Below are 56,365 nucleotides of genomic sequence, written 5' to 3' on the forward strand. Positions count from 1 at the left end.
AGGTGGTCCAAGGCGTGCTCGATGGTCTCGACGTGGGTACATCGAAAGCCTGCATCGGCCAGCACCTCGGCCACCGACAGGCGTACCGCAGCCATATCCTCCACCACCAGCACATGCTCGCCGCTGCCCTGCTGGGCGCTGCAAAGCTTGTGCGTTTCCAGCGTCACCGGGTAGTCGCTGGCCGGCAGCAGCAGGACGACCTCGGTGCCCTGGCCCTGCACGCTCTCTATCGTCACGTGCCCGCCCGACTGGCGGGCGAAACCGTAGATGGTCGAAAGGCCCAGACCAGTCCCCTGCCCCACGGGCTTGGTGGTGAAGAAAGGGTCGAACACCTTGTCGAGCAAGTGCGGCGCGATGCCCCTGCCATCGTCGCGTACGGTCACGGCCAGATAGGCACCATCACGCAGGTTGGGGTCCCCCTGGGCGTGTCTGGCAGCGGTACTGACCCAGATGTTCCCAGGCTTGTCCAACGCATCGCGGGCGTTGATCACCAGGTTGAGCATGGCGCTTTCCAACTGTACCGGGTCGACCAGGGCGATCGCCGGCTCACTGCACAACGCCAGCTTCAATCCGATACGCTCGCCGATGGTGCGGGTCAGCAGTTCCTGCAACGAAGCGATTCGCTCGTTGATGTCCACCGGGCGCGTGTCCAAGGGTTGCTGGCGAGCGAAGGCGAGCAGCCGGTGGGTCAGCGACGCCGCGCTCTTGGCCGAGTTCAGCGCGGCTTCCACGTAACTGGGCACCTTTTGCACATTGCCCTGCTCCACCCGTTTATGGATGAGCTCCAGGCTGGTGATGATGCCGGTCAGCAGATTGTTGAAGTCGTGGGCGATGCCGCCGGTGAGGCTGCCCAAGGCGTCCATCTTCTGCAATTGCAACAGTTGGGCTTCAGTCTGTGCCCGCTGCTCTATTTCTCGCGCCAGCTGGGTATTGGCGTCGTCCAGGCGCGCCAGGTGCGAACGCTCGCGATGACGATGCTCGGTGACATCCTCGACGAATACCAGGCAAAGCCCAGGTGTACGGTACGGCGAGAGCTGCCAGTCGGTATCCCGGGGCTGACCGCCCACCAGCATTTTCACGTTGCCCCGCCAGCGCTGGCCCTCGGCCAGGTGATCGCGAAGGGCCGCGAGCGCCGCTGGCTGCCCTGGGGCAAAGCACTCGCTCAGCCTCTCGAGGTCGCGGTTGTCCGAGACCAGGCGGGCGAACGCCTGGTTGCATTCGTGCACCTTGAGCTGGGCATCGAGCAAGGCGATAGGCGCCGACACGCTGGTGAAGATCTCGCGGAAGCTCGCCTCGCTCTCACGCAGTGCGCGCTCGGAGTCACGCACCCGCAACAGGGTGCGCAGTGTCGCCAGCAACACATCCGGGTCGACGGGATGGATCAGGTAGGCATCGGCGCCGGCATCGAGCCCGGTGATGATGTCGCCAGTCTGGATCGATGCCGCGGACACGTGGATCACCGGCAGCAACGCGGTATCGGGGTCGCTACGCAGCATGCGCACGATATCGAAGCCGCTCATGTCAGGAAGGTTGACGTCGAGGATCAGCGCATCGATCGGCTCGCTGCGAATCAGAACCAGGCCCTCGCTGCCGGTACCGGCTTCCAGCACCTGGTAGCCATGCAACACCAGGCGTCGGCGCAGCGCATAGCGGGTCGCTACGTTGTCGTCGACGATCAACAGCCGCATCTCAGCGCTCATCACCATCCTCCTGGGCCAAGGCCAGCGGAATGACCACGAAGAACGTGGAGCCGGCACCGGGCGCGCTCTGCACCCCCACCTCGCCGCCAAGCAACGCGGCGAAGCGCTTGCACAGCGAAAGGCCCAGCCCGGTGCCGCGCAGGCGCTTCTGCAACGGTGAGTCGAGCTGGGTGAAGTCTTCGAACAGACCACCGAGCAGTTCGGGGGCGATACCGATGCCCGTGTCGGACACCGCGAAGCGAATCTGGTCGTGGCCGTGCAGGCTCGCCGACACGCGCACCTCGCCACGGGTGGTGAACTTCAAGGCATTGGAGATGAAATTGCGCAGGATCTGCGCCAGCTTCTTGTCATCGGTGAACAAGCGCGGCAGCCCCTGCGGCTCTTCGAAGATCAGGTCGACGGCGCCGGTGTCGACGATCGGGCGGAACATGCCACGCAAGGCCGCGAACAGGTCGAGCATGTCGAACCACGCCGGCGAGATGGTGATGCGCCCGGCCTCGATCTTGGCCAGGTCCAGCAGGTCGTCGACCATGTCGCTCAGTTCGCGGGTGGCACCGCTGATGAACGCTACCTGCAGCTGCTGTTCCTTGCTCAGCGGGCCGTCCACTTCGTCGGCGAGCAAGCTGGTGATGCTCAGGATCGAGCCCAAGGGGGTGCGGAACTCGTGACTCATGTAGGACAGGAAGCGGCTCTTGAGGTCCGAGGCCTGGCGCAGTTGTTCGGCTTGCATGTCCAGTTCGGCATACAGCGCCAGCACGCCCTGGTTGGTTTCTTCCAGTTCCGCGCGCAGGGCCTGGTTCTCGGCCTGCAGGCGTGCCACGCAGCTCGCCTGCTCGGGGGAGGTGTCGGGTGTTTGCTCAGCCATGGGCGCTCTCCAGGTCGATGACCAGCACGGTCACGTCATCACGGCCTCGACAGAAGTCACGGTGCAACACAGCGGCAATTATGGCCGGGTGACGGTGCACAAGGCCTGGGTAGGTTTGCAGGCTCCAACGTGACTGCAAGCCATCGCTGAACATGATCAACAGGTTACCGGTCACGTCAGCGTAGTCGAACACCTGCCCCTTGCGGTATTGCCCTCCGACGATGCCGGGGTGCGACGCCAGGCCGCGCGAGCGGTCGGAGCTCACCAGGGTGGCGCCGATGTTACCGATGCCGATGAACGCCAGCCGGTCTTGCGCAGCAGCGTACTGGGCGATGGCCACGGCCCCGCCACGGGTAGAGCCCATGGCGTGGTGCAGCTCGCCCAACAGGCTTTCGGGGTTATCGAACGGTGCCTGGGCGAACGCTTGCGCGCCGGCCAGGGCAGCACACTCGGCGTCCTCGCCATGGCCCAGCCCGTCGATCACCAGTGCGCTCAGGCGCTGCGGGCCGAGGGCCACATGCCAGGTATCGCCACAGGCCGGGTCGTCGTGCAGTGAATGCTGGCTCACGCCGATGCGCACGTCGCGGGGTTGGCGTTGCTGCGGGTAGAGGCGTGCCAGCAGCACCGCGCCGCGTGCGTCGGCATGTAGGTCGAAGACCTGGGCCAGGCGCCTCACCGAACCCAGGCCAATGCCCTGGGTACCGCCGGTGGAGTAGCCATCGATCAGGCACCTGTGCACGTCGAAGCCAGGCCCTCGGTCTATCGCCAGCAGTTCGATGCCGGGCTCAGAGCCGTGGGCCAGCACCCGCAGGTGCAACTCACCGCGCTCGGCATGCTTGAGCACATTGCTGGCAAGCTCGGTGGCCACCAACGCCACGCGGCCGGCATCGGCGTTATCGAAACCGTGCGCCTCGGCAAGCCGTTGCGCCACCCGCCTGGCGTGACCGACCTGGCTTTGCTCGTCCAGGCGCAGCACCTGAGTAAGGCTGGCGCTGAGGTTCATGTCCATCGGGTGATCGTTACCCGGGTACCTAGCCCGGGAGCAGTGTCCAGCTCGAATTCGTCCACCAGGCGTCGGGCACCCGTCAGGCCCAAGCCCAGGCCGCCGCCTGAGGTCCAGCCGTCGGTGAGGGCCAGCTTGACGTCGGCGATGCCTGGGCCCTCGTCGCGAAACACCAGGCGCAGGCCAAGCCGCCCAGCGTCTTCGAGCACCGCCCAGTCCATGTCGCCGCCGCCACCGTACACCACGGTATTGCGCGCCAGCTCACTGACCGCGGTGACCAGCTTGGTCAGGTCTACCAGGCGCATACCGCATTCGCCGGCGACCCTGCGCGCCAACTGGCGCGCCAGCACCACATCCTGCTCGAGACGCACCGGCTGGCTGCCACTTTCACGTATGTTCATCGATGGCCTACCCGCTGGCGCAGCAGCTGCATGCCGCGATCGACGTTCAGCGCGGTACTGACCCCCGGCAGTGTCAGGCCCAACTCCACCAAGGTGATGGCGACGGCCGGCTGCATGCCGACCAGCACGGTCTCGGCATCCATGATGCGCGACAGGCCCGAGATAGTGGCGATCATCCGGCCAATGAAGGAATCGACCATGTCCAGCGCCGAAATGTCGATAAGCACACCGCGGGCCAAGGTCTGGTCGATGCGCTCGGTGAGGTCATCTTGCAGGCGCAGGGCCAGTTGGTCGTGCATGTCCACCTGGATGGTCACCAGGAGGAAATCGCCCATTTGCAGGATGGGAATGCGCTCCATCGGCTTACCCCCGCGCGGACGCGTCGCTGCCCAGGCGTGTCAGCGCCAGCTTCAGAGCGTCTGCCAGGTTGGACTTGGTGGTCAAGGTGCCCAGGTCCAGGCCCAGGTGCACGATGGTCTGGGCGATCTGCGGCCGTACACCGCTGACGATGCAGTCGGCGCCCATCAGGCGAATGGCGGTGACGGTCTTGAGCAGGTGCTGGGCCACCAGGGTATCCACGGTCGGCACGCCGGTGATGTCGATGATCGCGATCTGCGAGCCCGTGTCGACGATACGCTGCAGCAACGACTCCATGACAGTCTGGCTGCGCTGGGAGTCGAGGGTGCCGATCAGCGGCAGCGCCAGCACGCCTTCCCACAGCTTGACCACCGGCGTGGACAGCTCCAGCAGCTCTTCCTGCTGGCGCTTGATCACCGCTTCGCGGCTGCGCTGGTAGGTACGGATGGTGTGCATGCCGAGCGCGTCGAGCAGCTGCGAGATCTCCCACAGTTGCTCGGCCAGCCGCTCCGGCTGCTCGCGGTAGTGGCTTTGCAAGAGGACGAACAGCGGGCCCTTGAGGGCAAAGATGAAATAGGCCGTCTGGTGTGCCTCGAGACCGGCCTGGGCACGGGACGCGGAGATTCTTTCCAGGAAGCGCCGGGCGTCGCCCCATTCGTCGGTGTCGATCTGCGTCCCGCTCTGCTTGCGCAGGGCGTCGACCAGCAACTGCAGGAATTCGCCCGTCTGCTGGCGCAGGTCTTGCTCACGCAGCGCACGGGTCGCGCCATTTCTTTCAAGCTCAAGGAGCCAATTCTCGACCAGTTGCGACTGGTTATCGACGATCGCATCCAACGTACCGTTCTGCACTGCTGCCATGAATTCGCTCCAGAAAAAATGCTGGCCAGCTCCCAAAGATCCCGCTGGCTTGGGAAATGACATTTGCCGCTGAAAATAGTTGAGGTGTCGGCAAGAAATAATTGCAAAGCGCCATCGGCGCTTCGCTCACTCTAAACCAAGTTGGCGGCGCCTGCTGCTAAAGGCCAAGCGCTCGGGCGAACAGATGAGTCAGATAGGCGGGCGCAGCCGCTTCGTGCGGGGACTTGTAGCGGTGAAGCGCACCCAGTACTGGCAGGTCAGCACCCGGGAGCGAATATCTGAAACTGGGCGTGTAAACGCCCGCGCAAGGCCTGCGCGGGCGTGCGTCACATCTCGACCTGGGTCCCCAGTTCGATCACCCGGTTAAGTGGCAGCTTGAAGTAGCGCAGGTTGCTGTTGGCGTTCTTGAGCAGAAAGGCGAACAGGTACTCGCGCCACTTGGCCATGCCGATGCGCTTGGTCGGCACCACGGTTTCGCGGCTGAGGAAGTAGGTGGTGCGCATGGGGCTGAAATCCACCTCGGCGGTACTGCTCTGGCTCAGCGCAAGCGGTACGTCGGGCTCTTCCATGAAGCCGAAATGCAGGCTGACCCTGAAGAACCCGGCGCCGAACGCCTCGACCTCGAAACGCTCGGCGGCACTGACCCGCGGCGAATCCTCCGAGACCACCGTCAACAGCACCACCTGCTCGTGCAGCACCTGGTTGTGCAGCAGGTTGTGCAGCAAGGCATGGGGTACGGCATCGCTGCGCGCGGTGAGAAACACTGCAGTGCCCTGCACCCGATGGGGCGGCTGCGACTGCACGCTGGCGATGAACAACGGCAGCGGCAAGGCGGTTTCATCCAGGCGCTCGAACAGGATGGCGCGACCACGTTTCCAGGTAGTCATCAGCACGAACAGGGCAAGGCCGGCGATCACCGGGAACGCACCGCCTTGCAGGATCTTCGGGGCATTGGCCGCGAAGTAAAGGCTGTCCACCAGCAAGAAGCCCAGCAGCAGCGGGATCGCCAGCCAGCGCGGAGTTTTCCATAGCAACAGCACCACCGCCGAGGCCAGCAAGGTAGTGATCAACATGGTGCCGGTCACCGCCACCCCATAGGCCGCCGCCAGCGCGCTGGACGACTCGAAGCCCACCACCAGCAGCACCACGCCGACCATCAACGCCCAGTTGACCGTGCCGATGTAGATCTGCCCCTGCTCCTCGCTGGAGGTGTGCTGGATGAACATGCGCGGCACGTAGCCGAGCTGGATGGCCTGGCGGGTGAGCGAGAAGGCGCCGGAAATCACCGCCTGCGAGGCGATGATGGTCGCCAGGGTGGCCAGGCCGACCATCGGCAGCAAGGCCCACTCGGGGGCCAGCAGATAGAACGGGTTGCGCACCGCCGCCGGGTTGTTCAGGATCAGCGCGCCCTGGCCGAAGTAGTTCAGCACAAGCCCCGGTAGCACCAGCATGAACCAGGCCCGGGAGATCGGCTTGCGACCGAAATGCCCCATGTCGGCATACAGCGCCTCGGCGCCGGTCAGCGCCAGCACCACGGCGCCGAGAATCGCCACCCCGATGCCTGGGTGGGCGACGAAGAAATTCACTGCCCAGGCCGGGTTCAGGGCCTGCAATACTTCTGGCCGCTGCACGATACCGTGCACCCCCAGCGCCCCCAGTACCACGAACCACAGCACCATCACCGGCCCGAACAGGATGCCGATGCGTGCCGTGCCGTGCTTCTGAATGACGAAAAGCCCCACCAGCACCACCACCGACAGCGGCACCACCCAGTGGTCGATGCCATCGATACCCAGCTGCAGGCCCTCGACCGCCGACAGCACGGAAATGGCCGGAGTGATCATGCTGTCGCCGTAGAACAGCGCCGCGCCGAACAGCCCCAGCAACACCAGCACCTTGCTCAGCCGCGGATAAGGCCGTGCAGCGCGCCTGGCCAGGGCGGTCAGGGCCATGATCCCGCCTTCGCCCTGGTTGCTGGCGCGCAGGATGAACAGCACGTACTTGACCGACACCACCCAGACCAGCGACCAGAACACCAGCGAGAGAATGCCCAGCACCCCCTCGACGTTGGCCTGCACGCCGAAATGACCGTTGAAGACTTCCTTGAGGGTATACAGCGGGCTGGTACCGATGTCGCCGTAGACCACCCCCACGGCGGCGATCAGCAGGCCGAAGCCCGAGCGTTTATCGGAGTGGTCCTGGGTTGCAAGCGTTGCGGTCTGGCTCACGTATCGCGTCTCGTCGGCAGGCGTAAGTGGTGAGTATAGGTAGGGACGCGCGGGGCGCGAAAAAGCCGCGCCAGTATCGGTTCACGCGCTGATGCCGGGCGTAAAGAAAGCGTAAAAAATCACCCATCCCGACGCAACGCGCCAAAAACGACAACGGCCTGCTCCGGTGACCGGGGCAGGCCGTTGTACGTGTTGATCAGACGATCAGGCGAACAGTTCCAGCGCCAGGGTGAAGGCCACCCACAGCGCAAGGCCGGTGGCGAAGAACAAGGCGATGTTCTCGAACCAGTTGTTGCGGTATTCCTTGGGCAGCAGCGACTTCTGGTTGGACATGATCAGCAGGCCCAGGGAGATGATCGGCAGGCCGACGATGTTCAAGGCGCTGACACCGATGGTCAGGGTGACGAAGTCCGGCATGCCCGGAAACGACCAGATCAGCGGCGTGACCAGGATGAAAAGCAGGAACCAGCGGTGCGCAGGGTCCTTGTGGAACTCCTTGCCGTAGCGCTCGCGACGCTCGGGGCGCACATGCTGCAGGGCATCGGTGATGAGCATCGGGAAGGCCGTGGTCTTGCCGGAGATGCTGGCGAACAGGGTGGCGAACACACCGATGAAGAACACGTACCAGCCGATCGAACCGAAGTACATTTCCAGCGCCTTGCCGAGGTCGGCCAGGGTGTTCACTTCAATGCCGTTGGGCCGCAGGATCTCGGCGCCGACGATCCAGATCGCCAGGTTGATGACGATACCGACGAAGACCGCGAACAGCAGGTCGTTACGCTGGATACGCTTGTGCTGCGGGCCGACCCAGCCTTTCTGGCGCATCACGTAGGGGTGCACGAAGTTGGCAACCGAACCGGCCACCGCACCGATCACCGACACCGCCACCAGCAGCGCGCCGTGCACGCCTTCGTTAGGCGGAATGCTAAAGCCGATGGTGCCTTGGACGATGCCGCCGACATCCGGGCCGGACATCACTGCCAGAGCCAGGAAAGCCAGGGTCATGATCGCCAGCAGCGCCTTCATCACGCCTTCGATCAGCGAGTAGATGCTGCGGCCTACCAGCAGCCAGACCGCAAGCACCACGAAGATCGAGCACAGCAGCGGGTAGTCGACCTTCAGCAGCATCGCCAGCGATTCGCCCGCCCCCTTGATCATGTAGGCATTCATCAGATGGCCCATGAGCAAGGCGTAGCCGAGCATGAACCAGGCGAACACTGGGTGCAGCTGGGCATAGCCTTCGAGGATGGACATACCCTTGTTATTGCACAGCTGGAAGCGCGCAATGATGTTGACGATCAGGTAGCGAAGCAGGAGGGATACCGCCAGGACCCACATCATCGCGTAGCCATAGTTGGCGCCGGCAACCGATGAAGTGATCAGGTCACCTGCGCCAAGCCACGACAGCACGGCGATGATACCTGGGCCCAGGAGTTTGAAAGCACGAGAAAGCCGGTTTTGCGCAGGCGCAGCAGCAGCCTGCGCCACGGGCGGGACGCTCGACATGGAAGGAGTCTCCATTTGTTGTTTTTGTGTGAGTGCGCGCAGTCAAACACATTCATGCGATGTCGTACAACGATCTTTGGCGACAAATGTGTAGAAGTGTTTCAAATGGCTTCTCTTGCACTGTTAAAGTGCTAAATACAGGCCAAAACAGCATGAAACCTGGGGCTTAATGGCCTTCTGCCCTCCCCGCGCTGCTACTGAATGGCACACACGCCCACAAAGACATCAGACAACCCGATCTCAGCGAGATGGCCGATCAATGACTGACGCCCTGCGGGAGCGGGTTACCCGCGAACACCGAAAAGCCGGTGCCCTGCACCGCGCGAGTTTTCGCGGTAAGACCCGCCCCCCCAGGGATCTAAACAAGCAGCGCCACGCCCAGCACCAACCATGCCCCCGCCGCCACAGCCACTGCTGCGCGCGGCCAATAGGGCAACAGTAGCACCAACGCCAACCCCGCCATCGACACCAACCCCAGCCAAGCGATCGGACCCATCGCCCAGCCCCAGGCTGCAACGCTGGCGCCCAGGCTTGCCAACAGCGCCAGCCAGCCCAGCCCGCGCAGAACCTGTCGCCACCCTGCCCCAGGAACCCGCTGCCAGACCTGCCTGTAGTGCCGCTCCAATCCCAGGCACAAGGCGACCATGCCGTTATAGGCGAGCAACAAACCGGCCAATAGGCTTATGCCCATCTCAAACGCCCTCCTGAGCGGCACTGCCCGCATGACGCCTGACCGGTTCCCGGGCCGGCTGTCCCATACGCCAGCAGCACCAACCCAGCAAGGCACCGATCGTTAGCGTGGTGATTTCCAAGGCCAGGTAGTCGCCAAGGTTGACGGTGACCAGGTTCAGCAGTGGCAGGCACAGGCACAACAACGCCGCCATGCCCAACTGCTCCTGCCAGGCACGCAACCGAGGGCGGACGATGGCATGCCCCAGGCTCGCCAGCCACACCAGGAAGAACACCCGCACTTCCCAGCCACCACGCTGGCCCAGTTCCAGCGGCAAAAGGCGGTTGGCCCAGAGCAGGCCGATACAGGCCACCGCCAAACCCGCCACTACGCTCACGTTCAGCCGCTCGGCCACGTGGTACAGCATCGCGCCCAAGGCCCCTTCGCCAGCATGCCGACGACGGCGCTTGACGGTGAACAACACCAGCCCCGTGGCAATCATCGCGCAGCTGGCCAGGCCGCAGACGAAGTACAGCCAGCGCATGGGGTAGCCGCCAAACTGAGCGAAATGCATCCCCGCCATCACCCGCTGGGTCAGCAGGCTCGGTCGGCTTTGCGCCGGAGCGCGTAGCACCTGGCCGGTGACGCCGTCGAAAACCATGCTCTGGCCCTTGTTCAGCTCGATACGATTGCCCAGCACCGGGCGCACCTCGACCCGCGCGTCGCTGCGTCCGGGGCTGTGGATCGACAGGCTGGCCACCGGCCCCAACTGCCGCTCGGCTTCTGCCAGCAGCGGCTCCAGCGACGTCAGCGCCGCTTCGCCGCGCGGCCTCTGCCTCTGCCCGCCATCTGGCTGCCCTGCGCCCTGCCCGCCCACCTGCAGCTGCGCCGGTGCGCCGCGCAGCGCCCGGTTGAGCAGGTCGCGGTCGCCATTGAACAGCGCATCGGATGCCGCCGGCATGTAGATCAGATAGAAGATCACCAGGCCCGTGTAGGTGATCATCAGGTGGAACGGCAGCACCAGCACACCGGTGGCGTTGTGTGCATCCAGCCAGGAACGCTGGCCCTTGGCCGGGCGGAAAGTGAAGAATTCCTTGAAGAACTTCTTGTGGATGACGATGCCGCTGACCAGCGTCGCCAGCATCGCCATGGCCGCCAGGCCCACCACCCAGATACCCAGGTTGCGCGGCAGGTTCAAGGTGAAGTGGAAACGGAAAAAGAAGCTGCCACCTGCGGTTTCGCGCACCTTCAGGGGTTCGCCGGTTTCCGGGTCCAGGGCAAGGCCGCCGCCACGGCGCTGCTCGCCGGCCGAAACGCTGAGGGTGGGCGAACGTTCGGTGGGCAGCCCGACGTTCCAGGCGCTGGCGTCAGGATGGTTGGCTTGCAGGTAACCCAGCGCGGTGTGCAGCGCTTGCATCTGGGTCTGCGCATGGGCCGGGATCTCCGGGCGCATCCAGCCATCGATTTCCTTGTCGAACACCGCCAGGGTGCCGGTCAGAAAGATCGCGAACAGGACCCAGCCGAACACCAGCCCGGCCCAGGTGTGCAACCACGAAAGCTTCTGTGTGATGGTCTTGGCCTTCATCCGATTCGCTCCAGCAATTGCGGCCAGAAACCGACCAGCGCCAAGGGTACCGCCAGCGTCAGGCCGCCCCAGGCACGCCAGGCGCTACGGCAGGCGAACGCCCAGAGCATGGCGCCGGTATACACCCCGAACGACAACAGCGTGGCAATGACCAAGGCATCGCCCTTGCCCACCGGCAACAGGCGCGCCAGCGCAGCGGTGAAGGCGTAGGTAAAGGCATAACCGCCCAGCACGGCGGCCAGCACCCGCGAAAGCACCGGCCAGGAGAAGTGTGTGGTTTTCATCAGCAGTTCCAGGTACGGAAAAACCCAGCCGGGCAAGGGCTGGGCTCACAGTGGCCAATGGGTCAGAACGAGGTGGTGACCGAGGCGTAGAAGGCGCGCCCTGGCTCGTTGTAGGTGGCGGCACCCGCGCTGGTGCCCGCGCCCTCGCGGTACACGCGCTTGTCGAACAGGTTGCTGACACCTGCGCCGAACGACAGGTTGTCGTTCACTGCGTAGGTGCCGCCCACGCCCCAGACGTGGTACGGGTCGAGGGTGCGCAGTTCGTTGCTCGCCGTGATGCTGGAATCGCGGGTGGGGTTGAAGCGACGAGGCTCCTGCTTACCGTAGTAGGTGCCGGTGAGGCTCAGCGAAAGCGCCTCGCTCACCTGCCAGTCGAGCATGGTGTTGACCGTGTACTCCGGCACCACCGACAGCGGGTTGCCGTCGCTGTCCTCGTTGGCGTCCATGTAGGTGAAATTGGTGTTCCAGCTCAGCAGTTCGCCTTGCTCGCCCAGCAGCGGCACGCCGATGCTGCCTTCCCAGCCCTTGACCACGGCATCCTTGGCGTTGTCCCAGCGCAGGATGGCTTCGTTGGCCGCGGTGCGCCCAGTCAGGTCGTTGGACGAGGTGATCTTGTTGTCGTAGTCGTTGCGGAAGTAGGTCAGGCTGGCGCTCCAGCCGTCGCGGGCGAAGCTTACGCCCAGTTCCTTGTTGACGCTGACTTCAGGGTCGAGGTTGTCGTTGCCCAGCACATAGCAGCCGGTGGACGCCAGGCTGGGGGCGCAGCCGTTGCCGTTGCTGCGATACAGGTAGTTGGGGTTGGACTGGTACAGGTTCGGCGCCTTGAAGGCACGTGCGATACCGGCCTTGACGGTAATGTCCTCGGTCAGCTTGTAGGAGGTGTTCAGGCTCGGGCTCCAGTTGGCGCCGAACTGGTCGTGGTGGTCCAGGCGCACGCCGGGGGTGAGAAACCAGTCCGGGGTCAGCTCGATGTTGTCCTCGGCATACAGCGCCATGATCGTGGCGTCCATGTCGGTAGCGCGGGCGCCGGCGGCGGAGTTCGGCAGCGTGGTGCCGACGGCGCGGTCCAGGGTGCCCGGGTCGTCCAGCTTCTGGTGGTTCCATTCGGCGCCAAGGGTCAAAGTCTGCGGGCGCAGCAGCTCCAGAGGCAGGTCCACCTGGCCTTGCAGCAGGTAGCTGTCGTAGGTGCTGGTGGTCTTGTCGTTGCTGTTGATATCGCCATCGACGCTGCCGGTCATGCCTTCCTGCAGGCGGTTGTTGCGGGTCTTCTCGTACTGCGCCATGAGCCGCGAAGCGCCCCACGCCCAGTCGCCGCGGTGGGTGACCGAGAAGTCCTGGCGGTACAGGGTATTGGTTTCTCGGCCCAGCCAGTTGCTGATGGTGCTGCCAGGGCTGAGCGAGTCGGTGGCGCCGGTGCCGACGTCGCCAGCATAGACGTTGCCCTGGCGGCTGAAGCCGGTCTCGAAGTCCAGGGTCTGCTGGTTGTCCAGCGCCCAGCTCAACAGGCCGTTGATGTCCTTGTTGCGCACGCCTTCGCGGCCTGCAGCCAGGGACGCACCTGGGGCGACCTGGCCCTGGTTGATGTCGGCATCATCGGCATCGGTCTTGTTCAGGTTGCCGTATAGGCGAAAGCTCAGCGCATCGGTCAACGGCCCTGCCAGGCTGAAGGTGGTGCGCTTGGTCACGCCTTCGGCATCGTCGGATGGCAGGTTGGTAAAGGCGGTGATGCTGCCGGCCAGGTCTTGGGTCGGGCGCTTGGTGATAATGTTCACCACCCCGCCCATGGAGCCGGAGCCATAGCGCGCCGCCGCCGGGCCGCGCAGCACCTCGATACGCTCGACCTGGTCGGCCGGCACCCAGTTGCTGTCGCCGCGGGTGTCACGCTCGCCGGCACGGGTGTAGCGCACCGAGTTGCGCGAGGTCACCGGCTTGCCGTCGATCAGGATCAAGGTGTTTTCCGGGCCCATGCCGCGCAGGTCGATCTGCCGGTTGTTGCCGCGCGATCCGCTGGCGCCGTTGCCGGTGAGGTTGACGCCGGGCATCTTGCGGATGAGGTCGGAGAGGTCGTTGACCGGCGGGCGTTTCTTGATGTCTTCGGCGGTGATCACCGAAACCCCCAACGCCTGTTTCAGCTCCTGCTCGGCCGTGGCCACCACGTGGGTGTCGGCCAGCTCCAACGCAGTTTCGTCCGCCGCCCACAGGGCGCCGGGCGACACAGCCAACAAGGCCAGGCAGAGAGGTTTGAGCGGGAAACGAGGCGGCATCGAGGTACTCCTTGTGCATGGACGAATGCGCAGGCAGGAGCGAATGGCACACAACGACAACGGCAGGCCAACTCGCCCCGGGGCCTGCCCGGAACGAGCGTGGATGCTATAGATTCTCAATTGAGAGTAAATCTTTTTTACAATCTATACATTTCTCAGCCGCAGATTCACCCGCAAGCCCGCCGCGCCGTTCTGCGCCCACACGGCACCGCCCTGAAGCTCAGTGACGCTGCGGGCGATCGACAGGCCCAGGCCGAAGCCACTGCCGCCGGGGCGTGCTGCGTTGAGCCGGGTGAACGGCAGGAAGATGCGTTCCAACTCGCCAGGGGCAACCCCCGGCCCCTGGTCCTCGACCCACAGCAGCCAGTAGTTGCCCTCGCAGCGTCCACCGAGGCTGACGACGCCACCCGGCGGCGAATGGCGCACCGCATTGCGCAGCACGTTCTCCAGGGCCTGGGCCAGGCTATTGAGATGCCCGAGCACCGTGCAACCGGGTGGCAGCTGGTTGCACAGGCGTTCGACGGGCCAGCCGGTCTCGAAGCAGACGTCTTCGCACAGCACCTCCCACAGCCGCCCCACCTCCACCGGTGCCAGCGGCAGCAGCGGGCGCTCGGTGTCGAGCCAGACCAACTCCAGGGTGTCGTTGATCAACGTTTCCATGCCCTGGACTTCACGCTCGAGGCGCTGGCGCAGTGCGTCGATGTCCTGCTCCCGCTCGCCGGTGACCCGCAGGCGGCTCAGCGGCGTGCGCAGCTCGTGGGACAAATCGCGCAGCAGCTGGCGCTGGAAGGTCACCGTGTTTTCCAGGCGTCCGGCCATGTGGTCGAATGCCCGCGCCAGCTCCCCCAGCTCGTCGCCCCGCGTGGTCAGTTGCGGCCCCAGCCGGGCGGACAGGTCGCCGCGGCTGAGCACCATGGCCTGGCGGCGCAGCACCGCGATCGGCGCGATCAGCTTGCGGTACAGCAGCACGCCCAGGCCCAGCGCCAGGCAGGCCGGCAGCACGCGCTCGAGCAGGGTATGCCACAGGTAGTTGTATTTGCGCGGGTCAAGCCGGGCTGGCAGCTCCATCACCAGTCGGCCCTCGCGGTTGGCCAAGGGCACGAAGAATGTCGGCCTGCCACCAGGCCGGCCTACCGACCAGTCCAGCGAGCGCATGAAGTCGAGCTTGCGGTGTTCGTGGCGGGCAAGCGGCTGTGACGACAGCGATTGCTCCTGTCCGTCCACCAGCACCGCCCAGATGCCTTCGCGTGCCTGCAAGGTCGCAAGGAACCTGTCCACTCCCGGCGTCCCCCCCTGCTCCAGGGCCTGCTCAGCCTCGCGCGCATAGTTCGACAACGTCGCGCGGGCCGGGCTGCCCAGGGTCGACGTGAGGGTATTCAGGCGCTGGCTGACGTCCACGTGCAGGCTGATGATCAACAGGCTCAACAGTACGATGCTGCCCAGCAGGGTCCAGAACAGCGAATGGCGGTCGGGCAGCGTCATGCTTGTACGCGCCGCAGCACGTAACCGGCGCCGCGCACGGTCTCGACCCGGGCGGTACGGTAGTCGATGAGCTGGAGTTTGCGACGGATGTGGCTGATGTGCATGTCCAGGCCACGGTCATGGATCGAATACGCGCGGTGCAGCGCCTGCTGGTAGAGAAAAGTCTTGCTGAGCACCTCGCCGGGGGCCTGCAACAGGGTTTCCAGGATGCGATATTCGGTACTGGTGAGCCCGGCCCAGCGCTGCGCGTGGCAGACATCGCCACGGATCGGGTCGAAGGCCAGGTCCAGCGCCTGGCCCAGTGCCTCATGCGCCTGATGCCCTGCGCGCGCCTGGCGCTCGTAGGCGACACGGCGCAGCAGCGCATCGATGCGCACGTCCATTTCCGCCATGCTGAAGGGCTTGGGCAGGTAGTCGTCGGCACCCTGGCTGAAGCCGACGATGCGGTCCTGCTCGGCGCCCAGCGCCGACATCAGGATCACCGGCACGCGCTGCGCCCGGCGCAGTTGGGCGAGGCGCTCCAGGCCATTGCCATCGGGCAGCAGGATGTCCAGCAGCACCAGGTCGAAGCCACCTTCGCGCACGTGCTCTGCCACATCGCCCGCCTCGTGCCGCAGGGTCACCGCGAAACCACGCTCGCCCAGGTGCTGCTCGATATGCTGGGACAACACAGGGTCGTCCTCGATGGCCAGGATACGAACGGGAGACAGGGGGGCGCTGGCCAGTTGCATGGGAAAACCTTGCGAATGGAAATGATTATTGAACGCGTAGTCTGACAAATTCCCCGCGCCTGATACAAATCCGTTGGCCACTTCGAGGGCTCCAGTGGGTGTATACAAAAATATTCAACTCTGTTTACACTGCCCCCGCGCCTACGACATCGGTCATCGCCGCTGCGTATTGCGCCAGGCTCAAGCCATGCAAGCCCTCTATCCTTTTGCCCGCTCCGGGCACCCTTCGCAAACGTCGCCCACCCTCCCCGTCGTCGCGCCGAGCACGCAACCTGGCTTACCTCCCGGGCCTTTTCTCGCCCGCTGACCCGGCTGCACCGCGCATTCCTATCGCCCCCTTACGACACCCGCCACGCGGGAGAGGAACACTTATGCCCAAGACAATGCTGGTCAAGAACGCCGAACTGCTGGTGACCATGGATGGCCAACGCCGCGAGATCAAACGCGGCGGACTGTTCATCGAAGACAATCTGATTCGCCAGGTCGGCCCGAGCGACACCCTGCCGCACACCGCCGACGTGGTCCTGGACATGACCGGCAAGGTGGTCATTCCCGGCCTGGTCAATACCCACCACCACATGTACCAGAGCCTTACCCGTGTGGTGCCGACGGCTCAGGACGGCGAGTTGTTCAGCTGGCTGAGCAACCTGTACCCGATCTGGGCCAGGCTGACCCCGGAAATGATCGCCGTATCGACCCAGACCGCCATGGCCGAATTGATGCTCTCCGGCTGCACCACCTCGAGCGATCACCTGTATATCTACCCCAACGGCTGCAGGCTCGACGACAGCATCCATGCCGCCGGGGAAATCGGCATGCGCTTCCACGCCGCACGCGGCAGCATGAGCGTCGGCCAGAGCCAGGGCGGCCTGCCGCCGGATGCGGTGGTGGAGAAGGAAAGCGACATTCTCAAGGAGTCCCAGCGCCTGATCGAGGACTACCACGACGATCGCCACGGCGCGATGCTGCGCATGGTGGTGGCGCCCTGCTCGCCGTTCTCGGTGAGCCGCGACCTGATGCGTGAAGCCGCGGCCCTGGCCCGCCACTATGGCGTGTCGCTGCACACCCACCTGGCCGAGAACGTCAACGACATCGCCTACAGCCGCGAGAAGTTCGGCATGACCCCGGCCGAATATGCCGAGGACCTGGGCTGGGTCGGCCACGACGTTTGGCACGCCCACTGCGTGCAACTGGACCAGCACGGTATCGAGCTGTTCGCTCGCACCGGTACCGGGGTCGCCCACTGTCCTTGCTCGAACATGCGCCTGGCCTCGGGCATTGCGCCCATTCGCCGCATGCGTGACCACGGCGTGCCGGTGGGCCTGGGGGTAGATGGCTCGGCGTCCAACGACGGCGCCAGCATGATCGGCGAGGTACGTCAGGCGCTGCTGCTGCAACGCGTGGGCTTCGGCCCGGATGCGATGACCGCCCGCGAAGCCCTGGAAATCGCCACCCTGGGCGGCGCCAAGGTACTCAACCGCGATGACATTGGCGCCCTGGCGCCGGGCATGGTGGCCGACTTCGTCGCCTTCGACCTGGGCCACGTCGCCTATGCCGGTGCTCATCACGACCCGCTGGCGGCCCTGGTGTTCTGCACGCCGACCCATGTCGATACCAGCGTCATCAATGGCCGCGTGGTGGTCGAGGGCGGCCGGATCACCACGGTCGACCTGCCCCTGGTGCTGGAACGCCACAACCGCCTGGCCCGGCAGTTGGTCAGCGGTGAGTGAGCTAACTGCGTAGTGAATGGCACCGGCTTTCGCCGGTGTTCGCGGCGGTTCGACAAGGCCGCGCAAATCCTGTGGGAGCGGGTTTACCCGTGAAGAAGTCAGCGCGGTGTATGGCCAGGGCTTCGCCCTGGTTCGCGGGTAAAGCCGCTCCCACAGGGGCTGTGTCGTGCTTACGATCAGGCGCGCCGTGCTCAGCCAGATGAACAAACTTTCATCGAGCGGCGGCGATGGCTTGCGTAGCATCGCCAGCCCCTGGCCAGTTCCGCTCCAAGCCCCATGCCGCAACCGATCCCGCTCAAGGACCACGAAAAGGAAAAGCACCTGGTCAACCGCCGGGTGCTGGCCTGCGCCGTCCTGCTGCTGGCCCTGAGCGCTGCGCTGGTGGGGCGCCTGTACGTGCTGCAAGTGCTGCAGCACGACCAGCAGACGGCCGTGTCGGAAAACAACCGGGTGCATGTGCTGCCCATCGCCCCCGAACGCGGGCTGATCTACGACCGCAATGGCGTGGTACTGGCCGACAACAAGCCCAGCTTCAACCTCACCATGACCCGCGAGCGCAGCAACGGGCAAACCCCCGCGGTACTCGACACCCTGGCCGAGGTGCTTGGCCTGGGCGACGAAGACCGCGCTCAGTTCGACAAGGACCTGCGTCGCGGCCGCAAGCCGTTCGAGCCTGTGACTTTGATGTTCGGCCTGAGCGAGGAGCAGATCGCCCTGATCGCGGTCAACCAGTTCCGCCTGCCGGGGCTGGACGTCGAGCCGCAGTTCATCCGCGAATACCCGCAAGGTGCGCACTTCGCCCATTCGGTCGGCTATGTCGGACGCATCAACGAAGCCGAGGCCAAGACCCTCGACAGCACCGCCTACCGCGGCACCCAGTCGATCGGCAAGACCGGTGTCGAGCGTTTCTACGAGCACGAACTGCACGGTCAGGTGGGCTATGAGGAGGTCGAGACCAACGCCCAGGGCCGGGTGATGCGGGTGCTGCGCCACCACGCTCCGACACCGGGCAAGGACATCTACCTGAGCCTGGACCTGCACCTGCAACAGGCCGCCGAACATGCCCTGGGCGAGCGCCGCGGTGCGCTGGTGGCGCTGGACCCGGCCACCGGCGAGGTGCTGGCGATGGTCAGCAACCCCAGCTTCGACCCCAACCTGTTCGTCAAGGGCATCAGCTTCAAGCAATACGCCGCCCTGCGCGACTCCATCGACCGCCCGCTGTTCAACCGGGTACTGCGCGGTCTGTACGCACCAGGCTCGACGGTCAAGCCGGAAGTGGCCATCGCCGGGCTCGACAGCGGCGTCATCACCCCCGCCAGCCGGGTGTTCGACCCCGGCTACTACGAGCTGCCCAACTACGACCACAAGTACCGCAACTGGAACCGCACCGGCGATGGCTGGGTAGACCTGTACAGCGCCATCATGCGTTCCAACGACACCTACTTCTACGACCTGGCGCACAAGCTGGGGGTCGAGCGGCTGCACGACTACATGAGCGAGTTCGGCCTGGGGCAGAAGGTTTCGCTGGATCTGTTCGAGGAAGCCCCAGGGCTGATGCCCTCGGCCCAATGGAAGCGCGCCACCCGCCGCCAACCCTGGTTCCCCGGCGAAACCCTGATCCTCGGCATCGGCCAGGGCTACATGCAGGTCACCCCGTTGCAGTTGGCCCAGGCCACCAGCCTGCTGGCCAGCAAAGGGGCCTGGCACCGCCCGCACCTGGCCATGACGGTCGGCGGACAGCCGCCGGTCGACCCCAACCCGATGCCCGACATCGTCCTGCACGACAAGCGCGCCTGGGACCAGGTCAACACCGGGATGCAGATGGTCATGCACGACCCGCGCGGCATCGCCCGCGCCGCTGCCGCCGGTGCGCAGTACCGCATTGCCGGCAAGAGCGGCACCGCCCAGGTGGTTGCGATCCGCCAGGGCGAGCGCTACGACCGCAACAAGACCCTCGAGCGCCACCGCGACAATGCCCTGTTCGTCGGCTTCGCCCCGGCAGAGCGGCCGTCCATCGTGGTGGCGGTGATGATCGAGAACGGCGAGGCCGGCGGCCGGGTGGCGGGGCCGGTGGTGCGTGAGGTGATGGATGCCTGGCTGCTGGATGAGCAGGGGCACTTGAAGGCGCAGTATGCGGGCGCCACGGACAAGGGCGCGGCGCCGCACGGTTGATGCAGGTCAGTCCTGGTTGGCCTGGAGCATATCGGCAATGATGTCATCGTAGGCGCTGGTAACAGCGTCCAGTGGTTGCTTGATGGTTTCGGCTTTCTTCTCGATGAGCTGAGCCAGCGCCAGCAACTCCTTTAATGGGAGGCCATTGAAACCAGGACAGAACGCGGCCATAACCTGGAAAAACCCACGATGTCCGGGGTTACGGAACTTCATGCGCACGCTTGCGCTCTTAACTGCATGTAGTAGATCCCTTGGGCTTCACGCTTTTGGAGGACTGACTCATGCGTCACTCACTGGTCGTTTCCGCACTGCTGATGTGCATTCCTGCCGGCGCAGCGCTGGCTCGCGTCGATGCGGGCGATGTCGCCACTTCGGCAGGGGTCTCCGCGTCGCTGTATTCCACCTTCAAGGATGACAAACGCATCATTCCAGCCCATGACGAGCTGTCCGCGTTCATCGCCAGCGACGGCGCCATTCGTGGTGCGTACGTCGAGTCGGCGCTGGAGCAGGTACGCAAGGAGCACCCCGGGTTGAATGCCACGGATGAAGAGCTGGCCAGGGCGCTGTTGTCGGCTGAACAGTAACGCACGTTCGGCCGTTTCGCGGGCAAGCCCGCTCCTACAGGTTTTGCGCGGTACCTGTTGGGGCGGGCTTGCCCGCGAATGGGCCCGACCTGCTTACCCTGCACCACTTTCCTCGCGCCACTGCGATGGGCTCATGCCGGTCCTGCGCCGGAACACCCGCGCCAACGCCGACGGGCTTTGGTACCCCACCTCATCCGCCACCAAGGCCAAGGGCCGTCCCTCGCGAATGCGCTTTTGCGCCAGCCCCACGCGCCAGCCCGCCAGATAATCCCCCGGCGTGTCGCCCACCACCGTTCGAAAATGCGCGGCGAAGCTTGCCCGCGACATCCCCGCCAAGCCTGCCAGCTCCTCGACGCTCCAGTTGCGTGCCGGTGTGTCGTGCATGGCCACCAGTGCCCGCGCCAAGCGCTTGTCGGCAAGCCCTGCGAGCATGCCGGAACCCAGGCTGCCGTCACTGAGCAACTGGCGCAGCAGCTGGATCACCATCAGCTCGAACAAGCGGTTGAGCACCAGCCCCCGTCCGCACTCGTCACGTTCTGCCTCAGCGAACAGCCAATCGGTACTGGCCTGTAGCCCAGCCAGGGCGCTCAAGGGGCTCACCAGCACATCAGGCAAGGCTGCGGTCAGGGGATTGTTCGGCCCACCGATGAAATTCAGCGTGGCGCAGACCAGCTCGGCCTGGTCGGCTTCGGAAGCACTCAAGCGATGGGTCTGAGGGCGCACCAGCAGGATCAGGCTGGGCTCCTCCAGCGACCACGCCTGGCCGCCCGGCCCCTCGAACCTTAGGCGTCCCGCGCGCAACAGGTGTACATGGCCCACCTGGGTGTCGCCCGCGTAACTCGAGAGGCCGCAGAAGCTGCCTTGGTGGAAGGTATCGGCATTGAAGGCGAAATGGTTGAGCAACGTGGCAAGGCGGTCCATGGCGTTCTCATGATTAGACGATCAGTCGCATAAATTGGATTATTTGAACCCAAAAGGCAATTCCTCCTGGGTAACCTGTGCCCAAGCTTGAACAACAAGCCCCTTACCCAAACAGGAGAAACACCATGACCCGCATCAATGCCCTGACCCTCGAACAAGCTCCCGCCGCCGCTCGCCCTGCCCTGCAAGGCATCGACAAAGGCATGGGCTTCATCCCCAACGCCTTCGCCACCCTGGCCCACTCGCCAGCAGCCCTGGGCGGCTATCTGGCCCTGGCCCAAGCGCTAGGCAAGAACAGCCTGACCGCGCAGGAACGTGAAGTGGTGGCGCTGGCGGCCTCCGAGGTGAATGGCTGCGAATATTGCACCGCCGCGCACACCTTCCTGGGCGGCAAGTCGGGGCTGAGCGCCGCCGATGTGCTGGCCGCCCGCGCCGGTACCTTGAGCCCGGTGGCAGCGTTCACCCGCTCGGTGACCCTGAGCCGCGGCCAGGTGAGTGACGATGTGCTGGCGGCCGCCCGTGAAGGTGGGCTGGACGATGCGCGGATCGTCGACGTGATTGCCCAGGTGACGCTGATGACCCTGACCAACTACCTGAACAACGTGGCGCAGACCGAGGTGGACTTCCCGCCGCGTGCGGCCTGATAGCCCAGCTTGGCAGTACCGGCCTCTTCGCGGGCAACCCCGCGAAGGGTCATCATCCTCATTCTGCAACCGATCGAGGCCCTGTCGCGGTGCGACGCCCGCAGGCGTACGGCGACAGGGCCCGAGCTTGAGCACCTGCATAAGCTTATATGCGCTCGTCGATGGTGCAGGGGCTCATATCATTCCGCGTGATAATAACCTTCGCATCATTCGATTCGTGCGCCGCGCGCAAGGCATTGCAGAATCCGCCCACTATCACTAATACATTGGCGGAGTTCTCCATGGAACATTCACTCAAACCCTTGCGCCTTCCCCTCGCTGCCCTGGCAGTGGTGGTGCTCAGCGCTTGCGGTCGAACCCCAGATGCCGTGCAGGCTCCCGCCGCGCCCAAGGTCAGTGTGGCCAAGGTGATCGAGCAGCCGATCAACGAGTGGGACGAGTTCACCGGTCGCCTGGAAGCGCCGGAAACCGTCGAGGTTCGCCCACGCGTTTCCGGCCAGATCGACCTGGTGGCCTTCACCGAGGGTGCCCAGGTCAAGAAAGGCGACCTGCTGTTCCAGATCGACCCACGTCCGTTCCAGGCCGAAGTACGTCGCCTCGAAGCCCAACTGCAACAGGCCAAGGCCACCGCGATTCGCAGCGCCAACGAAGCCCGCCGTGGCGAGCGCCTGCGTGACAGCAACGCGATCTCCGCCGAGCTTGCCGAGTCGCGCAGCAGCGCCGCTTCCGAAGCCCGCGCCGGTGTCGATGCGATCCAGGCCCAGCTGGACCTGGCCCGTCTGAACCTGAGCTTTACCCGCGTCACCTCGCCGATCAGCGGCCGGGTCAGCCGCGCCGACTACACCGCCGGCAACATCGTCACCGCCGATGTCACCCCGCTGACCAGCGTGGTCTCCACCGACAAGGTCTACGCCTACTTCGATGCCGACGAGCGCGTATACCTCAAGTACACCCAGCTCGCTCGCCAGGGCCAACGCGGCCAGGCCACCCCGGTGTACCTGGGCCTGAGCAACGAAGCCGGCAACCCGCACCTGGGCCAGATGAACTTCGTCGACAACCAGGTCAACCCGCGCACCGGCACCATCCGTGGCCGCGCCGTGTTCGACAACCGTGAAGGCCAGTTCACCCCAGGTTTGTATGCCCGCCTGAAGCTGGTCGGCAGCGCCACCTACGACGCCGTGCTGATCAACGACGAAGCGGTTGGCACCGACCTTGGCAAGAAGTTCGTGCTGGTCGTCGACAAGGACAACAACGCCACCTACCGCGCCGTCGAGCTCGGCCCGAAACTCGAAGGCCTGCGTATCGTGCGCAGCGGCCTGAACAAGGAAGACCGCATCGTGGTCAAGGGCCTGCAGCGCGTACGTCCCGGCTCCCCGGTCACGCCTGAGGACGCCCCGATGGCCAGCGAACAGACCCTCGCCACCCTCGCCCAGCAGCGCCAGGCCCTCGAAGCCAGCAACCAGCCCAAGCGCGTGGTCGGCCCCAGTGTGAAAGTCGCCAGTGCTCAAGCACCGCGCGGTTAAGGGACAACACCGATGAACTTCTCGAAATTCTTCATCACCCGGCCGATCTTCGCCGCCGTGCTCTCGCTCGTGCTGCTGATCGCAGGTTCCATCTCGCTGTTCCAGTTGCCGATCAGCGAATACCCGGAAGTGGTGCCGCCCACCGTGGTGGTGCGCGCCAACTTCCCAGGTGCCAACCCCAAGGTGATCGGCGAAACCGTCGCCGCACCGCTCGAGCAGGCCATCACCGGTGTGGAGAACATGCTGTACATGTCCTCGCAGTCCACCGCTGATGGCAAGCTGACCCTGACCATCACCTTCGCCCTGGGCACCGACCTGGACAACGCGCAGGTGCAGGTGCAGAACCGCGTGACCCGGACCCAGCCCAAGCTGCCCGAGGAAGTCACCCGTATCGGTATCACCGTCGACAAGGCCTCGCCCGACCTGACCATGGTCGTGCACCTGACCTCGCCGGATAACCGCTACGACATGCTCTACCTGTCCAACTACGCCATCCTCAACATCAAGGATGAACTGGCCCGCCTCGGCGGCGTGGGCGACGTGCAGCTGTTCGGCATGGGCGACTACTCGCTGCGGGTCTGGCTCGACCCGAACAAGACCGCTTCGCGCAACCTTACTGCCAGCGACGTGGTCAACGCCATTCGCGAGCAGAACCGCCAGGTAGCCGCCGGCCAGCTGGGCGCGCCGCCCGCTCCGGGCAGCACCAGCTTCCAGCTGTCGATCAACACCCAGGGCCGTCTGGTCAACGAAGAAGAGTTCGAGAACATCATCGTGCGCGCCGGCGCCGACGGCGAAATCACCCGCCTGAAGGACATCGCCCGGGTTGAGCTCGGCTCAAGCCAGTACGCCCTGCGCTCGCTGCTGAACAACCAACCGGCCGTGGCCATCCCGATCTTCCAGCGCCCAGGCTCCAACGCCATCGAGATCTCCGACGAAGTGCGGGCCAAGATGGCCGAGCTGAAGAAAGACTTCCCGCAAGGCATGGACTACAGCATCGTCTACGACCCGACCGTGTTCGTCCGCGGTTCGATCGAGGCGGTGGTGCACACCCTGTTCGAAGCCCTGGTGCTGGTGGTCCTGGTGGTCATCCTGTTCCTGCAGACCTGGCGTGCCTCGATCATTCCGCTGATGGCGGTGCCGGTTTCGCTGATCGGTACCTTCGCGGTCATGCACCTGTTCGGCTTCTCGCTCAACGCCCTGTCACTATTCGGGTTGGTATTGGCCATCGGTATCGTGGTGGACGACGCCATCGTCGTGGTGGAGAACGTCGAGCGAAACATCGGCCTTGGGCTCAACCCCTTGGACGCCACGCAGAAAGCCATGGGCGAGGTGACCGGCCCGATCGTCGCCACGGCGCTGGTCCTGTGCGCCGTGTTCGTACCGGCGGCGTTCATTTCCGGCCTTACCGGGCAGTTCTACAAGCAGTTCGCCCTGACCATCGCCATCTCCACCGTGATCTCGGCGTTCAACTCGCTGACCCTGTCGCCGGCCCTGGCCGCCGTATTGCTCAAGGACCACCACGCACCAAAGGACCGCTTCTCGCGCATGCTCGAAAAGCTGTTCGGTGGCTGGCTGTTCACCCCGTTCAACCGCTTCTTCGACCGCGCCAGCAACAATTATGTGGGCGGCGTGCGCCGGGTCATCCGCTCCAGCGGCATCGCCCTGTTCGTGTATGCCGGCTTGATGGGCCTGACCTACCTGGGCTTCTCGTCCACCCCGACCGGCTTCGTACCGGCCCAGGATAAGCAGTACCTGGTGGCCTTCGCCCAGCTGCCGGACGCGGCCAGCCTCGACCGCACCGAAGCGGTCATCAAGAAGATGAGCGAAATCGCCCTGGAGCAACCGGGCGTAGCGGATTCGGTAGCCTTCCCAGGCCTGTCCATCAACGGTTTCACCAACAGCCCCAACAGCGGCATCGTGTTCACCCCGCTCAAGCCGTTCGATGAGCGCAAGGACCCGAGCCAGTCGGCAGCAGCGATCGCGGCAGCGCTCAATGCCAAGTTCGCCGACATCCAGGACGCCTACATCGCGATCTTCCCACCGCCGCCAGTACAGGGCATGGGCACCATCGGCGGCTTCCGCCTGCAGATCGAGGACCGCGGCAACCTGGGCTACGAGGCGCTGTACAAGGAAACCCAGAACATCATCGCCAAGAGCCACAACGTGCCTGAGCTGGCGAACCTGTTCACCAGCTACCAGGTCAACGTGCCGCAGGTCGATGCTGCCATCGACCGGGAAAAGGCCAAGACCCACGGCGTGGCGATCAACGATATCTTCGACACCCTGCAGGTCTACCTGGGCTCGCTGTACACCAACGACTTCAACCGCTTTGGCCGCACCTACCAGGTCAACGTCCAGGCTGAACAGCAGTTCCGCCTCGATGCCGAGCAGATCGGCCAACTGAAGGTGCGCAACAACCTGGGCGAGATGATTCCGCTGGCGACCTTCCTGAAGGTCAGCGACACCGCAGGCCCCGACCGCGTCATGCACTACAACGGCTACATCACCGCCGAGATCAACGGCGCCGCGGCGCCAGGCTACAGCTCCGGCCAGGCAGAGGCTGCGATCGAGAAACTGCTGAAAGAGGAACTGCCCAACGGCATGACCTTCGAGTGGACCGACCTGACCTACCAGCAGATCCTCTCGGGTAACACCGCGCTGTTGGTCTTCCCGCTCTGCGTACTGCTGGCCTTCCTGGTGCTGGCTGCCCAGTACGAAAGCTGGAGCCTGCCGCTGGCGGTGATCCTGATCGTACCGATGACCCTGTTGTCGGCCATCACCGGCGTGATCGTCGCTGGCGGTGACAACAACATCTTTACCCAGATCGGCTTGATCGTACTGGTGGGCCTGGCGTGCAAGAACGCGATCCTGATCGTCGAGTTCGCCAAGGACAAGCAGGCCGAGGGCCTGGACCCGCTGGCCGCAGTGCTGGAGGCTTGCCGCCTGCGTCTGCGCCCGATCCTGATGACCTCGATCGCCTTCATCATGGGCGTGGTACCGCTGGTGTTCTCCTCCGGTGCCGGTGCCGAGATGCGTCATGCCATGGGCGTGGCGGTGTTCTCCGGGATGATCGGCGTGACGGTGTTCGGCCTGTTCCTGACCCCGGTGTTCTTCTTCCTGATCCGCCGTTTCGTCGAACGCCGCGAAGCCCGCAAGGCCGAACGCGCGCCTTCGCTGGAGAACCATGCATGAACCTGCTCAAACCCTTGACCCCTAGCCTGCTGGCACTGGCCCTGGCGGCCTGTGCGGTAGGCCCGGACTACAAGAGCCCAGAAACCCAGGCAGCGCGCTTCGACAGCGAAGCGCCAGTGAAGGCCCTGGACCGCAGCCGCTTCGAAGGCACCTGGTGGAAGCAGTTCGACGACCCGGTGCTGGACCAACTGGTGCAGGCGTCCCTGCAAGGCAACCGTGACCTGCAAGTCGCCTTCGCCCGCCTGAAAGCGGCGCGGGCGATCCGCGATGACGTTTCCAACGACGACCTGCCGGTGGTCACCAGCCGCGCCAGCGGTGAGATCGGTAAAGGCCAGGTGCCGGGCGAAACCGAAAGCCGGGTCAACCGCGAACGCTACGACCTGGGCCTGGACATGGCCTGGGAGGTCGACCTGTTCGGCCGTATCCAGCGCCAGATCGAGGCCAGCAAGGCCCAGGAAGACGCCGCCGAAGCCGACCTGCAACAACTGCAAGTGAGCCTGATCGCCGAGCTGGTAGACGCCTATGGTCAACTGCGCGGCGCCCAGCTGCGCGAGAAGATCGCCCTGGCCAACCTCAAGACCCAGCAGGACTCGCGCAGCATCACCGTGACCCTGCGCGATACCGGCGTGGGTAACGAGCTGGACGTGGTGCGCGCCGACGCCCGCCTGGCCGCCGTCGAAGCCACCGTGCCACAACTGCAAGCCGAGCAAGTGCGCTCGCGCAACCGCATCGCCACCTTGCTGGGCGAACGCCCGGACAGCCTGAGCGTGGACCTTTCGCCCAAGCAGTTGCCGGCCATCGACAAGGCCCTGCCGGTGGGTGACCCCGGCGAGCTGCTGCGTCGCCGTCCAGACATCCGCAGTGCCGAACGCCAGCTGGCCGCCGCCACCGCCAACGTGGGCGTTGCCACCGCCGACCTGTTCCCACGGGTGAGCCTGAGCGGCTTCCTGGGCTTCACGGCGGCACGCGGCTCGCAGATCGGCTCCTCGGCAGCCAACGCCTGGGGCCTGGGGCCGAGCATCACCTGGGCGGCTTTCGACCTGGGCAGCGTGCGGGCCCGCCTGCGCGGCGCCAAGGCCGATGCCGACGGGGCGCTGGCCAACTACGAGCAGCAGGTATTGCTGGCGCTGGAAGAGTCGTCCAACGCTTTCAGCGACTACGGCAAGCGCCAGCAGCGCCTGCTGGCGCTGATGCGACAGAGCGATGCCAGCCGCAAAGCGGCCGACCTTGCGTCGATCCGCTATCGCGAAGGCACGGTGGACTACCTGGTGCTGCTCGATGCCGAGCGCGAGAAGCTAGGCGCCGAAGATGCCCAGGCTCAAGGCGAGATCGAGCTGTACCGCGGTATCGTCTCGATCTACAAGGCGCTGGGTGGTGGCTGGCAGCCAGAGACAGTGGCCAGCACCCGCTGAGATACAGGTAACTCCGGTCGGTTGGACCCCTCCCCCAACCGCACTTGCCCCGCTGGCTTGCGCCTGCGGGGCTTTTTTGCACTGGCCTCTCAGCCGTCCGTCGAGCGACTTGCGTCCTCCCATTCGGCAATCTGCTCCTCCATCGCCTCAAGCTTCGCCCTCACCAAGCCCAGCGCATCGCTGCCAAGCAACAAGTGCGCGGGCGGCTGCTCGTGGTCCATCACCGCCAACATGGCCCGCGCAGCTTTCCGCGGATCGCCCAGCTGCTTGCCGCTCTTGGCCTCGCGGGCGCTGCGAATGGGATCGAACAACGCGTCGTAATCGCCGATGGAGCGTTCGGCACGAACCATCGAGCGCCCTGCCCAATCGGTGCGGAACGACCCCGGCGCCACCGCCGTAACGTGAATGCCGAAGGCACTCACCTCCTTGCCCAGCACTTCGGAAATACCCTCCAGGGCAAACTTGCTGCCGCAGTAATAGGCGATGCCCGGCATCGTGATGAAGCCACCCATGGAGGTGATGTTGAGGATGTGCCCACGGCGACGTGTACGCATGAACGGCAGCACCGCCTTGGTCATGGCCACCGGGCCGAATACGTTCACGTCGAACTGGCGCCGCATCTCGTCCAGGGAGGACTCTTCGAGAATGCCTTCATGCCCGTAGCCGGCGTTGTTGACCAGCACATCGATGGCACCGACGCTCGCCTCGATATCGGCCACCAGCGTATCGATCGCCGCGAAGTCGGTCACATCCAGCACCCGGCCGATGGCGTTTGCCGGGTGCAGTGTTTCGAAGTCCAGGCGCGCCTGTTCGCTGCGCACCGTGCCGACCACCCGGTGCCCAGTTGCCAATGCCTCAAGCGCCAAGGCCCGGCCAAAACCGCTGCTGACGCCTGTGATGAAGATGAGTTTGCTGGATGACATGCCTGCGCTCTCGCTGCAATGAATGAGAAATGCACGATATTCTTTCGAAAGCTCTGGCCTCAGCCCTAAGAGGTTGCTTTTATTGCCTATTCCTATGAGTTCATCCGAGAAGTCAATGTCCTTGCAACAGCGCATGGTCAGCCAGCTGCTGGCCCAGGCCCCGCAGGAGGGTTACAACCTTACCGCCCTGCCCGAGGTGCGCATCCTGCGTTCGGACCGGCCGTTGGCGCGCACACCGGTGCTATACGACCCCGGTATCGTGATCGTCTGCCAAGGCCGCAAGCGCGGCTATTTCGGCGACCGCCTCTACCTCTACGACGAGCAGCACTACCTGGCCGTCGCCGTGCCGGTGCCGTTCACCATGGAGACCGAGGCCAGCGCCGAGCGCCCCTTGCTAGCCCTGTACCTGCACCTGGATTTCCAGCTGGCTGCCGACCTTTCAGTACAGCTCGAACAGCACCAGGCGCCCTCACCTGTCGAAGCGCCGCTGAGCATGATGTCTAGCCCCATGGACGGCGCCTTGCGCGCCACCGTGCTGCGCCTGCTCGAGGCCTTGGGGCAACCGCTGGAGGCAGCGGTGCTTGGCCCGGCGCTGGTGCGTGAATTGTATTTTCGCGTACTTACCGGCGCCCAGGGCGAGGCGATGCGCGCCGCGCTGGCCATGCGCGGGCAGTTCGGCAAGATCGGCCGGGCCTTGCGGCGCATCCACAGCGCCTACGCGCAACCGCTGGACCTTGCTCAACTGGCCGCCGAAGCCGGCATGAGCGTGCCGACCTTCCACAGTCATTTCCGTGCCATTACCCAGACTTCGCCGATGCAATACGTCAAGTCCACCCGGCTGCACCAGGCGCGCCTGCTGATGGTTCGCCAGGGCATCAGCGCCGAGGCCGCCAGCCATGCCGTGGGCTATGCCAGCGCTTCGCAGTTCAACCGCGAATTCAAGCGCCTGTTCAGCCTGACGCCAGCGGCCGAGGCCAGGCGCCTGCGCGAGCAGTTCGCCTTGCCGCCGCCCTTCGCCAACGCCGACTACGTGTCATCGCATTGAGTTCAAGAGGCGACGCTGGCCTGCTCGGCCTCTTGCTGGCGCGCCGCATAGCGCTGCGCCAGCACCGCGCAGACCATCAGCTGGATCTGGTGGAACAGCATCAGCGGCAGGATGATTGCACCGATGCCGCTGCCGACGAACAGCACCTGGGCCATCGGCACGCCGGTGGCCAGGCTCTTCTTGGAACCGGCGAACAGAATAGTGATGCGGTCTTCGAGGTTGAAGCCCAGTACCCGCCCGAGCAGGCTGGTGCCCACCAGCACCAAGGCCAGCAGCACACCGCAGGCGATGAACAGGCCAATCAAATGCTGCGTCGAGACGGTGTGCCACAGCCCGGTCACCACCGCCTCGCTGAAGGCCGTGTAGACCACCAGCAGGATCGAGCCTTGGTCGACCTTCTTCAGCCAACCGGCGTTGCGCTTGACCCAGGCGCCGATCCAGCGGCGTGCCAGCTGCCCGGCGACGAAGGGCACAAGCAGCTGCAGGGTGATCTTCAGTACCGCATCCAGGCCTGAACCCGTTTCGCCTTCTGCACCGAGCAGCAACATCACCAGCAGCGGGGTCAGAAAGATGCCCAGCAGGCTGGAAGCCGCCGCGCTGCATATGGCGGCGGGCACGTTGCCGCGGGCCAGGGAAGTGAAGGCGATGGCCGACTGCACCGTGGCCGGCAAGGCACACAGGTACAACAGGCCCAGGTACAGCTCATCGCCCACCAGCGGTACGAACAGCGGCTTGAGCGCCATGCCCAGCAGCGGGAACAGCACGAAGGTGCAAGAGAACACCAGCGCATGCAGACGCCAATGCCCGGCCCCGGCGATGATCGCCTCACGTGACAACTTGGCGCCGTGCAGGAAGAACAGCAGGCCGATGGCCAGGTTGGTCAGCCAGCCGAACAACACCGCGCCCTGGCCATGACAGGGCAGCACCGTGGCGATGAACACCACCGCCAGCAGGGCCAGGGTGAACTTGTCGAAGAGCATGCGCAGGTACTTCATGGCGGTTCCGTGTTGTCAGGGGCAGGTGCAGACGATAAGGTCTCGCCCCATTGCCTGCTAACGCCGGAACTCCCTCCAATGTCGCTGAACGGACACGCGATCAGCCAGCCTAGGACTCATTCCATGCACCTTTCCCGCGCCCTGCTACTGGCCATCGCCCTCGCCGCCTCCCAGGCCCAGGCCGACACCCTGGAGACCCAGGTCGCTTCGGTCATCCAGCCGATGATGCGCGAGCACGACATCGCCGGCATGGCGGTGGCCGTCTACGCCAATGGCCAAGAGCACTATTTCAGCTATGGCCTGGCCAGCAAGGCCGAGCGTACGCCGGTCACCCGCGACACACTGTTCGAGGTCGGTTCGGTCAGCAAGACCTATACCGCCACCTTGGTCGCCCTGGCCAGCGCCGAAGGCAAGCTCGACCTGCAGGCCCCGGCCAGCCGCTACCAACCGGCGCTGTCCGGGACGCCGCTGGGCGAAGCCAGCGTGCTCGAACTGGGCGCGTACAGTGCCGACTGCCTGCCTTTGCAGTTTCCCGACGAAATCAACAACGACGCCCAGGCATTGAGCTTTCTGCAACACTGGCAACGGCGCTTCGCCCCCGGCACCCAGCGCTGCTACTCCAACCCGAGCCTCGGGCTGTTCGGCAACCTGGCAGCACTGGCCCAGCAGCAGCCCTTTGCCCAACTGATGGGCCAAGGCCTGCTGCCACAGTTGGGGCTCAAGCACACCTACCTGCAAGTGCCTGCCCAGGCCCGCAGCCTGTACGCCCAGGGTTACGACGCCAAGAACCAGCCGGTGCGAGTCAACCCCGGCCCATTCGCCGACGAGGCCTACGGCATCAAGACCAGCGCCAGTGACCTGCTGCGCTATGTGCGCCTGCAACTCGAACCACACCTGCTCAAACCGCTGCAGGCCCAAGCCATTGCCCTGACCCAGGCGGGTTACTTCCAGGTGGGCGACATGACCCAGGGCCTGGGCTGGGAGCGCTACCCCTACCCGGTGGCGCTGGACACCCTGCTGCAGGGCAATGGCGCGCAGATGATCCGCGAACCCCAAGCCACCCGCCGACTGGACCCGCCGCAACCGGCAGCACCCGGCTTCTGGTACAACAAGACCGGCGCCACCAGCGGTTTCGGCGCCTACGTCGCGTTTGTGCCAGCCAAGGGCATGGGCATTGTGCTGCTGGCCAACCGCAACTACCCCAACGAGGCCCGAGTGAGCGCCGCGTACCGTATTCTCGGCACGCTGGAACCGTGACCGGCCGGTACTGATTCCTATAAGAAAAGCGGGATTGTCAGACAATATGTAGTGCTTGAAATTTTTCACTACAAAATCATTGACGCCCTTCCTCACCCTTGGGCATGATGAGGCCGTCTCCCCGATCGGGAGCGGTGGCAAGGGTATTCCAGACGGCCTGCGCGGTAACGCAGGCCGTTCGTGGAGAGGGAAACTGCCCAGAAGGCAGCGTGAGAAAGCCCCTGTTGCGATGCTGCTGTAGCAGCCTGAGGTGTGCGCTACATCCTGTAGTGCCAACTATGAAAATCACCAACGAATGGGTAATGGGGGCTTTATGATGAACTTGAACGACAATCCAACCATCGACCAATTGGCCCAGCTGTTCGCTGCACGCAAGGACAGTCTCGACGACCACTTGCTGTGGGTCAGCCAGACCGGTGAGGTGCGCCTCGACCGCCTGCCGCCAAACACCGTCGAAGATGAATTCGAATCGCACATGCCCAGTATGCGGGCGCGCTTCAAGGTCTACCGTCGTGGCCAGGGCTTCGTCGGCAAGAAGGCCGCCGCCGATACCGAGTTTGTCGGTCGCGTACTCGAAACACTGCAACAAGAATGGCCTACCGCCCGTGAGCGGCAGGCCGTCAAGGTGATCGACCCACTGCACTGAATCGCATCACCGCTAGTTGAGCCCGGCCCCTTTCAGGCCGGGCTTTTTCATGCCTGCCAGAATCACGCGCCCGACCTTATCGCGTGAAAACCCATACGCCGCTACTGCGAAATTTCCTTCACGACAATGACTTGAAACAAATCCAAACACCTCGATAGTGCGAGCAAACTACAGTACAAGTACTTGGCAAAGTTCCCGATTACTTGCGAAAAAGTTTAAGGTTTACCCCGCAGCCAAGTGGCGACTACACTGGAGTCAACGAACAGCTATACCCACCTGCGTGGCCGACGTTAATTGTGGTTTCATGTTCGTCACGTTACGCCACGGCTGACTTATCAGGAGTGATGAAAGTGTCCAGACTTGCAGAGTTTCGTGCCGCTGAAAAAGCACTTCAGGAACAACTGGCGCAACTGGAGGCATTGAAAAAGGATGCTGGCCTGAAGCGTGAAATCGAGTTCGAGCGCAAACTGCTCGACCTGATGAAGCACTACGACAAGGGCCTGCGCGATGTGATCGCCCTGCTCGACCCCAAGGCTGCCAAGGCGGGCGTCAAGGCCAGCGGCAACGCACCGAAACAGCAACGTCGAGCCCGGGTGGTCAAGGTCTATGAAAACCCCCATACCGGTGAGCTGATCGAAACCAAAGGCGGCAACCACCGCGGTTTGAAGGCCTGGAAAGCGCAATATGGAGCGACCACGGTGGAAACTTGGGTGCGATGATGAAACATCCACGCACACTTCACAGTTTTTTCACATCGACAGGATCACTATCGAACCAGCTAAAGGATTAGCGACCCCATCACGCGCCCGCACACGCGGGCCTCTCTTCCCAGCGCCCTGCACTCGTGCAGGGCGCTTTCATTTGCGCAATCGCTTCACTGCCGTATCATGGCCCGCCTGTCTTCATCGTCGGCACCTTCCGGGCCGACCCTGTCTCTGGAGCCCCCATGAGCCTGCATGACCTGCAAACCCTGCCTGGCGTCACCGCACAGCCGGATACCGCCACCGCACAATTCGTCTTCAACCACACCATGCTGCGCGTCAAGGACATCGAGAAGTCCCTGGACTTCTACACCCGCGTGCTGGGTTTTCGCCTGGTCGACAAGCGCGACTTCCCGGAAGCGGCCTTCAGCCTGTACTTCCTGGCCTTGGTCGACCCGGCGCAGATCCCGGACGATGACGCCGAGCGCCACCAGTGGATGAAATCCATCCCTGGGGTGCTGGAGCTGACTCACAACCACGGCACCGAAAGCGACCCGGCCTTCGCCTACCACAACGGCAACACCGACCCTCGCGGCTTCGGCCACATCTGCATCTCGGTGCCGGATGTACGTGCCGCGTGCGAGCGTTTCGAAACCCTGCAGGTGCCGTTCCAGAAGCGCCTGGCCGATGGCCGCATGAACCACCTGGCGTTCATCAAGGACCCGGACGGCTACTGGGTCGAAGTGATCCAGCCAGCCGAACTCAAGGTCTGAGTTCATCAGGCTCGCGCTCGTCGGGCCGGGAACTCCCGGCCCCTCGCTGTGGTATACGAAGGTAAGTGCTTCCAAGCCACCACAGCGAGGTAAGGACGATGCAAACCCTTCACTGTGCATACCGCGACCACACCATCACCGCCAGCGTCATGCCCCGCCCGGGGTCACCCCTGCCCTATGCCGCCGGTTGCCTGATCACTACCCCTGACGAGCGCACCAGCCGACGCCTGGCGTTGCCAGTAGGCATGGCGTTTTTCCCAGACCTGGAAAATGCCCAGCATGCTGCGCTGGCCCATGGCAGGTGGCTGGTGGACCGGCAGCTGGAGGGCGAGCGTCAGTTGTTCTGAAGACTGCTGCATACGCGGTGGTCCTTTCGCGGGCAAGCCCGCGCCTACAGCTACAGCGCCGTTCTCAGGAGCGGCGCTGTGCTTGTAGGTAGATCTCAACCTTGACGGGCGAACGCCACCGCCGCCGCCACCTGCTCGTGCGTCGGGCGCACACCGGTATACAGCACGAACTGCTCCAGCGCCTGCAAGGCGATCACATCGAGCCCGGTAATCACCGGTTTGCCCAGCGCTTCGGCGCGGCGTATCAGCGGCGTTCGCGCGGGCATGGCGACCACATCGAACACCCACTCGGCCGCCGCGATAGCGGTTTCCGGAAACGCCAGTTCATCCGCCTCCGGCCCTCCGGCCATGCCGATCGGCGTCACGTTGACCAACATCGGTGGGCTGATGTCGTCCAGCTGAGCTTGCCAGCGATAGCCACAGGAGTCGGCCAGTTGCCGCCCGGCCTGCTCGTTGCGGGCTACGATCACACCCTCGGCGAACCCTGCATCGCGTAGCGCACTGGCTACCGCCTTGGCCATGCCACCGCTGCCACGCAGGGCGAATGCGGTACGCGGATCCAGCGCATGCACATCCAGCAACTGGCGTACCGCCAGGTAGTCGGTGTTGTAGGCTTTCAGGTGGCCATCGGTATTCACCAGCGTATTGACCGAATCGATCGCCGCCGCTGAGGGGTCGACTTCATCCACCAGCGCCAGGCACGCCTCCTTGTACGGCATCGACACGCCGCAACCGCGAATGCCCAAGGCGCGGATTCCGGCCACTGCCGCCGGCAGGTCCCGGGTGGTCATGGCTTTGTAGTAGTAGTCCAGACCCAACTGCTGGTAGAGGTGGTTGTGAAACCGCACGCCGAACGTACCCGGACGCCCGGCCAGGGAGATGCACAATACGGTATCCCTGCTCGGTGGAATGCTCATCGATGGCTCCTTGGTCACTGACTGAAACGATTCTTCCAGCCTACCAGACTGACCGCCAGTCGCCCCTTACACAACCTTTACCTTGTGCCAGTACCGAGCGACGGGTTTGCGTGGTCATAGTGATAAGCCCCATGCACGGGGTGTAGCCCTGCGAGGAAATGTCCATGAACCGTTTCATTCCTGGAGTCGCCCTGCTGGTGGGTGCATTGGCCATCAGTGGGCAAGCGTCCGCCCATGGCGGGGGTTGGCACGGCCCGGGCCCGGTGCTCGGCGCAGCGGTGGTCGGTGCGGTGGTCGGCGCGGCGGTTTCGGGGGGCCATGACCGCACGGTGTACGTCGAGCGCGCACCGGCCTATTACCCACCTTACCCACCGCCGCCGGTGTACGTACAGGCACCACCGCCTCCGGTGTACTACCAGCCCTACGTGGTCGAACGCTACGTACCGGCTCCCCCACCGGTGTACCGCCGCTACTACGGCCCGCCGCCGGTGTACTACGGCCCGCCGCGCTGGTGATTGCATGTCACGTTGAAAAAACCAATGACCACTATTGAGCGTGTTGATTTTAACAGCGCCCGGCTACTGGTTAAGGTAGGCCCATGTTTCAGAGGAGGTCCAACATGGCCACTATCCAGATCATGTCCGTCGTCGGCACAGCCGTTCCCCAAGCCCTTCGCGAGCAAGGCTTGCTGGCCTGCTGGTACTTGATGAGCAACGGCGAGCCGGTCAGCGGCCCCCTGGCCTCCCGTGCCACCGCCCAGGCCATGGCCGAGCGCCTGCAGGCAGGCCGACTGCTCGCCTGAACCCGAATTTGTTGTGCGTTGCTCCTTACCCTCTCCCTTTATGCCCGCCTCTGGCGGGCTTTTTTTTTGGAATGGGTAACCGACATCGAAGGGGGTGCGAAAAACCGTTCCAGCATGAAGGTTTTTTCATTTCCACAGCGTGCAGCAACGAGCAATCGACAGCCGCCGAGCCATACTTCATCATGCAGCGCTTTCAGGGGGAAACCCTGCACAGCCAACGACATACCTACTTTTAGTGAGTCTCGACGTGAAAATTTCTCTGCCCATCGTCAGCCTGCTGCTGGCGCTCACCGCCACCGTCACCCTTCCGTCGACCGCTGCTGCACAATCCCCGGCCCAAACGCAACGCGACCCATCCAAGCTGCACCTGGCTTCCGGCAGTGCCTTGCTGATCGACCTGAATACCAACAAGGAGCTGTATTCCTACCACGCCGACCGGGTACGCCCGATCGCCTCGGTCACCAAGCTGATGACCGCCATGGTGGTGCTCGATGCCAAGCTACCGATGGACGAGATGCTGACCATGACCATCGCCAACAACCCGGAAATGAAAGGGGTGTACTCGCGCGTGCGCCTGGGCAGCGAACTCAACCGCCGCGAAACCCTGCTCATTACCCTGATGTCGTCGGAAAACCGCGCCGCCAACAGCCTGGCCAACCATTACCCAGGCGGCTACCCGGCCTTCATCAAGGCCATGAACGCCAAGGCCCGCGCCCTGGGCATGAGCCATACGCGCTACGTCGAACCGACTGGCCTGTCGACCCAGAACGTGTCCACCGCCCAGGACCTGGTCAAGCTGCTGGTGGCCGCGCGCAAGTACCCGCAGCTGGGCGAGCTGTCGAGCACTTCGGAGAAGACCGTGGCGTTCCGCAAGCCCAACTACACCCTGGGCTTTCGCAACACCGACCGCCTGGTTAACAAGAGCAACTGGGACATCGCGCTGACCAAGACGGGCTTCACCAACGAGGCCGGCCATTGCCTGGTGCTGCTGACGAAGATGGACAACCGCCCGGTGGCGATGGTGATCCTCGATGCGTTCGGCAAGTACACCCACTTTGCCGATGCCAGCCGCATTCGCCAGTGGCTGGAGACCGGCAGCGCCAAGCCGGCACCGGCAGCGGCCCTGCAATACAAGGCCGAACGTCAGAAGGGGGCGCTGGCGGCGGACTGACCGCAGCCGCGCAGCGTCTTTCAACCCAGGCCTCAGGCCTGGGTACTGACCATACCGCCAGCGCTGCTGCCGCCGGTCTTGCCCAGCGCTTCGAGCAATTGCGCGGTAGCCGCCTGGACCTGCCCATTGAGGGTGGCGATACTGGCCTGCTTGGCCGATACCAGGCTCAACTTGCTACCTTCGTCCATCTTGCTCGCCATCAACTTCGCCAGTTGCTTCTGCTCCTCGGCCAACTGCTTCTGCAGTTGCTTGATCAGTTCACGCAGCTGCTTGATGTGCGCCGGCTCGCCGCTACCGCCCTGATCGGTCTTCTTTGCTTCGCCGTTTTCGGCCAGGGTCGAGACATCGACCTTCAAACCGTCCTCGCGCTTGCGGGCATCGCCCTCCTGGACCTGCACCGTGGAAGGCGGCGATACGCTTGGCTGGGCGCTGACGCCATTGATACTGACGCTGGTGATTCCTATCATTTTCGTCTCCTGACGCGAGTGGCAAGCATGGGAATGCCCTCTGTGTCGACCTGCCCCGTGCATTCTTGAGCCCGCCAGTGGGCGATAAATTTCCCGCCTCCTCGCTCGTCCTCCTGATACCCGGGCCCTGCCCTGCAGCAGCCGCCCCCGTTCAGCCCGCAACGAGATGGCAATGACCAAGACCCGTTCCCGCAAAGCCCTGTACATCGGCCTGCCCCTGGCCCTGGCGATCGCCGTCGGCGCGGGCGTCGCCTACCTGCACTGGGGCAAGGACAGCGGCTATCCGCCGCGCATCGTCGAGCAGGCCAACCGGTTGCACGAGCACATGCTCTCGTTCGACAGCCACATCACCGTGCCCCTGACCTTCGGCAACCAGGACAACGAAGTCGACCGCGATGGCTTCGGCCAGTTCGACCTGGCCAAGGCAGGACGCGGCCGGCTGTCGGGCGCCGCACTGACCATCTTCGGCTGGCCGGAAATCTGGAACGGCGCCAATGCCCCGCACCGCCCGACCGCCGGTTTCGTCGACGAGGCCCGGCACCAGCAGGAGGTGCGCTACCAGATCATCCAGGGCATGGTGCGCGACTTCCCCAATCAGGTCGGCATCGCCTACAGCCCCGAGGACTTCCGCCGCCTGCACCGCGAAGGCAAGTTCGCCATTTTCATCAGCATGCTCAACGCCTACCCGCTGGGCCACGACCTGTCCCAGCTCGACCGCTGGACCGCGCGAGGCATGCGCATGTTCGGCTTCAGCTACACCGGCAACAACGACTGGGCCGACTCCTCTCGCCCATTGCCGTTCTTCAACGACACCGCCGACGCCCTCGACGGCCTCTCGCCGCTGGGCGAACAAGCCGTCAAAAGGCTGAACGAGCTGGGCGTGATCATCGATGTGTCGCAAATGTCGACCCTGGCCCTGCAGGATGTCGCCCGCCTCAGCCGCACGCCGATGGTCGCCTCGCATTCGGCGCCACGGGCGATGGTCGACATTCCGCGCAACCTCAGCGACAAGGAAATGAAGCTGATCAAGGACAGCGGCGGGGTGATCCAGGTGGTGGGCTTCGGCCAGTACCTCAAGCCGCTGAGCAAGCCTACCCTGGAAAAGCTCGAGGCCCTGCGCGCGCGCTTCGGCCTGCAACCCCTGCAAGGCCTGGCCAACGCGCTGATGCCGGGTGATGCGGTGATCGCCGCGTGGCCGGAGTCACGCTTCGGTGAATATGCCGGGCAGCTGTACGCGATTCTCGAAGAGGAGCCCAAGCCAGGGGTCGCCGCCCTGGTCGACGCCATCGACTACACCGTGCGCAAGGTCGGTATCGACCATGTCGGCATCAGCTCGGACTTCAACGACGGCGGAGGCCTGGAGGGCTGGAAGGATGTCGGCGAGATCCGCAATGTCACGGCTGAATTGCTCAGCCGTGGGTACAGCGAAACCGATATCGCCAAGCTATGGGCGGGGAATTTCCTGCGGGTGTGGGAGCAGGTGCAGAAAGCGGCCAAGCCCGTGGCTGCCGTAGCGCCCTGAAGGGCGCCACGGCATGCTCGTCAAAGGAAGGTGAACAGGTCCTTGGCCGGCAGGCGCGACTTGCCCAGCCCGGCGTTGAAGTCTTCCTCGCTGCGATAGCCCAGGCTCAGCAACACCACGCTGGTGAAGCCTTGCGCGCGCAGACCCAGTTCGGCATCCAGCGCCTTGGCATCGAAGCCTTCGATTGGCGTAGCGTCCAGGCCATGGGCCACGGCGCCGAGCAATGCGGTGCCCAGGGCCAGGTAGGTTTGCTTCTCCATCCAGTGTTGCAGGTCCTTCTGGTCGAAGCGGTGCAGGTTGACGTAGCTGCGGCGGCTCGCGTCCTGCCCGGCGCGGGCCTGTTCGTTATGGAAACGACCGTCGGCAGCTTCCTGGGCCAGCACCGCCTCGAGGTGTGCCTCGGTCATGTCGGTGCGGGCAGCGAACACGATCACGTGAGAGGCATTGAGGATCTTCGGAGTGTTGTAGGCGAAGGCCTCGGTGGCCTTGGCCAGGCGCGCCTTGCCTTCGTCGCTTTGGGCAACGATGAAGTGCCATGGCTGCGAGTTGACCGACGAGGGGCTGTGGCGCAGCTGCTCCAGCAGCGCGTCGATGGTTTCCTGGGGAATCTTGCGGCCCGCATCGTAGGCCTTGGTGGTGTAGCGGCGCTTGGCCAGGGTAACGGTATCCATCGAAACAGCTCCGATAAAAAGGGGGTTGATGGTGGCGTATCTTATCTTTCCCATGAAAAAGAAAAACCTGCACAATGCAGCAACACTTTCACGGTTGGAGTGAAAATGCTGCGTATCAGCGACCTGGAATTGTTCATCCGCTCCAGCGCCCTTGGCAGTTTTACGGCTGCCGCCCATGAAGCCAGCCTCTTGCCCGGCCAGGTGGCCGCAGCGATCAAGCGCCTGGAACGCGAGCTGGATGTGCGCCTGTTCGCCCGCACCACCCGCAGCCTGCGCCTGACCGCAGAGGGCGAGCTGTACCTGCCCACCGCCTACAGCGTACTGGAAACCCTGCGCCAGGGCCGCGACAGCCTGCACGCCAGCCAAAGCACCCTGCGCGGTATCCTGCAGGTTTCCGCGCCGTCGGACCTGGGGCGCAACCTGGTCATGCCCTGGCTGGTCGATTTCCGCCGCCAGCATCCGCAGTTGAACCTGCGTTTCTTCCTCTCCGACCAAATGGCCGACCTGTACCGCGACCCGGTGGACGTGGCCATCCGCTATGGCGGCGATGAGCGGGCCAACTACATCGCCCTGCCGCTGGCACCGCGCAACCGCCGCGTGCTGGTGGCCTCGCCCGACTACTTGGCGCGGCGCGGGCGGCCGCTGCACCCGGACGACCTTCGACAACACGACTGCCTGCTGTACCAGCAGAACGAACGCGCCTTCGACCGCTGGCAATTGGGCGAACACAGCGTGCAGGTCAGTGGCCCGCTGTTCTGCGACGATGCCGACGTGGTGCGGCGCTGGGCGCTGGCCGGCGAAGGCATCGCCTTCAAGTCGTGGCTGGATGTCAGCGCCAACGTCGCTGCGGGCGAGCTGGAGCTGCTGCTGCCGGACTTTCCCGGCGACCCGCGCCCAGTGACACTGGTGTGTCCGCATCGCAAGCAGCTGTCGCCTGCGGTGTCGCAGTTGCACCTGTGGTTGCGTGAGCGCTTCGAGCAGTTGTCGCCCGCCAGCGGCGACCAGGCTGCACATTCGTTCTAAACGCAAGGTCCGCTTCTCGGTTATGGTTGACTTTTCGCCACCTGTGCAAGCGCGCCCATGAGCAACTGGATCGACCTCAAGCAAGACGCCGACAGCGGCATCGAGTCGGTGCGCGCGCATTTTGTCGGGCACGCCTACGACCCCCACTGGCACGACGCCTTCCTGGTCGGCATCACCGAACAAGGCGTGCAGCAATTCCACTGTCGCCGCACTCGCCACCAGAGCACGCCGGGCCAGGTATTCCTGCTCGAGCCCGGCGATATCCACGACGGACAGGCCCCCACCGCCGAAGGCTTCACCTATTCGACCCTATACCTGGAGCCGACCTGGCTGGACAACCAGCTGCGCCAGCTGTTCGAGCATGCCCCCAGCGGCTGTCTGCCGGGCTTTGCCGATACCCTGATCGCCGACCAGGCCCTGGCCCAGGCCACCGCCCGCGCCTTCCAGGCCGTGCATGGCCAGGACCTGCGCATCGTGCGCCAGGCCGCCACCGACGACCTGCTGGCCTGCCTGACCCGCCACCTGCACTGGCGCCAGCGCCTGGACCCCGACCCACGCCTGCCGCTGACCGCCCAGCGAGCCCGCGACTACCTTCACGCCCACCTGAGCCAGGACATCGGCCTGGACGATGTGGCCAAGGCCTGCGGCGTCGACCGCTTTCGCCTGACCCGCGCCTTCAAGGCCGCGTTCGGCCTGGCCCCGCATGCCTACCTGATCCAGCTGCGCCTGAACCACGCCAGGCGCCTGCTCGCCCTTGGCCAGACGCCCGCCGAGGTGGCCAGCAGCCTGGGCTTCGCCGACCAGAGCCACCTGGGCCGCTGGTTTCGCCGCGCCTACCGGCTGACCCCGGCGGACTACCGCAAGCGCTGCTCAAACCTTCCAGACTGACACCCCGTCAGCGACGAGCATGGGGCATCGATTTTCCGGAGCCTCACGTCATGCCGAATTCGTTGTTGCCCTTCGTCCTGTTCGCCCTGGTAGCCAGTATCAGCCCCGGGCCGACCAACCTGTTGATCCTCGCCCAGGGTGCACGCCATGGCCTGCGGGCCAGCGTAGCGCCGATTCTTGCAGCCTGCGTGGCGGCTGCCGCGATCGTGCTGCTGGTCGGCCTGGGCCTGGCCGAAATGCTGCTGCGCCACCCCTTGGCGCAGCAGTTGATGAGCTGGGGCGGCGTGCTGTGGTTGAGCTGGCTGGCCTGGCAACTGCTGCGCGCCGCCCCAGCGCCGCTGCACGGCGAGGACGGCCAGCGCTTCGACGCGCTCAGCGCGGCCTCGTTGCAACTGATAAACCCCAAGGTATGGATGATGGCCGTGGCGGTGATCGGCGTCTTCGCCACGCCCGGCCTGCCGGTCTGGCAGCTGGCGCTGGTGTTCCTGGTGGTCGCCCTGCCCTGCATGACCGGCTGGGCCTTGCTGGGAGCAGCCAGCGCCCGCTGGTTGCAGTCGCCGCAGCGAGTACGCCGCTTCAACCAGTTGCTGGCCGGATTGCTACTGGTGTCGGCGTGGTCGACGGTACTGGCCTGACTACAGGGTACGGTCGACCAGGCGAATGCTGTTGCGCCCACCGCGCTTGGAGGCATACAGCGCCACATCACCCTGCTCGAGCAACGCCGCCAGGCTGGCAGGCGCCTGCTTGAACAGGCTGGCGCCGATACTCAAGGTCACCGCCTGGGGAGTGTGGAAGGCTTGCACGGTGTAGGCCTGGAACTGGTCGCGCAGGGTGTCGCCCAAATCCACTACCTGCTCGCTGGACGCCTCGCCCAACAAAATGACGAATTCATCGCCCCCCAGGCGTGCCGCCAGCGCACCGTCGGGCAGCGTGGCGCGGATCATATCGCTCAGCGCCACCAACAGGCGATCGCCCGCGGCGTGGCCGTGCAGGTCGTTGACCAACTTGAAGTTGTCGATGTCGATCAACAGCACGGCGCCTGGCCGCACAGGCGAGACGTTCTCCAGCAGCGCGTAGGCACGCGGCTCCAGAGCCCGGCGGTTGTACAGGGCAGTGAGCGGGTCGTGGGAGGCCAGCCGGGCGATGCGTTCTTCGCGCCGGTAGCGCTCGCAACCGGTCATCGACAAGGCAATCAGCATGGTCGCCATGGCGCCCTCGACCAGCGATATCTGGATGATTTCGCCGCGGAACTCGGTCAGGTCGATCAAGGTGCCCGGCACCAGCGCCGGGACCATCTTGGCCAGGTAGAACAGGCCATGCACCAGCATCACATAGCGCAACTGCACAGCGCCCACGCTTAGCGAATCGCCGTGGGGCCGAAGCAGGAAGCTGGCACGCAGCGACAGCACGGCCACCGCCAGTGAGTTGGCCACTAGCATGATCTTCGACCACAGCGGCCCTTCCGGCAGCAGCAGGAGCCCCGCCCAGGCCACGAAAATCAGGTACCAGGCGCGCGACAGGCGCGTTTCGGTAAAGCGCGCCACCCCCAGCAGGAAGCAGAAATGCGCGACCACCAGCAGCCCGTTGGCAAACCAGATACCCACCAGCAGCAGGCCATGCATACGGAGCAAAGCGAGCGTCGAGCCCACGGTGATGGTGGCGAACCCGGCGCTCCAGTACAGCAGCGAAGGTTCACGGATGCTGCGCCACTCGATCGCCAGGTACAGCGAGGCAGCGGCTGCAAGGGCAACCGTGAGGGTGAGCATCGTGGGTGGATCGAGCGCCATAAAGCAAAAAGCCTGCATTGCGAAAAAACGTGATTGTATGCGTTCGGCAATGTTTACGCAGGGGCTGATACGGCCCGTCGCAGGCTGTTTGTCGGCCAGGTCAAAGGCCATAGCCACTTCGCGGTCATTAAGACTCACCAAGATGTCATAAGGACTGCAAAAAATCGTAGTCAGTATGACCATGACGAGCCGTAACCCCAGGATTTCAGGGCGCTCGATGTTGGCACACATCCTGAAACCGTTGCTCGTACCCTCCCTACAGAGAACAGTCCCATGAGCGAATTCACCCAACGCCTTGCCGTCGTCACCGGCGCCAGTTCCGGCATCGGCCTGGCCTTGACCGAAACCCTGCTGGAACGCGGCGCCACAGTCCTGGCCATGGCCCGTCGGCTGCAGGCACCGGAGCACTTGCGGGCGCGCTTTGGCGACCGGCTGCACTGGCAGGCCGGTGATGTCACCCGCCAGGAAGACCTCGCGGCCCTCGCCACCCGCGCCGCGACCCTAGGCCCAGTCGAGCTGCTGGTGCCCAACGCCGGTATCGCACAACTGGCCGACGGTCTCGACGACGAGGCCTTCGCCCGGCAATGGGCGGTCAATGGTGCCGCTGCCCTGGCCACCTTCGCCAACCTCAGCGGGCAGATGGGCAAGCAGGCGGCGGTGGTCTTCATCGGCACTTTCCTGACCCAGGTGACTTTCCCGGGCCTGGCCGCCTATATCGCGTCGAAATCGGCGCTGATCGCCCAAGCCCGGACCTTGGCGGTGGAGTGGGCGGCGAAAGGTGTACGCATCAACGTTGTCTCGCCCGGCCCGACCGACACCCCGATCTGGCCTTCCCTGGGGCTGGCGGACGAGCAGATTCGCGCGGTGGCCGAGACCGTCAACCAGCGTCTGCTCGATGGCAGTTTCCTCAGCGCCACGCAGGTGGCCGAGGCGATCGCCTTCCTGTTGTCGCCGCGGGCCAGCGGTATCTATGGACAGGAGCTGATCGTCGACAAGGGTTACGGTTTGCGTTGACCTCAAGGCCTCTGCGCGAGCTTGCTCGCGAAGAGGCCGCTACTGTAGACACGCCAGCCCGCTCACTGCCCCGACAGAAAACTCACCAACTGCCGCCCATGGGAACTCAACCCCTCCCAACTGCGAAAACAAATGCGCAACTCAAGGTTGGCCCAGCGCTCTTCCAGCACTACCCGCCGTACCGCCAGCTCCTGCTGCGCGCGCAACGCGGCGGTCTCCGGCATGACCGCAACGCCCGCGCGCTGCGCCACCAGCTGCGCGATGGCCTCGAAGCTGGGCGCCCGCACACGCACCTTCATCGGCATTGCCAAGCTCATCGCCAGCTCCTCGACGAACCGCTGCATGGCCCGCTCGGCCGGCAGGCAGACGAACGCATGCCCCAAGGCATCGACCAGGTGCAATTGCTCGCGCCCGGCCAAGGGGTGATCGGCCGCCACCAGCAACACCAGGCGTTCGGTACGAAACGGCAATGACACCAGGCCATCGTTGACCCAGTGGCCATCGAACACGCCGATCTCGCACTCCCCGGCCAGCACCACGCGCAGCACATCCACGCTCTTGTGCTCGACCAGTTGCAGGTCAAGCTCAGGGTAGTCCGCCAGGAAAGGCCCCAGCACCGTGGGCAGCAGGGTGCTGTTGGTCACCGTGGACGCTGCCAGCCCCAGGTTGATACGGCGTTGCCCAGCCAGTTCCTTGAGCGTGTCATCGAGCTTGCGCGCCTCGCCCAGCACACCACGGGCCGCCTCCAGCACCAGGCGCCCGGCGGGGGTCAGTTGCATGCCATCGGCGCGGCGGGTGAACAGTGTCAGGCCACTGCGCTGCTCGAACAGCCGCAGCCGGGTGCTGGCCGCCGACACAGCCACCGGAAAGCTCGCCGCCGCCTTGCTCAGGCTGCCAGTGCTTGCAACGGCGGTGATCAATCGCAAGTCGGCAAGGTCGAAATGCATGGTCTTCTCCAAAAGCGAACGCCATGTTTCAGAAAAAGCGATTCTAACGTAGCCCGTGTTCTGTTCAGAATAACCCTTGTCTTATTCTGTTACGGACTCCCCATGAACCGCCTGCGCGCCTCCCTCCACCGCCAATTGCAGAACGGCAGCCTGTATGCCGTCCTGGCCGCCTTGGGCTTCAGCTTCAAGGCTATCTTCGTCAAGCTTTCCTACGCGGCCGGCCCCGTAGATGCTGTCAGCCTACTGGCCATGCGCATGGGCCTGTCGCTGCCGCTGTTCGCCTGGCTGGTATGGGCCAGCCGCCGCGAGGCCAACTCCCCGCTGACCCCATTCGACCTGCTGCGCGCCGCACTGCTGGGGTTGCTGGGCTACTACCTGTCGAGCCTGTTCGACTTCTACGGCTTGCAGTACATCAGTGCGGGGCTGGAGCGGATGATCTTGTTCACCTACCCCACCCTGGTACTGATTTTCCAGGCCATCGCCCTGCGCGAACGCCCCACCGCGCGCACATTACTGGCCATGGGCCTGTGCTACCTGGGCCTGGGCATCGCCTTCGTGCACGACCTGGGCAACACCGGCGCCAGCCAGCAGGTGCTGGTCGGCTCGCTGTGGGTATTCGCCAGCGCCGTCACCTATGCACTGTTCTATTCCGGCACCGGCATGATGCTCAAGCGCATGGGCGGCATGCGCCTGGCCGGGCTGTGCGGCGTGTTCTCGTCGCTGATGGTGCTGGGGCATTTCCTGCTGGTGGCGGACATCGAACAGCTGTGGCAATTGCCGACGACGGTCTGGAGCTACGCCGCCATGATGGCACTGTTCTCTACGGTATTGCCGATCTACTGGGTAGCGCTGGCGATCCAGCGGCTGGGGCCGACCCAAACCGCTGCGGTAGGCAACCTGGGGCCGGTGCTGACCCTGCTGGCCTCGTGGGCGATTCTCAGCGAGGCGATTTCGGCCTATCAGCTCGCCGGGCTGGCACTGGTGATGCTGGGCGTTGCACGGCTCAAGCCTGCCAAGAAGGCGCAAGCGGCCAAGCAAGCGGCTGTCTGACGCGGCCGGCGCTATCGTCTTTCCAGCGCCGCCAGGCTAGTCTGCTCGGCCACTGAGTGCTGTTTGCGAGATTCGACCATGGACCGTATCGATACCCTGCGTCTGTTGCTGGATGTGGCCGATAGCGGCAGCTTTTCGGCGGTGGCCCGCGCGCGGTCCATCGCCACCTCCACGGTCGCCCTGGCCATCACGCAGCTGGAAGATGAGTTCGCCACGCGGTTGTTGATCCGCTCCACGCGCAAGTTGACCTTCACCCACGAGGGCGAAACGCTGCTGCAGGACGCCCGCCGTATCGTCGCGGAATGGGATGCGGCCATCTACAGCTTGCGCGACAACGGCCCGTTGACCGGCCCGCTGCGGGTGACCGCCACCAACGATTTTGGCCGGGTCCATGTCCGCCCGTTGCTCGACGCCTTCCAGCAGCAACACCCCGGCGTGCACATCACCTTGCTGCTGAACGATGGCGCGCTCGACCTCATTGAAAACCACATCGACCTGGCGATTCGCAGCGGCCCACTGCCGGACTCGACCCTGCGCGCGCGGCGGCTGATCCAGGGCCCGAGGCTGGTGTGTGCGTCGCCCGAGTACTGGCGGCGCGCAGGTAAACCCAAGCACCCGCGCGACCTCGCGGCGCACAACTGCATCATCCTCGCGCGTCCGGGCGCGCCGATATCCACCTGGCCGTTTCGCGAAGGCGAAAAGCAGTTCAGTGTGAAAGTGCACGGCGATCGATCGGTCAGTGACGGTGACATGATTCGCCAATGGGGTATCGAGGGCCGTGGCGTGATCCTCAAGAACTACTGGGACATAGAGGCCGACCTGCACACCAAGCGCCTCGAGGCAGTGCTGGAAGACTTTACCGATGCGCCTGTCGACCTCTACGCCGTCACCCCCGCTGGCGGCGCGACCAGCCGAAGGCTCAACGCACTGGTCGATTTCATCGTCGAGGGCCTGGCGTTGAAACGCGGCGGCTGAGCGACATTACCTTTGAAAATCGAAAGGTAATTTCGAAATTCAGCCGATTGTTTGTAATTCCACGCGAACTCATAGTTTGGCGACACAACGTGAGGAGTCGCCATGAACATAGATTTCAAAGGCCGCCGTGTGCTGGTCAGCGCATCGACTGCCGGCATCGGCTTTGCGACCGCGCAGGGTTTCCTGAGCGCAGGTGCCCATGTAGTCGTCAACGGACGCAGTGAGAAAAGCGTCGAACACGCCATCGAGCAGTTGCGGCCAACCGGCTCGAACGTTATCGGCTTCGTCGGCGACCTCGGTACCGCCGCCGGATGCTCGAAGTTGATCGCCGAGCACCCGCACTTCGATATCGTGGTGAACAATTTGGGCATCTATAACCCGCAGGACTTCTTCGACACACCTGACGAAGAATGGGAGCGCTTCTTCCAGACCAACGTGATGTCCGGCGTCAGGCTCTCCAGGGCCTACGCAGAGGGCATGGTGGAAAAAGGCTGGGGACGCATCGTGTTCATTTCCTCGGAGTCGGCGGTCAACATTCCCGCCGACATGATCCACTACGGCTTTACCAAGACCGCCCAACTCGCCATCTCCCGCGGCCTCGCCAAGCGGCTGGCCGGAACCGGTGTGACGGTCAACTCGGTCCTGCCCGGCCCTACGCTTTCCGAAGGCGTGGTGCGGTTGTTGACCGAGGGCGAAGAGAGCGCAGGTGAGAATATCGAGGTGGTCGCGACGGACTTCGTCACCCAGCATCGCGGGTCGTCGATCATTCGCCGCGCCGCCACGGTCGATGAAGTTGCCAACATGATCCTCTACGTCAGCTCGCCTCAGGCATCGGCAACCACCGGCGCTGCCCTGCGCGTCGACGGTGGCGTGGTCGACAGCATCTATTGATCAGCTTCGCCGCCCCTCGGCCTACTGCGGCCGGGCGGCGGCCCTTCCCAGGAAATCTCCATGAGCAATGCCATCAGCAGTGCCATCCGCGCACGCCGTACAACTGTGCTGTTCGACCAGGATCGTGAGGTTACCGACGACCAGGTCAGCGAACTGATCGAGCTCGCCACCCGCGCGCCTACGGCCTTCAACCTCCAGAACTGGCGGTTCATCGCTGTGCGTAGTGCGCAAGCAAAAGCCCGGTTGCGCGCCGTGGCGTGGGATCAGGCAAAGATCAGCGAGGCGCCGGTTACCTTCATCATCGTTGGCCAACTGGCGGATGAGAAAACCCTGCCGGAGCGGCTCAAGCCCGCCGTAGACGCGGGCTTCATGCCGCCGGCGATGGTCGATGGCTGGGTGGCGGGCGCGGGCAGCCTCTATGCGGGCCAGCCTTGGCGGCAGCGTGACGAGGCCGTGCGCTCGGCATCCTTTGCCGCTGCGACGCTGTTCTATGCGGCGCACGAAATGGGGCTGGGGTCGGGGCCGATGATCGGGTTCGATCCAGAGGCTGTGGCACGGGCATTCGGGCTTGCTGAAGACGAGGTGCCCGTGGTGCTGGTGGCGGTGGGTTACGGCACGCCCGACAACTGGCCACAAAAGCCGCGGCGGCCGCTGTCGGACGTTTTCAGCGTCGTCTAGGACGATACGAACCCAAGGGCCGCAGCACGGCCCTGGGCACAAGGCTCAACTGGCTGTAGCCAACCTCGACATCGGCGCCACCTTCGCCCGGGTGCGGTCATGCTCGTACAACGACGCTGCAATCTCATCCGCGCGAATCGGCAGGATCGACAGCAAGGTATCGCTCAGGCCATGGCTGGCCTGGCTGAAGCCCTGCATGTACAGCCCGGCCTTGCAACGCTCGTCGGTAAGCAGGCGGTAGTCGCGGTCCACCTCGAAGTCCTGCAGGTACTCCTGCACCGGCGCCAGCAGCTCACGGTGCGACTGGCGCTCGTAACCGGTCGCCAGCACCACCGCATCGTAGCCCAGCACACGAGCCTCGCCGCTGGCGGTGTGACGCATGCTCAACTGCACGCCCTGGGCAGTCGACGTGGCCTGCTCGACGTTGACCAGGGTGTGGAAGGCATGCCGAGACACGCCGGAGACTTTCTGGCGGTAGAAAATTCCATAGATGCGCTCGATCAGGTCCAGGTCCACCACCGAGTAGTTGGTGTTGTGGTACTCGTTGACCAGACGCTCACGCTCGCCCACCGGCTGCTGGAACACCAGGTCGGTGAATTCCGGCGAGAACACTTCGTTGACGAACGGGCTGTCGTCGGCCGGTTTCAGCGCAGAACCCCGGATGATCCAGTCCACCTGTACCGAAGGGTAGCTGTCGTTGAGGTCGATGAACGCCTCGGCCGCACTCTGCCCGCCGCCAATGATGGCGATACGCATCGGCTTGCCGTCGACACACGGCTGCTTGGCCATGCGCGCCAGGTACTGGGAATGGTGGAACACCCGTGGATCGTCCTTGAAGCCTGCGAAAATCGCCGGAATGCGCGGTGTACCGCCGGGGCTTACCACCACCGAACGGCTGGTACGGGCCAATTCCATGCCCTGGGCATCACGGGAAATCACCCGCAGTGCCTCCACCTGCTGGTTGACCAGCACCGGCTCCACCCGCAGCACCTCCTCGCCGTAGCGGCTCTGGCTCTGGAAGTGCGAAGCCACCCAGCGCAGGTAGTCGTTGAACTCCATGCGGCACGGGTAAAAGGTGCCCAGGTTTATGAAGTCCACCAGGCGGCCGTGCTGCTTGAGGTAGTTCACGAACGAATAGGGGCTGGTGGGGTTGCGCAGGGTCACCAGGTCCTTGAGGAAGGAAATCTGCAGCTCGCTCTGGGTCACCAGGGTATTGCCGTGCCAGCGATAGTCGGCCTGTTTGTCGATGAACAGCGCATCCAGCGCCCCTTGGGCCTGACCGCGCTCTTGCAGGGCGATGGCCAGTGCCAGGTTCGACGGGCCGAAGCCGATACCGATCAGGTCGTGAACGACCGTCGATGCAAGTGCCTGCGTCATATCCAGTGTCCTCTAGATAACCCCCGGTGCGGGGAAGAAGAAAATGACCCTGTCGGCCATTGGCGAGGCAGCAGGTCGTCTGTTGACTTGAACGAGGACAATGAACGGAAATTTAACCGGGTTTCATCCAGCCCGCCTCCTCCGCCAGCACCGGGCGCCCCGCTAAATTTCGGGGCCCGCCGCTCGTTCACCCGAGACAGCAGCGAACCCAGAGATGGCAATGACACGACCACGTTGGAACAAGACCCTGCGTTTCGGCCTGCCGGCGCTGCTGGCACTGGCTGCAGGTGCCAGCGCACTGGCCTGGAACGCGTTCTACCGCGACAACCCCGGCTACAGCTACGCGGTGATCCGCCAGGCCAACGACCTGCAGGCACACTTGCTGACCTTCGATGGCCATATCAGTATCCCGCCCACCCTGGGCAGCCCTGACAACCCCTTCGCCGCAGACAGCCACGGCCAGTTCGACCTGCCCAAGCTGCAGCGCGGCGGCCTCAGCGGCGCCGCCCTGAGCGTGTTCGGCTGGCCGCCGATCTGGGAAGGGGAAGGCGCACCGCACCGCCCCACCGCCGACTTCGTCGAGCAGGCCCGCCGGCAACAGGAAACCCGCTACCGGGTCATCACCGACATCGTCCGCGACCACCCCGACCGCGCCGCCATCGCCTATAGCCCCGAGGACATGCGGCGTCTGCAAGGCGAAGGGAAGTTCGCAATCTTCATCAGCCTGCTCAACGCCTACCCCCTGGGCACCGACCTCGACCAGCTCGACCTGTGGGCCGCCCGCGGCATGCGCATGTTCGGCTTCAACTACGTGGGTAACAATGCCTGGGCCGACTCGTCGCGCCCCATGCCGTTCTTCCATGACCGCGCCGACGCCCTAGGCGGGCTGTCGCCCCTGGGCCGCGACGCCGTGCGCCGGCTCAACGCGCTGGGCGTGATCATCGATGTGTCGCAGATGTCCGACCTGGCCCTGCAACAAGTGGCCGAACTCAGTCGCGCCCCGCTGGTAGCTTCGCATTCCGGCCCCAGGGCGCTGGTGGACATCCCGCGCAACCTCAGCGACGACGGCATGCGCCTAGTGGCGAAAAGCGGCGGCGTGGTGATGATTCCCGCCTATGGCGACTACCTGCGCCCCATCAGCCAGGCCACCCGCGAACGGCTCCAAGCCCTGCGCCAGCGCTTCGAGTTGCCGCCACTGCCCAACCAGGCCTGGGCACTGATGCCGGGCGACCCGGTCATTGCAAGCTGGCCCGAGCAGCGCTTCGGCGAGTACGCCACGGCCCTCTACGAGATCCTTGCCGAAGAGCCCAAGGCCACCCTGCAAGACTTCGGCAAGGCCATCGACCACGCCGTCGAGACCGTCGGCATCGACCATGTGGGCATCAGCTCCGACTTCAACGACGGCGGCGGCCTGCACGGTTTCGAAGACGTCAGCCAGGTGCGCAACGTCAGCGCCGAACTGCTGGCCCGCGGCTATTCCGAAGCCGACATCGCCAAGCTCTGGGGTGGCAATTTCCTCCGGGCCTGGGCGCAGGTGCGGCAATCCTCACAAACCCTTGGCGCGCGTTGATGCCGCCCTTCGTCGAAGCCTACCCATGACCGACCGCAGAACCTTCCTGAAACAGGCTGGCGTGTTCGCCGCCGCCCTGCCGTTGACCGGCCACCTGGGCGAGGCCCTGGCCAGCCCCCCCGAACCTGCCCGCGGCGACAAGTGGCAGCAGCTGCGCCAGTTGTTCGACCAGGACCCGGCCTATATCCATTTCGCCAACTTCCTGGTCACCTCGCACCCGCGCCCGGTCGCCGAAGCCATTGCCCGCCATCGCGCCCATCTGGACCGTAACCCGGGCCTGGCCATGGACTGGGACCGAGAGGAAACCTGGCAGAACGAGGCCCGCGTGCGCGAGTGGGCCGGCCGCTACCTCAACGCCCGACCGGCGCAGATCGCCCTGACCGGCAGCACCACCGAAGGCCTGTCGCTGATCTTCGGCGGCATCAAGGTGCGCCCGGACCAGGAAATGCTCATCACCCGCCACGAGCACTATTCCACCCACCACGTGCTGAACTTCCGCGCCGAGCGCGAAGGCACCCAGGTACGCCGCATCGAGCTGTTCAAGGCGCCGCACAGCGTGTCCAAGGATGAAATCCTCGGCAACATCGCCGCCAGTCTCCGCGACAACACCCGTGTGCTGGGCATGACCTGGGTGCATTCGGGCAGCGGGGTGAAACTGCCGGTCGGCGAGATCGGGCAGTTGCTCGCCGAGCGCAACCGCAACCGCGACGAGAAGGACCGCATCCTCTACGTCATCGACGGGGTGCACGGCTTCGGCGTGGAGAACCTCGACTTCCCGTCCATGCACTGCGACTACTTCATCGCCGGCACCCACAAGTGGCTGTTCGGCCCGCGTGGCACCGGCATCGTCTGCGCCCGCTCCGAGCAGCTCACCGACATCAACCCACTGGTGCCGACCTTCTCCCAGGACACCGACTTCGCCACCAGCCTGTCGCCAGGCGGCTACCACGCCTTCGAGCACCGCTGGGCGCTGGACGAGGCTTTCAAGCTGCACCTGGGGCTAGGCAAGGCCGATGTGCAAGCACGCATCCACCAACTCAATGCCGTGCTGCGCCAGCGCTTGCAGGCGATGCCTGGGATCGAACTGGTCACCCCGAGCGCGCCCGAGCTGTCGTCGGGCTTCAGCTTCTTCCGGGTCGAGGGCCGCGAGGCCGACAAGGTTGCCGCCCACCTGCTGCAACAGCGCGTAGTGCTCGATGCGGTCAACCGCGACGCGGGCCCCGTGGTGCGTGTCGCACCCGGCCTGCTCAACGACGAAGCCGAGATCGAGCGCTTCATGACCCTGCTGGCCAAGGCCGTCTAACGCCCCTTTTCACCTTCTGGAACCGAGAGACACATGACCGCAGCCCTCAGCAAACCCATCACCGGCGTCGCCTTCGGCGCGCTGCTCTGTGCCCTGGCCCCCGCCACCCTGGCAGCGACCCCGAAGGCCGGGGACGTGTTCACCGACTGCAAGCCTGACTGCCCGGAAATGGTGGTGCTGCCAGCCGGGACCTTCACCATGGGCACCCCCGAGGACGAACAAGGCCGCGAGGAAGACGAAGGCCCGCAGCACCCGGTGACCTTTGCCAAGCCCTTCGCCGTCAGCCGCTTTCAGGTGCTCAACGGCCAGTGGCAGGCCTACCTGAAGGACACCGGCTTCCAGATGCCCAGCGGCGACGACCGCCCGGGACGCGAGTGCATCGCCGGCGTGCCGCGCTACAGCGAGACCAAGGAATACAAGAGCCGTGATGCGGCGCGCTACCCGGCGGTGTGCATGAACTACCACGAGGCCGAGGCCTATGCCGCCTGGCTTTCGAAGAAGACCGGCAAGCACTACCGCCTGCTCAGCGAGGCCGAGCGCGAGTATGCCGCGCGCGGCGGCAGCGTCGGCCCGCAGCCGTTTCCACGGGATGAAGGCAAGGCCTACAGCATCGCCGGGCACGCCAACACCTATGGGCCAGAGGACGGTTTCAGCTACATCGCCCCGGCAGGCAGCTATGCGCCCAATGCCTTCGGCATCCATGACGCCCATGGCAACGTCTACGAATGGACCGCCGACTGCCAGAACGACAGCTACGTGGGTGCGCCCGACGATGGCAGTGCCTGGAAGGCTGGCGACTGCGTGGTGCGGATGATCCGCGGCAACGACTGGACCGAGGCGCCGATCTTCTCGCGCTCGGGCAACCGCAACTACCGCAACCCCGAGCGCCGTGGCGACTGGTTGGGGTTCCGCGTGGTGCGTGAGTTGTGACCCCATGACCGCGTTGCATGGCCAGGGCTTCGCCCTGGTTCGCGGGTAAACCCGCTCCCACAGGTTCTGCGCTGCACCAGAGGGCGCCGGGGTACCTGTGGGAGCGGGTTTACCCGCGAACACCGGCGCAGCCGGTGCCAGGCCCCGCTAAATCCCGAGATTGCCAACTCGTCTCCCCTGACACGCCAGCCGAAAAACCGTCGGCCCTCAAACCCGTTGCGAACGAGGTAGTTCCATGACCGCAGCATCGCGCAGCGCCACCCGCGAACTCTTGAGCCTGCTCAAGCCCTATCGCCTGCTGGTGGCTTCCTCCATCGTCCTCGGCATCCTCGGCGGCCTCGCCGTCACGGCCCTGCTCGCCACCGTCAACCAAGGCCTGCACAAAGGCGACGGCCTGGGTCAAGGCGTAGTGCTGGCCTTCGTCAGCCTGTGCGTGCTGGCACTGGTCAGCAGCATCGCCGCCGACCTCGGCACCAACTACGTCGGCCAGCACGTGATCGCCCGCCTGCGCAAGGACCTCGGCGCCAAGGTACTGTCGGCGCCGATCGACCAGATCGAGCGCTACCGCACCCATCGCCTGATCCCGGTACTGACGCACGACGTCGACACCATCAGCGACTTCGCCTTCTCCTTCGCCCCCCTGGCCATCTCGCTGACCGTGGTGCTCGGCTGCCTCGGCTACCTGGCCAGCCTCTCACTGCCGATCTTCGCCCTCACCCTGGTGGCAATCGGCATCGGCTCGGTGATCCAGTACATCGCCCAACGCAAGGGCGTAAACGGCTTCCTCGCCGCCCGCGAAGCCGAGGACGAGCTGCAAAAGCATTACCAGGCCATTTCCGAAGGCGCCAAGGAACTGCGCATCCATCGCCCACGCCGCCACACCATGCTTACCCGCAACATCCAAGGCACCGCCGACCGTATCCGCGACACCAACGTGCGCGCCATCACCCTCTACGTGGTCGCCAAGAGCCTGGGCTCGATGCTGTTCTTCGTGGTCATCGGCCTGGCGCTGACGATGCAGTCACTGTGGCCGGCCAACGACCCGGCGGTAACCAGCGGTTTCGTGCTGGTGCTGCTGTACATGAAAGGCCCGCTGGAAAACCTGATCGGCAACCTGCCGATCATCAGCCGCGCGCAAATCGCCTTGCGCCGCATCGCCGACCTGGCCGAGCGCTTCTCCTCGCCCGAGCCACACCTGCTGCTCAGCGCCGACGAAACGCCGCGCCCGCCGCTCGAGCGCCTGGAGTTGCGCAACGTGCAATACCGCTTCCCGGCCGTCGAAGGCAGCGAGCCGTTCACCCTGGGCCCGGTCAACCTCAGCATCGCTCCCGGCGAGATCCTGTTCATTGCCGGCGAAAACGGCTCGGGCAAGACCACCCTGATCAAGCTGCTGCTGGGCCTGTACGCGCCGCACCAGGGCCAGGTGCTGGTCAATGGCAAGGCCATCGACTCACAGACCCTGGACGACTACCGCCAGCACTTCACCACCATCTTCGCCGACTACTTCCTGTTCGAAGACCTGATCGCCGATGGCCGCAGCCTGCCCGCCGATGCCGGGCAATACCTGGAGCGCCTGGAAATCG

Annotated in this window: 53 protein-coding genes (1 of these 53 cut by a window edge); 29 read left to right on the top strand and 24 right to left on the bottom strand. The window is 64.7% G+C overall.

Annotation, left to right across the window (positions count from 1 at the left end; genetic code table 11):
* The 14 genes from RAC97_RS20035 to RAC97_RS20100 form a co-directional block, all read right to left on the bottom strand.
* On the bottom strand, positions 1-1,700 hold a 1,700-nt coding region (locus tag RAC97_RS20035), incomplete at its 3' end, for a response regulator (RefSeq protein WP_375101423.1).
* Positions 1,690-2,565 (bottom strand): sensor histidine kinase, encoded by an 876-nt coding sequence (locus RAC97_RS20040; protein WP_375101424.1) that lies wholly within the window; start codon positions 2,563-2,565, stop codon positions 1,690-1,692. The genes RAC97_RS20035 and RAC97_RS20040, both read right to left, overlap by 11 nt.
* Positions 2,558-3,568, bottom strand: a complete 1,011-nt coding sequence (locus RAC97_RS20045; RefSeq protein ID WP_375101476.1) for an anti-sigma regulatory factor — start codon at positions 3,566-3,568, stop codon at positions 2,558-2,560. The genes RAC97_RS20040 and RAC97_RS20045 overlap by 8 nt, the downstream gene beginning before the upstream one ends.
* The gene (locus RAC97_RS20050; protein ID WP_375101425.1) at positions 3,565-3,969 is read right to left on the bottom strand and encodes an ATP-binding protein; all 405 of its coding nucleotides are present in this window, start codon (positions 3,967-3,969) and stop codon (positions 3,565-3,567) included. Before RAC97_RS20050 ends, RAC97_RS20045 begins: the two co-directional genes overlap by 4 nt.
* Complete coding sequence (locus RAC97_RS20055; RefSeq protein WP_375101426.1) at positions 3,966-4,328, bottom strand: STAS domain-containing protein; 363 nt, start codon at positions 4,326-4,328, stop codon at positions 3,966-3,968. The genes RAC97_RS20050 and RAC97_RS20055 overlap by 4 nt, the downstream gene beginning before the upstream one ends.
* 4 nt (positions 4,329-4,332) lie before the next feature.
* On the bottom strand, positions 4,333-5,184 hold the full coding sequence (locus RAC97_RS20060; RefSeq protein WP_375101427.1) for an STAS domain-containing protein: 852 nt from the start codon (positions 5,182-5,184) through the stop codon (positions 4,333-4,335).
* Positions 5,185-5,510: 326 nt separating this feature from the next.
* Positions 5,511-7,412 carry a potassium transporter Kup gene (locus RAC97_RS20065; RefSeq protein WP_375101428.1) on the bottom strand — a complete coding sequence of 634 codons (1,902 nt, stop codon included), beginning with the start codon at positions 7,410-7,412 and terminating at the stop codon, positions 5,511-5,513.
* A 204-nt stretch (positions 7,413-7,616) separates the two neighbouring features.
* Positions 7,617-8,918, bottom strand: a complete 1,302-nt coding sequence (locus tag RAC97_RS20070) for an Nramp family divalent metal transporter (protein ID WP_375101429.1) — start codon at positions 8,916-8,918, stop codon at positions 7,617-7,619.
* Positions 8,919-9,276: 358 nt separating this feature from the next.
* Positions 9,277-9,609: a DUF3325 domain-containing protein gene (locus RAC97_RS20075; RefSeq protein WP_375101430.1), complete on the bottom strand. Its 333-nt coding sequence runs from the start codon at positions 9,607-9,609 to the stop codon at positions 9,277-9,279.
* 1 nt (position 9,610) lies between these two features.
* Complete coding sequence (locus RAC97_RS20080; protein ID WP_375101431.1) at positions 9,611-11,173, bottom strand: PepSY-associated TM helix domain-containing protein; 1,563 nt, start codon at positions 11,171-11,173, stop codon at positions 9,611-9,613.
* On the bottom strand, positions 11,170-11,457 hold the full coding sequence (locus RAC97_RS20085) for a DUF3649 domain-containing protein (RefSeq protein ID WP_375101432.1): 288 nt from the start codon (positions 11,455-11,457) through the stop codon (positions 11,170-11,172). The genes RAC97_RS20080 and RAC97_RS20085 overlap by 4 nt, the downstream gene beginning before the upstream one ends.
* Positions 11,458-11,519: 62 nt before the next feature.
* A complete protein-coding gene (locus RAC97_RS20090; RefSeq protein ID WP_375101433.1) occupies positions 11,520-13,721 on the bottom strand; it encodes a FepA family TonB-dependent siderophore receptor in 2,202 nt (733 codons plus the stop codon).
* A 144-nt stretch (positions 13,722-13,865) separates the two neighbouring features.
* On the bottom strand, positions 13,866-15,203 hold the full coding sequence (locus RAC97_RS20095) for a histidine kinase sensor domain-containing protein (RefSeq protein WP_375101434.1): 1,338 nt from the start codon (positions 15,201-15,203) through the stop codon (positions 13,866-13,868).
* Complete coding sequence (locus tag RAC97_RS20100; RefSeq protein WP_375101435.1) at positions 15,200-15,934, bottom strand: response regulator transcription factor; 735 nt, start codon at positions 15,932-15,934, stop codon at positions 15,200-15,202. Before RAC97_RS20100 ends, RAC97_RS20095 begins: the two co-directional genes overlap by 4 nt.
* A 371-nt stretch (positions 15,935-16,305) precedes the next feature.
* Between RAC97_RS20100 and RAC97_RS20105 the strand changes: the two genes are divergently transcribed.
* Positions 16,306-17,664 carry an 8-oxoguanine deaminase gene (locus tag RAC97_RS20105; protein ID WP_375101436.1) on the top strand — a complete coding sequence of 453 codons (1,359 nt, stop codon included), beginning with the start codon at positions 16,306-16,308 and terminating at the stop codon, positions 17,662-17,664.
* Positions 17,665-17,940: 276 nt separating this feature from the next.
* Entirely contained in the window at positions 17,941-19,836 is a 1,896-nt protein-coding gene (mrdA, locus tag RAC97_RS20110) for a penicillin-binding protein 2 (protein ID WP_375101437.1), read from the top strand.
* A 6-nt stretch (positions 19,837-19,842) separates the two neighbouring features.
* Here the strand turns inward: mrdA and RAC97_RS20115 are convergent, their stop codons facing one another.
* Positions 19,843-20,049, bottom strand: a complete 207-nt coding sequence (locus tag RAC97_RS20115; protein ID WP_375101438.1) for a hypothetical protein — start codon at positions 20,047-20,049, stop codon at positions 19,843-19,845.
* Between the two features lie 68 nt (positions 20,050-20,117).
* Here RAC97_RS20115 and RAC97_RS20120 point away from each other — a divergent pair, with 68 nt between their 5' ends.
* Complete coding sequence (locus RAC97_RS20120) at positions 20,118-20,420, top strand: DUF2388 domain-containing protein (RefSeq protein WP_375101439.1); 303 nt, start codon at positions 20,118-20,120, stop codon at positions 20,418-20,420.
* Between the two features lie 93 nt (positions 20,421-20,513).
* On the opposite strand, the gene RAC97_RS20125 is transcribed toward RAC97_RS20120, so the two are convergent.
* Positions 20,514-21,341, bottom strand: coding sequence for a cupin domain-containing protein (locus RAC97_RS20125; protein ID WP_375101440.1), 828 nt, complete (start codon positions 21,339-21,341; stop codon positions 20,514-20,516).
* A 125-nt stretch (positions 21,342-21,466) separates the two neighbouring features.
* On the opposite strand from RAC97_RS20125, the gene RAC97_RS20130 reads away from it, so the two are divergent.
* From RAC97_RS20130 to RAC97_RS20145, 4 genes are all read left to right on the top strand, one after another.
* Positions 21,467-21,985, top strand: a complete 519-nt coding sequence (locus RAC97_RS20130; protein WP_375101441.1) for a carboxymuconolactone decarboxylase family protein — start codon at positions 21,467-21,469, stop codon at positions 21,983-21,985.
* 281 nt (positions 21,986-22,266) lie between these two features.
* Positions 22,267-23,508, top strand: a complete 1,242-nt coding sequence (gene mexE / locus RAC97_RS20135; protein ID WP_375101442.1) for a multidrug efflux RND transporter periplasmic adaptor subunit MexE — start codon at positions 22,267-22,269, stop codon at positions 23,506-23,508.
* Between the two features lie 12 nt (positions 23,509-23,520).
* Complete coding sequence (locus tag RAC97_RS20140) at positions 23,521-26,700, top strand: efflux RND transporter permease subunit (RefSeq protein WP_375101443.1); 3,180 nt, start codon at positions 23,521-23,523, stop codon at positions 26,698-26,700.
* Positions 26,697-28,112 (top strand): efflux transporter outer membrane subunit, encoded by a 1,416-nt coding sequence (locus RAC97_RS20145; protein WP_375101444.1) that lies wholly within the window; start codon positions 26,697-26,699, stop codon positions 28,110-28,112. The genes RAC97_RS20140 and RAC97_RS20145 overlap by 4 nt, the downstream gene beginning before the upstream one ends.
* 89 nt (positions 28,113-28,201) lie before the next feature.
* Here the strand turns inward: RAC97_RS20145 and RAC97_RS20150 are convergent, their stop codons facing one another.
* A complete protein-coding gene (locus RAC97_RS20150) occupies positions 28,202-29,035 on the bottom strand; it encodes an oxidoreductase (protein ID WP_375101445.1) in 834 nt (277 codons plus the stop codon).
* A gap of 94 nt (positions 29,036-29,129) precedes the next feature.
* Between RAC97_RS20150 and RAC97_RS20155 the strand changes: the two genes are divergently transcribed.
* Positions 29,130-30,080 (top strand): AraC family transcriptional regulator N-terminal domain-containing protein, encoded by a 951-nt coding sequence (locus RAC97_RS20155; RefSeq protein ID WP_375101446.1) that lies wholly within the window; start codon positions 29,130-29,132, stop codon positions 30,078-30,080.
* 2 nt (positions 30,081-30,082) lie between these two features.
* Here RAC97_RS20155 and RAC97_RS20160 read toward each other — a convergent pair whose 3' ends face one another.
* Positions 30,083-31,075 (bottom strand): bile acid:sodium symporter family protein, encoded by a 993-nt coding sequence (locus RAC97_RS20160; RefSeq protein ID WP_375101447.1) that lies wholly within the window; start codon positions 31,073-31,075, stop codon positions 30,083-30,085.
* Positions 31,076-31,198: 123 nt separating this feature from the next.
* Here RAC97_RS20160 and ampC point away from each other — a divergent pair, with 123 nt between their 5' ends.
* The 5 genes from ampC to RAC97_RS20185 all read left to right on the top strand — a co-directional run bounded on the left by ampC (position 31,199) and on the right by RAC97_RS20185 (position 34,799).
* Complete coding sequence (ampC, locus tag RAC97_RS20165) at positions 31,199-32,332, top strand: class C beta-lactamase (protein ID WP_375101448.1); 1,134 nt, start codon at positions 31,199-31,201, stop codon at positions 32,330-32,332.
* 313 nt (positions 32,333-32,645) lie between these two features.
* Complete coding sequence (locus tag RAC97_RS20170; protein ID WP_375101449.1) at positions 32,646-32,978, top strand: hypothetical protein; 333 nt, start codon at positions 32,646-32,648, stop codon at positions 32,976-32,978.
* Positions 32,979-33,328: 350 nt separating this feature from the next.
* On the top strand, positions 33,329-33,697 hold the full coding sequence (locus RAC97_RS20175) for a histone-like nucleoid-structuring protein, MvaT/MvaU family (RefSeq protein WP_375101450.1): 369 nt from the start codon (positions 33,329-33,331) through the stop codon (positions 33,695-33,697).
* Positions 33,698-33,924: 227 nt separating this feature from the next.
* The gene (gene gloA, locus RAC97_RS20180; RefSeq protein ID WP_375101451.1) at positions 33,925-34,452 is read left to right on the top strand and encodes a lactoylglutathione lyase; all 528 of its coding nucleotides are present in this window, start codon (positions 33,925-33,927) and stop codon (positions 34,450-34,452) included.
* 98 nt (positions 34,453-34,550) lie between these two features.
* Positions 34,551-34,799: a hypothetical protein gene (locus RAC97_RS20185; protein WP_375101452.1), complete on the top strand. Its 249-nt coding sequence runs from the start codon at positions 34,551-34,553 to the stop codon at positions 34,797-34,799.
* Between the two features lie 95 nt (positions 34,800-34,894).
* Here the strand turns inward: RAC97_RS20185 and RAC97_RS20190 are convergent, their stop codons facing one another.
* A complete protein-coding gene (locus RAC97_RS20190) occupies positions 34,895-35,716 on the bottom strand; it encodes a shikimate 5-dehydrogenase (RefSeq protein ID WP_375101453.1) in 822 nt (273 codons plus the stop codon).
* Between the two features lie 164 nt (positions 35,717-35,880).
* Between RAC97_RS20190 and RAC97_RS20195 the strand changes: the two genes are divergently transcribed.
* The 3 genes from RAC97_RS20195 to pbpG all read left to right on the top strand — a co-directional run bounded on the left by RAC97_RS20195 (position 35,881) and on the right by pbpG (position 37,689).
* Positions 35,881-36,231: a hypothetical protein gene (locus RAC97_RS20195; RefSeq protein WP_375101454.1), complete on the top strand. Its 351-nt coding sequence runs from the start codon at positions 35,881-35,883 to the stop codon at positions 36,229-36,231.
* A gap of 104 nt (positions 36,232-36,335) precedes the next feature.
* Complete coding sequence (locus RAC97_RS20200) at positions 36,336-36,518, top strand: hypothetical protein (RefSeq protein WP_375101455.1); 183 nt, start codon at positions 36,336-36,338, stop codon at positions 36,516-36,518.
* A 247-nt stretch (positions 36,519-36,765) separates the two neighbouring features.
* Positions 36,766-37,689: a D-alanyl-D-alanine endopeptidase gene (pbpG, locus tag RAC97_RS20205; protein ID WP_375101456.1), complete on the top strand. Its 924-nt coding sequence runs from the start codon at positions 36,766-36,768 to the stop codon at positions 37,687-37,689.
* Positions 37,690-37,721: 32 nt separating this feature from the next.
* Here the strand turns inward: pbpG and RAC97_RS20210 are convergent, their stop codons facing one another.
* Positions 37,722-38,156: a hypothetical protein gene (locus tag RAC97_RS20210; RefSeq protein ID WP_375101457.1), complete on the bottom strand. Its 435-nt coding sequence runs from the start codon at positions 38,154-38,156 to the stop codon at positions 37,722-37,724.
* Positions 38,157-38,328: 172 nt separating this feature from the next.
* Here RAC97_RS20210 and pvdM point away from each other — a divergent pair, with 172 nt between their 5' ends.
* A complete protein-coding gene (gene pvdM, locus RAC97_RS20215; RefSeq protein WP_375101458.1) occupies positions 38,329-39,678 on the top strand; it encodes a pyoverdine-tailoring dipeptidase-like protein PvdM in 1,350 nt (449 codons plus the stop codon).
* Positions 39,679-39,698: 20 nt separating this feature from the next.
* On the opposite strand, the gene nfsB is transcribed toward pvdM, so the two are convergent.
* Positions 39,699-40,349, bottom strand: a complete 651-nt coding sequence (gene nfsB, locus RAC97_RS20220; RefSeq protein WP_375101459.1) for an oxygen-insensitive NAD(P)H nitroreductase — start codon at positions 40,347-40,349, stop codon at positions 39,699-39,701.
* A gap of 105 nt (positions 40,350-40,454) precedes the next feature.
* Here nfsB and RAC97_RS20225 point away from each other — a divergent pair, with 105 nt between their 5' ends.
* The 3 genes from RAC97_RS20225 to RAC97_RS20235 are packed head-to-tail and all read left to right on the top strand — an operon-like array spanning position 40,455 to position 42,895.
* Positions 40,455-41,372 (top strand): LysR family transcriptional regulator, encoded by a 918-nt coding sequence (locus RAC97_RS20225; RefSeq protein WP_375101460.1) that lies wholly within the window; start codon positions 40,455-40,457, stop codon positions 41,370-41,372.
* 57 nt (positions 41,373-41,429) lie between these two features.
* Complete coding sequence (locus tag RAC97_RS20230) at positions 41,430-42,260, top strand: AraC family ligand binding domain-containing protein (protein WP_375101461.1); 831 nt, start codon at positions 41,430-41,432, stop codon at positions 42,258-42,260.
* Positions 42,261-42,310: 50 nt separating this feature from the next.
* Positions 42,311-42,895 (top strand): LysE family translocator, encoded by a 585-nt coding sequence (locus tag RAC97_RS20235; protein WP_375101462.1) that lies wholly within the window; start codon positions 42,311-42,313, stop codon positions 42,893-42,895.
* Here RAC97_RS20235 and RAC97_RS20240 read toward each other — a convergent pair whose 3' ends face one another.
* Positions 42,896-44,047: a GGDEF domain-containing protein gene (locus RAC97_RS20240; RefSeq protein WP_375101463.1), complete on the bottom strand. Its 1,152-nt coding sequence runs from the start codon at positions 44,045-44,047 to the stop codon at positions 42,896-42,898.
* A gap of 273 nt (positions 44,048-44,320) precedes the next feature.
* Between RAC97_RS20240 and RAC97_RS20245 the strand changes: the two genes are divergently transcribed.
* Positions 44,321-45,061 carry an SDR family NAD(P)-dependent oxidoreductase gene (locus RAC97_RS20245; protein ID WP_375101464.1) on the top strand — a complete coding sequence of 247 codons (741 nt, stop codon included), beginning with the start codon at positions 44,321-44,323 and terminating at the stop codon, positions 45,059-45,061.
* 62 nt (positions 45,062-45,123) lie between these two features.
* Here the strand turns inward: RAC97_RS20245 and RAC97_RS20250 are convergent, their stop codons facing one another.
* The gene (locus RAC97_RS20250) at positions 45,124-46,008 is read right to left on the bottom strand and encodes a LysR substrate-binding domain-containing protein (RefSeq protein WP_375101465.1); all 885 of its coding nucleotides are present in this window, start codon (positions 46,006-46,008) and stop codon (positions 45,124-45,126) included.
* A 102-nt stretch (positions 46,009-46,110) separates the two neighbouring features.
* On the opposite strand from RAC97_RS20250, the gene RAC97_RS20255 reads away from it, so the two are divergent.
* The 4 genes from RAC97_RS20255 (at position 46,111) to RAC97_RS20270 (ending at position 49,602) form a co-directional block, all read left to right on the top strand.
* Positions 46,111-47,058 (top strand): DMT family transporter, encoded by a 948-nt coding sequence (locus RAC97_RS20255; RefSeq protein ID WP_375101466.1) that lies wholly within the window; start codon positions 46,111-46,113, stop codon positions 47,056-47,058.
* Positions 47,059-47,136: 78 nt separating this feature from the next.
* Positions 47,137-48,033: a LysR substrate-binding domain-containing protein gene (locus RAC97_RS20260; protein ID WP_375101467.1), complete on the top strand. Its 897-nt coding sequence runs from the start codon at positions 47,137-47,139 to the stop codon at positions 48,031-48,033.
* Between the two features lie 102 nt (positions 48,034-48,135).
* Positions 48,136-48,924 (top strand): SDR family NAD(P)-dependent oxidoreductase, encoded by a 789-nt coding sequence (locus tag RAC97_RS20265; RefSeq protein WP_375101468.1) that lies wholly within the window; start codon positions 48,136-48,138, stop codon positions 48,922-48,924.
* Positions 48,925-48,984: 60 nt separating this feature from the next.
* A complete protein-coding gene (locus RAC97_RS20270) occupies positions 48,985-49,602 on the top strand; it encodes a nitroreductase family protein (protein ID WP_375101469.1) in 618 nt (205 codons plus the stop codon).
* A gap of 45 nt (positions 49,603-49,647) precedes the next feature.
* On the opposite strand, the gene RAC97_RS20275 is transcribed toward RAC97_RS20270, so the two are convergent.
* The gene (locus tag RAC97_RS20275; protein WP_375101470.1) at positions 49,648-50,979 is read right to left on the bottom strand and encodes a lysine N(6)-hydroxylase/L-ornithine N(5)-oxygenase family protein; all 1,332 of its coding nucleotides are present in this window, start codon (positions 50,977-50,979) and stop codon (positions 49,648-49,650) included.
* 220 nt (positions 50,980-51,199) lie between these two features.
* Here RAC97_RS20275 and RAC97_RS20280 point away from each other — a divergent pair, with 220 nt between their 5' ends.
* The 4 genes from RAC97_RS20280 to RAC97_RS20295 all read left to right on the top strand — a co-directional run.
* The gene (locus tag RAC97_RS20280; RefSeq protein WP_375101471.1) at positions 51,200-52,549 is read left to right on the top strand and encodes a dipeptidase; all 1,350 of its coding nucleotides are present in this window, start codon (positions 51,200-51,202) and stop codon (positions 52,547-52,549) included.
* A 25-nt stretch (positions 52,550-52,574) separates the two neighbouring features.
* Positions 52,575-53,852, top strand: coding sequence for an aminotransferase class V-fold PLP-dependent enzyme (locus tag RAC97_RS20285; protein WP_375101472.1), 1,278 nt, complete (start codon positions 52,575-52,577; stop codon positions 53,850-53,852).
* 33 nt (positions 53,853-53,885) lie between these two features.
* Positions 53,886-54,782: a formylglycine-generating enzyme family protein gene (locus RAC97_RS20290; RefSeq protein ID WP_375101473.1), complete on the top strand. Its 897-nt coding sequence runs from the start codon at positions 53,886-53,888 to the stop codon at positions 54,780-54,782.
* A 235-nt stretch (positions 54,783-55,017) separates the two neighbouring features.
* Positions 55,018-56,365 carry the 5' portion of a cyclic peptide export ABC transporter gene (locus RAC97_RS20295; RefSeq protein WP_375101474.1) on the top strand. It continues 302 nt past the right edge of the window, so the window shows 1,348 of its 1,650 coding nt (coding positions 1-1,348); its start codon is at positions 55,018-55,020; the stop codon falls past the right edge of the window.

The organism is Pseudomonas sp. LS_2, assembly GCF_042709235.1.
Taxonomy (GTDB): domain Bacteria; phylum Pseudomonadota; class Gammaproteobacteria; order Pseudomonadales; family Pseudomonadaceae; genus Aquipseudomonas.

Excerpts from the sequence above, each read along its gene's own strand:
- pvdM (WP_375101458.1), top strand. The coding sequence starts at position 38,329 with ATGACCAAGACCCGTTCCCGCAAAGCCCTGTACATCGGCCTGCCCCTG.
- RAC97_RS20290 (WP_375101473.1), top strand. The coding sequence starts at position 53,886 with ATGACCGCAGCCCTCAGCAAACCCATCACCGGCGTCGCCTTCGGCGCG.
- RAC97_RS20285 (WP_375101472.1), top strand. The coding sequence starts at position 52,575 with ATGACCGACCGCAGAACCTTCCTGAAACAGGCTGGCGTGTTCGCCGCC.
- RAC97_RS20040 (WP_375101424.1), bottom strand. The coding sequence starts at position 2,565 with ATGGCTGAGCAAACACCCGACACCTCCCCCGAGCAGGCGAGCTGCGTG.
- RAC97_RS20115 (WP_375101438.1), bottom strand. The coding sequence starts at position 20,049 with ATGAAGTTCCGTAACCCCGGACATCGTGGGTTTTTCCAGGTTATGGCC.
- RAC97_RS20155 (WP_375101446.1), top strand. The coding sequence starts at position 29,130 with ATGAGTTCATCCGAGAAGTCAATGTCCTTGCAACAGCGCATGGTCAGC.
- mexE (WP_375101442.1), top strand. The coding sequence starts at position 22,267 with ATGGAACATTCACTCAAACCCTTGCGCCTTCCCCTCGCTGCCCTGGCA.
- RAC97_RS20240 (WP_375101463.1), bottom strand. The coding sequence starts at position 44,047 with ATGGCGCTCGATCCACCCACGATGCTCACCCTCACGGTTGCCCTTGCA.
- RAC97_RS20130 (WP_375101441.1), top strand. The coding sequence starts at position 21,467 with ATGACCCGCATCAATGCCCTGACCCTCGAACAAGCTCCCGCCGCCGCT.
- RAC97_RS20050 (WP_375101425.1), bottom strand. The coding sequence starts at position 3,969 with ATGAACATACGTGAAAGTGGCAGCCAGCCGGTGCGTCTCGAGCAGGAT.
- RAC97_RS20190 (WP_375101453.1), bottom strand. The coding sequence starts at position 35,716 with ATGAGCATTCCACCGAGCAGGGATACCGTATTGTGCATCTCCCTGGCC.
- RAC97_RS20125 (WP_375101440.1), bottom strand. The coding sequence starts at position 21,341 with ATGGACCGCCTTGCCACGTTGCTCAACCATTTCGCCTTCAATGCCGAT.
- RAC97_RS20225 (WP_375101460.1), top strand. The coding sequence starts at position 40,455 with ATGCTGCGTATCAGCGACCTGGAATTGTTCATCCGCTCCAGCGCCCTT.
- gloA (WP_375101451.1), top strand. The coding sequence starts at position 33,925 with ATGAGCCTGCATGACCTGCAAACCCTGCCTGGCGTCACCGCACAGCCG.
- RAC97_RS20280 (WP_375101471.1), top strand. The coding sequence starts at position 51,200 with ATGACACGACCACGTTGGAACAAGACCCTGCGTTTCGGCCTGCCGGCG.
- RAC97_RS20185 (WP_375101452.1), top strand. The coding sequence starts at position 34,551 with ATGCAAACCCTTCACTGTGCATACCGCGACCACACCATCACCGCCAGC.
- nfsB (WP_375101459.1), bottom strand. The coding sequence starts at position 40,349 with ATGGATACCGTTACCCTGGCCAAGCGCCGCTACACCACCAAGGCCTAC.
- RAC97_RS20085 (WP_375101432.1), bottom strand. The coding sequence starts at position 11,457 with ATGAAAACCACACACTTCTCCTGGCCGGTGCTTTCGCGGGTGCTGGCC.
- RAC97_RS20095 (WP_375101434.1), bottom strand. The coding sequence starts at position 15,203 with ATGACGCTGCCCGACCGCCATTCGCTGTTCTGGACCCTGCTGGGCAGC.
- RAC97_RS20275 (WP_375101470.1), bottom strand. The coding sequence starts at position 50,979 with ATGACGCAGGCACTTGCATCGACGGTCGTTCACGACCTGATCGGTATC.
- mrdA (WP_375101437.1), top strand. The coding sequence starts at position 17,941 with ATGCCGCAACCGATCCCGCTCAAGGACCACGAAAAGGAAAAGCACCTG.
- RAC97_RS20195 (WP_375101454.1), top strand. The coding sequence starts at position 35,881 with ATGAACCGTTTCATTCCTGGAGTCGCCCTGCTGGTGGGTGCATTGGCC.
- RAC97_RS20090 (WP_375101433.1), bottom strand. The coding sequence starts at position 13,721 with ATGCCGCCTCGTTTCCCGCTCAAACCTCTCTGCCTGGCCTTGTTGGCT.
- RAC97_RS20250 (WP_375101465.1), bottom strand. The coding sequence starts at position 46,008 with ATGCATTTCGACCTTGCCGACTTGCGATTGATCACCGCCGTTGCAAGC.
- RAC97_RS20160 (WP_375101447.1), bottom strand. The coding sequence starts at position 31,075 with ATGAAGTACCTGCGCATGCTCTTCGACAAGTTCACCCTGGCCCTGCTG.
- RAC97_RS20210 (WP_375101457.1), bottom strand. The coding sequence starts at position 38,156 with ATGATAGGAATCACCAGCGTCAGTATCAATGGCGTCAGCGCCCAGCCA.
- RAC97_RS20260 (WP_375101467.1), top strand. The coding sequence starts at position 47,137 with ATGGACCGTATCGATACCCTGCGTCTGTTGCTGGATGTGGCCGATAGC.
- RAC97_RS20105 (WP_375101436.1), top strand. The coding sequence starts at position 16,306 with ATGCCCAAGACAATGCTGGTCAAGAACGCCGAACTGCTGGTGACCATG.
- RAC97_RS20145 (WP_375101444.1), top strand. The coding sequence starts at position 26,697 with ATGAACCTGCTCAAACCCTTGACCCCTAGCCTGCTGGCACTGGCCCTG.
- RAC97_RS20230 (WP_375101461.1), top strand. The coding sequence starts at position 41,430 with ATGAGCAACTGGATCGACCTCAAGCAAGACGCCGACAGCGGCATCGAG.
- RAC97_RS20045 (WP_375101476.1), bottom strand. The coding sequence starts at position 3,568 with ATGAACCTCAGCGCCAGCCTTACTCAGGTGCTGCGCCTGGACGAGCAA.
- RAC97_RS20265 (WP_375101468.1), top strand. The coding sequence starts at position 48,136 with ATGAACATAGATTTCAAAGGCCGCCGTGTGCTGGTCAGCGCATCGACT.
- ampC (WP_375101448.1), top strand. The coding sequence starts at position 31,199 with ATGCACCTTTCCCGCGCCCTGCTACTGGCCATCGCCCTCGCCGCCTCC.
- RAC97_RS20120 (WP_375101439.1), top strand. The coding sequence starts at position 20,118 with ATGCGTCACTCACTGGTCGTTTCCGCACTGCTGATGTGCATTCCTGCC.
- RAC97_RS20060 (WP_375101427.1), bottom strand. The coding sequence starts at position 5,184 with ATGGCAGCAGTGCAGAACGGTACGTTGGATGCGATCGTCGATAACCAG.
- RAC97_RS20080 (WP_375101431.1), bottom strand. The coding sequence starts at position 11,173 with ATGAAGGCCAAGACCATCACACAGAAGCTTTCGTGGTTGCACACCTGG.
- RAC97_RS20150 (WP_375101445.1), bottom strand. The coding sequence starts at position 29,035 with ATGTCATCCAGCAAACTCATCTTCATCACAGGCGTCAGCAGCGGTTTT.
- RAC97_RS20270 (WP_375101469.1), top strand. The coding sequence starts at position 48,985 with ATGAGCAATGCCATCAGCAGTGCCATCCGCGCACGCCGTACAACTGTG.
- RAC97_RS20075 (WP_375101430.1), bottom strand. The coding sequence starts at position 9,609 with ATGGGCATAAGCCTATTGGCCGGTTTGTTGCTCGCCTATAACGGCATG.
- RAC97_RS20055 (WP_375101426.1), bottom strand. The coding sequence starts at position 4,328 with ATGGAGCGCATTCCCATCCTGCAAATGGGCGATTTCCTCCTGGTGACC.
- RAC97_RS20235 (WP_375101462.1), top strand. The coding sequence starts at position 42,311 with ATGCCGAATTCGTTGTTGCCCTTCGTCCTGTTCGCCCTGGTAGCCAGT.
- RAC97_RS20140 (WP_375101443.1), top strand. The coding sequence starts at position 23,521 with ATGAACTTCTCGAAATTCTTCATCACCCGGCCGATCTTCGCCGCCGTG.
- RAC97_RS20200 (WP_375101455.1), top strand. The coding sequence starts at position 36,336 with ATGGCCACTATCCAGATCATGTCCGTCGTCGGCACAGCCGTTCCCCAA.
- RAC97_RS20245 (WP_375101464.1), top strand. The coding sequence starts at position 44,321 with ATGAGCGAATTCACCCAACGCCTTGCCGTCGTCACCGGCGCCAGTTCC.
- RAC97_RS20100 (WP_375101435.1), bottom strand. The coding sequence starts at position 15,934 with ATGCAACTGGCCAGCGCCCCCCTGTCTCCCGTTCGTATCCTGGCCATC.
- RAC97_RS20255 (WP_375101466.1), top strand. The coding sequence starts at position 46,111 with ATGAACCGCCTGCGCGCCTCCCTCCACCGCCAATTGCAGAACGGCAGC.
- RAC97_RS20070 (WP_375101429.1), bottom strand. The coding sequence starts at position 8,918 with ATGTCGAGCGTCCCGCCCGTGGCGCAGGCTGCTGCTGCGCCTGCGCAA.
- RAC97_RS20170 (WP_375101449.1), top strand. The coding sequence starts at position 32,646 with ATGATGAACTTGAACGACAATCCAACCATCGACCAATTGGCCCAGCTG.